At 46.8% G+C, this 57,671-nt stretch carries 39 protein-coding genes, 2 tRNA genes and 1 pseudogene (2 of these 42 cut by a window edge); 25 read left to right on the forward strand and 17 right to left on the reverse strand.

Annotation, left to right across the window (positions count from 1 at the left end; all coding sequences use genetic code 11):
* A protein-coding gene (locus GWK09_RS13730) for a transglutaminase domain-containing protein (RefSeq protein ID WP_239530949.1) crosses the window boundary here: on the forward strand, positions 1–540 show its 3' end. The gene continues 1,308 nt to the left of window position 1, outside the view; only the last 540 of its 1,848 coding nucleotides appear in the window; its start codon lies beyond the left edge, outside the window; the stop codon is at positions 538–540.
* 11 nt (positions 541–551) lie between these two features.
* Positions 552–2,522 (forward strand): DUF3857 domain-containing protein, encoded by a 1,971-nt coding sequence (locus tag GWK09_RS13735; protein ID WP_163694040.1) that lies wholly within the window; start codon positions 552–554, stop codon positions 2,520–2,522.
* 308 nt (positions 2,523–2,830) lie between these two features.
* Here GWK09_RS13735 and GWK09_RS13740 read toward each other — a convergent pair whose 3' ends face one another.
* Both GWK09_RS13740 and GWK09_RS13745 read right to left on the reverse strand, forming a co-directional pair.
* Positions 2,831–5,218 carry a DUF2309 domain-containing protein gene (locus GWK09_RS13740; RefSeq protein ID WP_163694041.1) on the reverse strand — a complete coding sequence of 796 codons (2,388 nt, stop codon included), beginning with the start codon at positions 5,216–5,218 and terminating at the stop codon, positions 2,831–2,833.
* Positions 5,219–5,223: 5 nt separating this feature from the next.
* On the reverse strand, positions 5,224–6,693 hold the full coding sequence (locus GWK09_RS13745) for a proton-conducting transporter transmembrane domain-containing protein (RefSeq protein ID WP_163694042.1): 1,470 nt from the start codon (positions 6,691–6,693) through the stop codon (positions 5,224–5,226).
* A gap of 318 nt (positions 6,694–7,011) precedes the next feature.
* Here GWK09_RS13745 and GWK09_RS13750 point away from each other — a divergent pair, with 318 nt between their 5' ends.
* On the forward strand, positions 7,012–7,428 hold the full coding sequence (locus tag GWK09_RS13750; protein WP_163694043.1) for a hypothetical protein: 417 nt from the start codon (positions 7,012–7,014) through the stop codon (positions 7,426–7,428).
* Between the two features lie 206 nt (positions 7,429–7,634).
* Positions 7,635–8,888, forward strand: a complete 1,254-nt coding sequence (locus tag GWK09_RS13755; RefSeq protein ID WP_163694044.1) for a mechanosensitive ion channel family protein — start codon at positions 7,635–7,637, stop codon at positions 8,886–8,888.
* 674 nt (positions 8,889–9,562) lie between these two features.
* On the opposite strand, the gene GWK09_RS13760 is transcribed toward GWK09_RS13755, so the two are convergent.
* A tRNA-Arg gene (locus GWK09_RS13760) sits at positions 9,563–9,636 on the reverse strand.
* Positions 9,637–9,837: 201 nt separating this feature from the next.
* Between GWK09_RS13760 and GWK09_RS13765 the strand changes: the two genes are divergently transcribed.
* The 5 genes from GWK09_RS13765 (at position 9,838) to GWK09_RS13785 (ending at position 13,857) form a co-directional block, all read left to right on the forward strand.
* Positions 9,838–10,242, forward strand: a complete 405-nt coding sequence (locus tag GWK09_RS13765; protein ID WP_163694045.1) for a response regulator — start codon at positions 9,838–9,840, stop codon at positions 10,240–10,242.
* A 73-nt stretch (positions 10,243–10,315) separates the two neighbouring features.
* Positions 10,316–10,858: a heme NO-binding domain-containing protein gene (locus GWK09_RS13770; RefSeq protein ID WP_163694046.1), complete on the forward strand. Its 543-nt coding sequence runs from the start codon at positions 10,316–10,318 to the stop codon at positions 10,856–10,858.
* Positions 10,851–12,827, forward strand: coding sequence for a PAS domain-containing sensor histidine kinase (locus GWK09_RS13775; protein ID WP_163694047.1), 1,977 nt, complete (start codon positions 10,851–10,853; stop codon positions 12,825–12,827). The genes GWK09_RS13770 and GWK09_RS13775 overlap by 8 nt, the downstream gene beginning before the upstream one ends.
* Positions 12,828–12,829: 2 nt before the next feature.
* The gene (locus tag GWK09_RS13780) at positions 12,830–13,147 is read left to right on the forward strand and encodes an Hpt domain-containing protein (RefSeq protein ID WP_163694048.1); all 318 of its coding nucleotides are present in this window, start codon (positions 12,830–12,832) and stop codon (positions 13,145–13,147) included.
* 2 nt (positions 13,148–13,149) lie between these two features.
* Positions 13,150–13,857 carry a LytR/AlgR family response regulator transcription factor gene (locus GWK09_RS13785; protein ID WP_163694049.1) on the forward strand — a complete coding sequence of 236 codons (708 nt, stop codon included), beginning with the start codon at positions 13,150–13,152 and terminating at the stop codon, positions 13,855–13,857.
* On the opposite strand, the gene GWK09_RS13790 is transcribed toward GWK09_RS13785, so the two are convergent.
* The gene (locus tag GWK09_RS13790; RefSeq protein ID WP_163694050.1) at positions 13,854–15,926 is read right to left on the reverse strand and encodes a tetratricopeptide repeat protein; all 2,073 of its coding nucleotides are present in this window, start codon (positions 15,924–15,926) and stop codon (positions 13,854–13,856) included. The genes GWK09_RS13785 and GWK09_RS13790 overlap by 4 nt on opposite strands.
* A 241-nt stretch (positions 15,927–16,167) precedes the next feature.
* On the opposite strand from GWK09_RS13790, the gene GWK09_RS13795 reads away from it, so the two are divergent.
* The 3 genes from GWK09_RS13795 (at position 16,168) to GWK09_RS13805 (ending at position 19,077) form a co-directional block, all read left to right on the forward strand.
* Complete coding sequence (locus GWK09_RS13795; RefSeq protein ID WP_163694051.1) at positions 16,168–16,440, forward strand: STAS domain-containing protein; 273 nt, start codon at positions 16,168–16,170, stop codon at positions 16,438–16,440.
* Positions 16,427–17,665 carry an MATE family efflux transporter gene (locus tag GWK09_RS13800; protein WP_163694052.1) on the forward strand — a complete coding sequence of 413 codons (1,239 nt, stop codon included), beginning with the start codon at positions 16,427–16,429 and terminating at the stop codon, positions 17,663–17,665. The genes GWK09_RS13795 and GWK09_RS13800 overlap by 14 nt, the downstream gene beginning before the upstream one ends.
* Positions 17,666–17,841: 176 nt before the next feature.
* Positions 17,842–19,077: a glycosyltransferase gene (locus GWK09_RS13805; protein WP_163694053.1), complete on the forward strand. Its 1,236-nt coding sequence runs from the start codon at positions 17,842–17,844 to the stop codon at positions 19,075–19,077.
* A 54-nt stretch (positions 19,078–19,131) separates the two neighbouring features.
* On the opposite strand, the gene GWK09_RS13810 is transcribed toward GWK09_RS13805, so the two are convergent.
* The 3 genes from GWK09_RS13810 to GWK09_RS13820 are packed head-to-tail and all read right to left on the reverse strand — an operon-like array spanning position 19,132 to position 24,960.
* Positions 19,132–20,664, reverse strand: a complete 1,533-nt coding sequence (locus tag GWK09_RS13810) for a cellulase family glycosylhydrolase (protein WP_163694054.1) — start codon at positions 20,662–20,664, stop codon at positions 19,132–19,134.
* The gene (locus GWK09_RS13815; RefSeq protein ID WP_163694055.1) at positions 20,648–21,874 is read right to left on the reverse strand and encodes a hypothetical protein; all 1,227 of its coding nucleotides are present in this window, start codon (positions 21,872–21,874) and stop codon (positions 20,648–20,650) included. Before GWK09_RS13815 ends, GWK09_RS13810 begins: the two co-directional genes overlap by 17 nt.
* Positions 21,871–24,960, reverse strand: a complete 3,090-nt coding sequence (locus GWK09_RS13820; protein WP_163694056.1) for a hypothetical protein — start codon at positions 24,958–24,960, stop codon at positions 21,871–21,873. Before GWK09_RS13820 ends, GWK09_RS13815 begins: the two co-directional genes overlap by 4 nt.
* Before the next feature lie 215 nt (positions 24,961–25,175).
* On the opposite strand from GWK09_RS13820, the gene GWK09_RS13825 reads away from it, so the two are divergent.
* The gene (locus tag GWK09_RS13825) at positions 25,176–26,315 is read left to right on the forward strand and encodes a response regulator (protein WP_163694057.1); all 1,140 of its coding nucleotides are present in this window, start codon (positions 25,176–25,178) and stop codon (positions 26,313–26,315) included.
* Positions 26,316–26,815: 500 nt separating this feature from the next.
* On the opposite strand, the gene GWK09_RS13830 is transcribed toward GWK09_RS13825, so the two are convergent.
* The 6 genes from GWK09_RS13830 to GWK09_RS13855 form a co-directional block, all read right to left on the reverse strand.
* A complete protein-coding gene (locus GWK09_RS13830) occupies positions 26,816–27,391 on the reverse strand; it encodes a hypothetical protein (protein ID WP_163694058.1) in 576 nt (191 codons plus the stop codon).
* 6 nt (positions 27,392–27,397) lie between these two features.
* Positions 27,398–27,706 carry a hypothetical protein gene (locus tag GWK09_RS13835; RefSeq protein WP_163694059.1) on the reverse strand — a complete coding sequence of 103 codons (309 nt, stop codon included), beginning with the start codon at positions 27,704–27,706 and terminating at the stop codon, positions 27,398–27,400.
* A 50-nt stretch (positions 27,707–27,756) separates the two neighbouring features.
* A complete protein-coding gene (locus GWK09_RS13840; RefSeq protein ID WP_163694060.1) occupies positions 27,757–28,194 on the reverse strand; it encodes a hypothetical protein in 438 nt (145 codons plus the stop codon).
* Between the two features lie 177 nt (positions 28,195–28,371).
* On the reverse strand, positions 28,372–29,754 hold the full coding sequence (locus tag GWK09_RS13845) for a caspase family protein (RefSeq protein ID WP_163694061.1): 1,383 nt from the start codon (positions 29,752–29,754) through the stop codon (positions 28,372–28,374).
* Positions 29,755–29,821: 67 nt separating this feature from the next.
* The gene (locus GWK09_RS13850) at positions 29,822–31,900 is read right to left on the reverse strand and encodes a TPR end-of-group domain-containing protein (RefSeq protein ID WP_163694062.1); all 2,079 of its coding nucleotides are present in this window, start codon (positions 31,898–31,900) and stop codon (positions 29,822–29,824) included.
* A 378-nt stretch (positions 31,901–32,278) separates the two neighbouring features.
* Complete coding sequence (locus GWK09_RS13855) at positions 32,279–34,348, reverse strand: tetratricopeptide repeat protein (protein WP_163694063.1); 2,070 nt, start codon at positions 34,346–34,348, stop codon at positions 32,279–32,281.
* A 184-nt stretch (positions 34,349–34,532) separates the two neighbouring features.
* Here GWK09_RS13855 and GWK09_RS13860 point away from each other — a divergent pair, with 184 nt between their 5' ends.
* The 7 genes from GWK09_RS13860 (at position 34,533) to GWK09_RS13890 (ending at position 42,856) form a co-directional block, all read left to right on the forward strand.
* Positions 34,533–35,417, forward strand: coding sequence for a dienelactone hydrolase family protein (locus tag GWK09_RS13860; RefSeq protein ID WP_163694064.1), 885 nt, complete (start codon positions 34,533–34,535; stop codon positions 35,415–35,417).
* A gap of 176 nt (positions 35,418–35,593) precedes the next feature.
* Complete coding sequence (locus tag GWK09_RS13865; protein WP_317174539.1) at positions 35,594–36,028, forward strand: putative quinol monooxygenase; 435 nt, start codon at positions 35,594–35,596, stop codon at positions 36,026–36,028.
* 52 nt (positions 36,029–36,080) lie between these two features.
* Positions 36,081–38,342 carry a xanthine dehydrogenase family protein molybdopterin-binding subunit gene (locus tag GWK09_RS13870; protein ID WP_163694065.1) on the forward strand — a complete coding sequence of 754 codons (2,262 nt, stop codon included), beginning with the start codon at positions 36,081–36,083 and terminating at the stop codon, positions 38,340–38,342.
* Between the two features lie 57 nt (positions 38,343–38,399).
* Positions 38,400–38,834 (forward strand): putative quinol monooxygenase, encoded by a 435-nt coding sequence (locus tag GWK09_RS13875; RefSeq protein WP_239530950.1) that lies wholly within the window; start codon positions 38,400–38,402, stop codon positions 38,832–38,834.
* 53 nt (positions 38,835–38,887) lie between these two features.
* Complete coding sequence (locus tag GWK09_RS13880; protein WP_163694066.1) at positions 38,888–41,128, forward strand: xanthine dehydrogenase family protein molybdopterin-binding subunit; 2,241 nt, start codon at positions 38,888–38,890, stop codon at positions 41,126–41,128.
* A gap of 233 nt (positions 41,129–41,361) precedes the next feature.
* Positions 41,362–41,862: an AAA family ATPase gene (locus GWK09_RS13885; protein WP_163694067.1), complete on the forward strand. Its 501-nt coding sequence runs from the start codon at positions 41,362–41,364 to the stop codon at positions 41,860–41,862.
* Positions 41,840–42,856, forward strand: coding sequence for a hypothetical protein (locus GWK09_RS13890; RefSeq protein ID WP_163694068.1), 1,017 nt, complete (start codon positions 41,840–41,842; stop codon positions 42,854–42,856). The genes GWK09_RS13885 and GWK09_RS13890 overlap by 23 nt, the downstream gene beginning before the upstream one ends.
* Positions 42,857–42,879: 23 nt before the next feature.
* Here GWK09_RS13890 and GWK09_RS13895 read toward each other — a convergent pair whose 3' ends face one another.
* Genes GWK09_RS13895 through GWK09_RS13905 form a run of 3 tightly spaced genes read right to left on the reverse strand, consistent with a single transcriptional unit; the run spans position 42,880 to position 45,476 of the window.
* Complete coding sequence (locus GWK09_RS13895) at positions 42,880–43,866, reverse strand: MlaD family protein (protein ID WP_163694069.1); 987 nt, start codon at positions 43,864–43,866, stop codon at positions 42,880–42,882.
* A 4-nt stretch (positions 43,867–43,870) separates the two neighbouring features.
* Positions 43,871–44,668, reverse strand: a complete 798-nt coding sequence (locus GWK09_RS13900) for an ABC transporter ATP-binding protein (RefSeq protein WP_163694070.1) — start codon at positions 44,666–44,668, stop codon at positions 43,871–43,873.
* 1 nt (position 44,669) lies between these two features.
* On the reverse strand, positions 44,670–45,476 hold the full coding sequence (locus GWK09_RS13905; protein ID WP_163694071.1) for an MlaE family ABC transporter permease: 807 nt from the start codon (positions 45,474–45,476) through the stop codon (positions 44,670–44,672).
* 119 nt (positions 45,477–45,595) lie between these two features.
* Between GWK09_RS13905 and GWK09_RS13910 the strand changes: the two are divergent.
* Both GWK09_RS13910 and GWK09_RS13915 read left to right on the forward strand, forming a co-directional pair.
* Positions 45,596–45,925, forward strand: a pseudogene (locus GWK09_RS13910) (molybdopterin cofactor-binding domain-containing protein); the annotation flags it as partial.
* A 427-nt stretch (positions 45,926–46,352) separates the two neighbouring features.
* Entirely contained in the window at positions 46,353–47,351 is a 999-nt protein-coding gene (locus GWK09_RS13915) for an Ig-like domain-containing protein (protein ID WP_163694073.1), read from the forward strand.
* A 475-nt stretch (positions 47,352–47,826) separates the two neighbouring features.
* Here the strand turns inward: GWK09_RS13915 and GWK09_RS13920 are convergent.
* A tRNA-Ser gene (locus tag GWK09_RS13920) sits at positions 47,827–47,910 on the reverse strand.
* A gap of 541 nt (positions 47,911–48,451) precedes the next feature.
* Here GWK09_RS13920 and GWK09_RS15110 point away from each other — a divergent pair.
* The 3 genes from GWK09_RS15110 to GWK09_RS13935 all read left to right on the forward strand — a co-directional run.
* Positions 48,452–53,338 carry a translocation/assembly module TamB domain-containing protein gene (locus tag GWK09_RS15110; RefSeq protein ID WP_163694074.1) on the forward strand — a complete coding sequence of 1,629 codons (4,887 nt, stop codon included), beginning with the start codon at positions 48,452–48,454 and terminating at the stop codon, positions 53,336–53,338.
* A gap of 63 nt (positions 53,339–53,401) precedes the next feature.
* On the forward strand, positions 53,402–55,663 hold the full coding sequence (gene tamL, locus GWK09_RS15115) for a translocation and assembly module lipoprotein TamL (RefSeq protein ID WP_455429704.1): 2,262 nt from the start codon (positions 53,402–53,404) through the stop codon (positions 55,661–55,663).
* Between the two features lie 674 nt (positions 55,664–56,337).
* Positions 56,338–57,671, forward strand: the 5' portion of a protein-coding gene (locus GWK09_RS13935) for a LuxR C-terminal-related transcriptional regulator (RefSeq protein WP_163694076.1). The gene runs 1,210 nt beyond the window's last position; only the first 1,334 of its 2,544 coding nucleotides appear in the window; the start codon lies at positions 56,338–56,340; the stop codon falls past the right edge of the window.

Here is a 57,671-nt window from a genome sequence, read left to right on the forward strand (position 1 = left end):
GATTATCTCTATGATCTGGAAAAAGTCAAGAGTAAAGACAAATCGATAGAGTATCATAATTCCAAATTCACTAAAGGAAATAACAGCTTTTTGATAACAGATCTCTATGCCGAATCTGCAGACCCTTATGATGAATTCCAGGATCTTACCTATGAATTTAAAATATCCAATTATACCAAAACCCTGGGAAATGAGCTTTATATCAACTTGAACCTGAACAAAAAAGCCCTTGAATTCAAATCCGAAGAAGATCGTAAAAATCCAGTTGAGTATGAGTATAAGCATTTTTATGAATATTCAACCATCTTGGAAGTTCCGGAGGGATATTACGTTGAATATCTGCCAGAAGATATTGAAGTCAAAAGTGATCTATTTAGCGCCTCTGTTCAATATGAAAAAAATGAAAACACTTTGAAATATTACCATAAGATCAGGCTGAACTCCTTGGTGGTAGATCTCGAAGGACAGAAAGCAATAAATTCATTGATTGAGAAAGTAGAACAAGCATATATGGAAGTTGTTGTGCTTTCAAAAATTTAATCACAGTATATATGAAAATAGCATTGAGAATTTCCATTCTATTTCTAACCGAGCTTATGCTCGGGCAAAGTGTGCCTTTTTACGAAAGTTATTCCTGGGAGGAATATCCAAAATACGAGGTTAAAGATCTCACTTCCGAAATTAAGAGCCTTAGAGAAAAATTTGTGATTGAGTTTTTTTACACAGAAGATGGTTCACTAACGGAATACTATCTGGAGCACAAGGCCCTGTGGTTGAATAGCGACGACAAAATTGAAGACTATAATAAAATCTATCTCCCCTATTCCTCAAATTCTGAGTTGATAGTAAACAAAGCCAGGGTGATCAACAGGAACGGCAAGACGATCGAACTAGACAGTTCCAAAATTTTTGTCGCAAAAGATGAGGAAACAGGAAAGAACTACAAATACTTCGCCTTTGAAGGGGTCGAAAAAGGAAGTATAATCGAATATTACTACGTCGAGAAAAAATACCCGGTATACAAGGGAACAGCTTTCAGATTACAGGGTTCATATGATAAAGAAAATGTGATGTTTGATCTCTTATCTCCCGAAAATCTGTTTTTTGAATTTAAATCTTACAACGGTCTTCCAGAGGTTGAAAAAGATACTCTTGTGAAAGGTAAACTCAACTGGAAGCTTCGGATAAAAGAAATATCTGGCCTCGAAGAAGAGGATCAATCTCCATATCAGGCTTCAAGAGGGATGTTGGTGTATAAATTAGATAAGAACCTCAAAAATAATATGTCGGATATTTCTTCCTATGGGATAGTATCTCAAAATATTCACGAATATTATTACAAAGCTCAATCTAAAAAAGTGGATGGGTCCATCAATAAATTCATTGAACAACATATCGGTGGAGACAAAAATCTGCCAATGGATGAAATCATTAGAACTCTCGATAGAGCTATTAAAACACAGATCTATAAATCTGTAGGCCAGGGAGAAGAACTGGAGAATCTGGAGCTCATTCTAAACAAGAATGTTGCGAATGCAACGGGGCTTATTAAACTGTATGCAGCAATCTTCCAACACCTGGATATAGATCATGAAATCGTGATAACCTGTGATCGGTCTGAACAAAAATTTGACAAGGAATTCGAAGCCAATAATTTTTTGACAGACTTTTTATTTTATTTCCCTGCGACAAATTCCTACCTCTCCCCTACAATTACGAACTCCAGATATGGATTTCCCCCGGGAAATCTCACGGACACCTATGGGTTATTCATTAAGGAAATTAAGGTCGGTGATTTTACTTCCGGACTTGGAAGGATCAAATTCATAGAACCGGTAAAAGCAGAAAAAACAGTCGATAGAATGACGATAGATGTCAAATTTGACGATTCGGATCCCGTTAAAAATACCGTGTCACTTCAGCGCTCTTTTTCTGGATACTACGGGATGTCTATTCATCCCTACATGGGATTAATTAAGGAAATGGACAGGGATGAATTAATAGAAAATCTGGCCAAAACAATGAATAAAAATGTTGATGTGACCAAAAAAGAGGTTCACAACCAAGGACCTGAAAATTTTGGTGTGAAACCCCTTGTATTTGATATTGAACTGGAATCAAGGTCTTTTACTGAAAAGGCCGGCAAAAAATTACTTTTTAAGGTAGGAGAACTCATTGGTCAGCAAATACAGATGTATCAGGAAAAGAAAAGGGTTCTGCCTCTTGAAAATGAATTTATGAGGAGTTATTATCGAACCATTAAAGTTCAACTTCCCGCAGGCTACAAAGTAGTAAACCTGGATGATATAAATATAAACAACGTCTATGTAGAAGGTGGACATGAAGTTTTAAGTTTTAAATCTTATTATTCATTGGATGGACAAACTCTTACCATTACCGCCGATGAACACTATAAACGCAATATTATAGATACACCGATTTTTGAAGATTTCCGAAGGGTGATTAACAGTGCTGCGGACTTCAATAAAATCACCCTCATTATTGAACCCACTGAAAAGTAAAACGGTTTTATAAGCTTCTACTTTTGGTTACTTCGGGATTAATCTATACCAGAATTGTAGATTGAGTAATTGAATTTTGATCTTCTGCACCCCCAGGGGTGAGATCGCCCTAAAGAACAGGGGTACCATGAACATGTATTTTGTGGAAGGCCGGAACGTACAGGCGATGGCTTGACACCGTAGATTAGAATACGGCCACTTTGGTATCTATACTTACGACATGCGATAAGAGACCGCTTAGATCCTTAAAAATTACAAAAAAAGGGCCCGAAAATGCGGGCCCGGATTACTCTTTTGGAGATTAAAACTTAGGTAGTGATCTCCTCGTACACCCGACGGTCTTTCTTGTCGCGGTTTTTATTTACCATAGTATCCTGTGCTTGCATAGCCTGCCACTGCATCTTCGCGCCGTAGCGCCTTACTTGGTTGCTTTGCGTAGGGTCCATGACCAGTAAGTAGATCCATTCATTTTCTAGCAGCGTTTTCAGATGGTCATTCCTATTGAGGATCTCCTCCACCCTGCTTTCCGGGGCCTGGATCAGGACCGACAGGCGGAGGGGCTGGTGGTACATCTCATCGTCTGTTTGTTTGACGGATTGAAGAGGAAGACCCATCTTCAGGTCGCCCCCGTTCCCCTGTACCACCCCGTAGCGGCCGGTGATGTTATGGGTGATCTTGGACCCTCCTCCGAATTTTTCATTGTCTACGGTGGAGAAGTAATAGTGGTTGTTGATCCACTGGGTCACTACCATGGGGCCCTGCATGATACCCTCCAGGGCTGCACCGGTAGGATCCAGCTTCCAGTCATAGGAGTGCAGGAAACAACGCCCGCCCAGGTTGCTGTCGGCAGTGAGGTGGCGCGGCCCCACCACAAATCCGGCGTTCTTGGCCAGACCCCATTCGGGTCGGGTTTCCGCCCAGTGTGTAGCATTGGTATCCGCTTTGGTGATCCCACCTTTAAAGACCCCTAACCTGTCGAGAGTCGCTGTTTCCCTCGCCTTTTGAAGATCTGTCTTTAGCCTCCTGAGGGCATCCCTGTGAGATTCCGGTACATCGGCATCAAAGACGACGATCTCATCGGTAGTGGTGTTGTGCTCTGCCCCAATGAATACGGTGTTCTTCGGGATCTCGATATGGTGTTCCCTGCTCAGGACCTCCCTCACTTCCGGCAGGTTGGCCAGTTTGGCCAGCATCCGGGCGTTATGCCTGCCCGGGCTCGCTGCACAGGCCCCACAGTCCAGGCTGGATCCATAAGGGTTGTTGGCCGTATGGCTGCCATGTCCTGCAAAGAGGACCAGGGGGGCAAATTTTCTCCATCCCAGGAGGTCGAAGGCAGATTTTACAATACCTACCTTTTCATTGAGGGAAATTCCGGTTTCGCAATCGTGATGTTGATGTATCTCAGGTTCACAAAAGCCCTCGTAGCTTTCCTGTTCATTGAACTTATTGCGTTTTACATAGCTGGGCGCCAGAGTCCGTCCCAGCATATAGAACCCGTAGAAGATCCCCGAACCCTCCACAAATCCAAAGGTGGAAGGGAGCATGTTCTTCATCCGCTTCAGGAAGTACGCCCAGAAATTAAGGACGGCGTTTTTGCGCTCCCAATCCTTTTTCTCTTTTCCTTTATCGGCCTGGGGCGATTCAGTTACCTGATACGCGGAATTCAGGATGGGCGGGCAGGATTTGCGGCTGAGGCCGTCATTGAGGTCCTCATAGTCCATGGCGATACCGAAGAACCCGGCATAGCCGAAGGTCTCGTACTTCCCCTTGGATTCCACATGCCGGCGGATGAGTTCCGAACGGGTATCTATACAAAAGACGAGCTGGGCATCCGGGGTGTCTTTCCGCATGTCAGAATGGCCAACCGAGTCTTTTTTACTGACCAGTTCGTGCACCATCTTGTGCTGCCAGCTCTTTTCCCAGGCACGGAGCCATATCAGGCCGAGTTCTGTCACTTCCGCATTCGAGCCGATCTGATTTTCCGATGGCAATAATGGAAGTTCAAGTTGGCGTGCGAGTACAAGCCGCACTGCCAGATAATCTTCCAGGCTTATGGGATAGGCCTGCTGCCAGGAGGAGTTTGTTTCCGTCCTGTGTTTTATATATCCTACCCAACCCGGCAAGGCGCCGAAATGGTACTGGAAGATCCGGGTATACGCATCCTCTTCAACCCCGGTGAGAGCATATTCCAGGGCTTCTGAAGCCGATTTTGGAAGCGCCCTCTTTTCTATTTTGCCTACTTCCCCATCGTAATTCACCAGCGTCCTCCAGGCTCCGTAAAATCCTTGTTCCTTTCCGGGGATGTCCCATTCGGCCAGGCCTTCATCCATGAAGGCGGTCAGCCACTTTACAGTAATCCTGTCGAGTTCACCCACCTCATTCAACTTCTCTTCCTCCTTCACAGAGGCCATCAGCTGCAGGTAGTATTCGGGTGATTTGTCATACCCCCCTTCGGCCAGCAACTGCAGGAGCTCTTCCTCCCCTATTTCCCTTGCTTCCCAAGCCTGTCGCAGCATGGATACATCCGGCAATACCCTGGCCTGCAAGAGTTCTTCAGCAGACTGTATTGCCTCCCTGAAGCTCATTTTCTCGAGCCCGGTAAGTGGGTTGGAGGTGACAAAGGAATACAGGGGCCAGGTCTTCCCGATGATTGCAGCAGCTTCTTCAACGGATCTTTTTATGGACTTTTGGCTCATTAGGTTTAGGATTTATAGGTTAAAATTGATTTTTTAAACGGTTGAGACAGGTTGAGCAGTTTTACATACAACCAGGGTACCTGTCGGTAAATTCCCAATTTCATGATAAAAAACCCTATCAGGAATACGAGCCCGAAACCGATCTCCAGTGCTGTTAATGGAGTGGGAACAGCCACCAGCGGCAGGTCAGACATCAGTTGGGTAACCCCGTTGTAGAGCAGGGCGTACAGCCCGATCCCAGATACAAACAGGATGGATGGTAGGAGGATCTTCTGCACCCCGGTTAAAATCTGTTGTTTCACGATGTTGTAAGTGATCTGACCTACGGCTATTGCCACGATCAGGGTCAGGAAAATACTGCTGTCTGCCTGGGTGCCTTTTCCGGTGAGGAAGATAAAGAGACCGGCTCCAAGCGTCCCGAATATAAGGACCGCAATAGCCTGTATAGGTTTGATCCGGATATTTGGTGGAGATTGGGGAACGGAATAGGTAATTTCTTCCCCTGAGGACAGGAAGAGGTAGGCCTTGTAAAACCCGTGCAGGATGAGGTGGGCCACTGCGGCATTAAAGAAGCCAAGGCCACATTGCATGATCATAAAGCCCATCTGAGCGATGGTAGAACAGGCCAGTTTTTGTTTGACGTTCACCTGTAGCAGCTTTGTGAACTGGGCGATGACTGCGGTCAGTCCACCGATCACAAAGAGCAGGTCGAGCGTATGAGAGGCGAAGATCAGGGTCGAAAAAAGGGCCAGCAGGATGCCTGATCCATTCACAAAGCCCGCGTGCATAAGGGCTGAAGCCGGTGTTGGAGCTGTCATGGAAGACAGCAGCCAGCGATGGAAGGGATAAATGGCCGATTGTATCATGGCCGCCACGATCACCAGGAGGCCTGATAGGACGAGGGTCCACATGGGCAAATCAACGAGTGCATTCATGAGCCCGCTTACGGTATTCTGACCGCTTTGATAAGCGAGCAGAGCGATCCCTAAACCGAGCAGGGCCGAACCCGACAGGAAGTAGCGCTGTGTAAATTTAAGGGCCTCCCTGGCTTCACCCCAGCTGCGGTTCACGCCAATGAGGCGGGCCATAAAAAGCCCCATGGCCGTCCAGCTCAGGACAAACACCAGGAGATGTTCCGACAGAACCAGGGCGGTTACAGACAGGGTAAAGCCCAGACAAAGGAACATAAAGCGGTTGTGGTAGCGGAATCCTTTGAGATACCTTAGGCTGTACGTCCCTACGATCGCGCTAAAAAATGCAACGGTAGCGCAGATCAGAGCAGTGAATCCATTGACCCGGAAAAGGGTATTGTAATTCCATTGAGGGGCCCCTGAGTAAAAGTACACCAGGCCAGCAAGGCTGCTCAAAAAAAATACCCAAAAGAAAGCGGTGATCCCTTTGGGTATGGCGGCAGAGTTTGTCTGACGCTGGATGCCGTCACCGGCTAATCGTTCTTGATGTTTGAGTTTATTCATAGTTTGAGAATTGATTCATTGATTGCGACAGGGTAATTTCTTCTTGTACTCAGCCCTGCTTTCTTCACGGTGTTTCATTTCGGGTGCAAAGATGGAAGATAAATTCCATAAATTTTTATTTATGTTTTTTATCACTTGCATTATCATTATTTATGTTTTAAACGAAACTTACCATGAACAGGGCGATGCTGGTAATTAAATAAAATCGATTTCCGGAGGTCTGACTGATAAAAATCATTGGAATTGACCCTGTATACCTTTAAATTGATAGTTCAGTACATATTGCACTGTATAGTTGAACCTTTAAAACCAGGGACCATGAAAAAGACAGGAATATGGGTAGACAAGGCCAAAGCTCACCTCATCACCCTTGTCGATGAGAAGGTAGAGTTCAGGACCGTAGAATCCGAAGTGGAATTCTACAACGTAAAGGGCGGTTCCCGCTCCAAGACCCGCTGGGGACCTCAGCAGGTTGTACAGGACAGTCGGTATCTGGAAAGGGAAAAGCACCAGCTCAAGGCGTATTTCGCGGAATTGGCAAGGCTGTTGGGCAGGGCTGACAGGATCTGTATCTTTGGCCCGGGTGAGACCAAGCTGACGTTCCATAAATTCCTGTCGGAGAATGACCCTGCTGTGGCTGAAAAAGTAGAAGCGGTCGAGACCACAGACAGCATGACGGAAAACCAGTTGGTGGCCTGGGCGAAGGAGTTCTACGGGATGGGCAGGATGCATTAGAAAAGGCCTCGACTCCCTGTTCAGCCTTTTTCCATGGTAAAATAGGCCCTTATCGAAATAAATCAAGTATGGAATGCAAAGGGCCCTGGGGGTCCGTTGATCTTTTTGGAGGTATCCGTATTTTTGGATTACTTCTCCAGCTGATACTCACTTATGTGCGCCCTAGTCTTTATCTTTGCTCTGCTTTCTCTTAGAATGGTCCTGTAATGTTAAACCTGGCAAAAAATCTTTCCCGCATAGTATATGATTTCCTCATTGAAGCCGGACTCAGCGAGACCCTTTCTTCTTATCTCAACCTGTTCATTCTGCTGATAGCCTCAGTGCTCTTTGTATGGGCACTCGATTTCACGATCTGGAAAGTGCTGCGTTGGGTGACGGTGGTACTGGCCAAGCGGACCAGGACGAATTTTGACAATTTCCTGGTGCTCAACCGGGTACCCCTATACATCGCCCATATCCTCCCCCTGGTGGTCCTTTTTGAATTGATGCCAATAGCGTTCGTCGACTTTGAACTTGGGGGTTGGATAGCTGAAAAAATACTGAAGATCCTGATCGTGGTCCTGACTATCTTTACAGCCAGGGCCTTTTTAAGGGCTGTCCGGGATTACCTCAAGACCAAGGCCCGGTTCAAGGACAAGCCCATTGACAGTTTTATCCAGGTCTTTATGATCCTGGCCTGGATCGTGGGCATCCTTGCTATTATTTTCGTAATCACCGAACTGGAGATCTGGAAATTCTTTACCGCCTTGGGCGCGGGTTCGGCCATCGTCCTCCTCATCTTCAAAGATTCCATCCTGGGGCTTGTGGCCAGCATACAGGTGAGCATCAACGACATGGTGCGCATAGGCGACTGGATCACCTTTGAGAAATACGAGGCCGATGGGAACATCATCGAGATCACCCTGGCCACGGTAAAGGTCCAGAATTTTGACCGTACCATCACCACCATCCCCACTTACTCCCTGATCTCGGATTCCTTTAAGAACTGGAGAGGGATGCAAATGTCAGACGGCCGTAGAATCAAACGGGCACTGATCATCAGCCAGAAAAGCATCCGTTTTCTCAGCACGGAGGACGTTGAGGAACTCAAACGGATACAGTTGATCACCAAATACCTCGATACCCGAAGCAGTGAGATCGACACGCACAATGCTTTGAATAAGGCAGATAAATCCCTGGCGATAAATGGCAGGAACCTCACTAATCTGGGGGTTTTTCGAAAGTACGTGCTCACCTACCTGGAGAGCCAGCCTGTGATCAACAAAAAAATGTCGTTGATGGTTCGGCAGCTCGAGCCCACCCCCCAGGGTATCCCCCTGGAGATCTACGCCTTTATCAAAGACAAGCGATGGGAAAACTACGAATACATCGTGGCAGACATTTTCGACCACCTCCTCTCCGCCCTGCCCTATTTCAAACTGGAGCTTTACGAACTCCCTGTGGTCCTGAACAAGCGATAGGTTCTGGGGGTACAGGATTAATTGCGTTGATCCTAAGAACCATCCCCTTTGCAAACCTGCCGGCAGGCAGGTACAAACTCGCCAAGGCCATGAGCACTGAGGTTTTCATTTTCTGCTCCTTCGCACAAGCAAGCTTGGAGTGAAGTTTCTTCTGAGGAATCGCAGGATTAACTACGTTGAGCCTTTGTGATCCCCTTTGCAAATACTAAACCTGCACCCTCTTCGGCGTGCTGTTTTTTATTCCTTCAAACCCTTACAAAAGCAAGCATGGCTTGGAGTTTCTTCAGAGGGATCTCAGGATTAACTGCGTTGATCCTGACAGCGCTCTCCCCCAGAGGCGGACAGGCGCGCTGAAAATCAAAAAAGTCGCACTGTACATTAGGGATTAACTGCGTTGATCCTGACAGCGCTCTCCCCCAGAGGCGGACAGGCGCGCTGAAAATCAAAAAAGCCGCACTGTACATTAGGGATTAACTGCGTTGATCCTGACAGCGCTCTCCACCAAGGGCGGACAGGCGCGCTGAAAATCAAAAAAGCCGCACTGTACATTAGGGATTAACTGCGTTGATCCTGACAGCGCTCTCCACCAAGGGCGGACAGGCGCGCTGAAAATCAAAAAAGCCGCAAAATAAAAAAGCAAGCTATTCATTTTGCTTGCTTTTTTGATTTATTCGTGATCGCGACAGGATTCGAACCTGTGACCGTCTGCTTAGAAGGCAGATGCTCTATCCAGCTGAGCTACGCGACCTCTTGATTCGCCCGGCAAATATAGTAATGTATTATAGAGTATAAAAGGCAAAGAACTCATTATTTGTTTCTTGTGGATCTCGGTATCCGGTTCATCTTAAGTAAACCTCCATTCGTCTACACTTATTTTCCATTCGTCTTCATTTCGCGAAGCGGAATCCTGTAAAACCGGATCTTAGACAATTACTTAACCCTTACAGCGATGAATATACTCTTTATTGAAGATGATGCAATTGAGTCCATGAAACTCAACAGGACTATTTCGAAATGGCCCGTCAAACACAAGATCATACAGGCCAAGAACGGGGAAGAAGCCCTGGATATCCTGAACGGACCCGAAAAGCTCCCCGATATCATCTTACTCGACCTGAACATGCCCAGGATGAACGGGATCGAATTTTTGCGAATTCTGAAGGACGATGCGGAACTCCGGTATTTGCCTACCGTGATACTCACCACATCACAGAACCGGGCAGACCTTCTAGAATGTTATCGTATCGGGATTGCTGGTTATATTATAAAACCGCTTAAATACGAGGATTACGAAGACAAGATCCAAAAACTGATCGCATACTGGGAGGTGAATGAACTGATCAAAGGCTCATAAAAATCGAGGTTTCACAACATATTTTTTTCATCAGGTGCTAATTTTCCTACATTGTGAGGCATTAGATTAAGTTATGAAAGGCATTATTTTTACCGAATTCCTGGAGATGGTTGAAGAGACCTTTGGCCTCGAGGTTACCGAACAGATCATTGAGGAATCCACTCTTCCCTCCGAGGGGGTCTACACGTCTGTAGGAACCTATGATTTTAACGAAATGGTATCCCTGCTCACACAATTGAGCGAGAACGTAGATATCCCTGCAAACAAATTGCTCCACACTTTCGGACTCTATCTGTTCGACAGCTTGGGAAAGGCCCATCCAGAAGTCATCAAAAGCTTTAATTCACCAATTGCCTTGCTCATGTCTATTGAGGACCACATCCATGTACATGTTAAGAAACTATATCCAGACGCCGAATTACCCACCTTCACTATAGTTGAACAATCAGACACCTCCCTGTCCATAATTTATGCCTCTTCAAGGGGTTTATACAGCCTCGCACAGGGACTTATGGAAAAATGCTTTATTCATTTTAACAGCTCTGCTCATATCTCCCATGAACTGCTCAAAGAGGACGGGACTCAGGTAAAATTTGATATTGTCCAGCATGGATAACAAGGAGGTCGTCTTGCTGAAAAAGGCCCTGGAACGCCAGAAAAAAGCAAGGCGGCAGGCCGAAAGGATCCTTGAAGAGAAATCTCGCGAACTCTACGAGACCTCCCACCAACTCAAGGAAACCAATGCACGATTGGAAAACCTGCTCAGTGAGAAGACTTCCGAACTCGAAGGGGTGTTTGTCAATATCGTGGATCCTTATGTGGTCATGGACCTTGAAACTAATGTGATCCGAATGAATTCAGCCGCTGTGCAATTCCTGGGTTATGATTTTCCCAATGAACCCCTGAACCTGAGTACACTGGTCCATCCAGATTATAAAAAATACACTTTGGATGCCTTGAAACAACTTTACAGCATAGGCACCTTGAAAAATTACCGGGCCAAGATCTTCCTGAAAGACGGATCCCTCAAATTTGTGCAGGTCAACAGCAGTATGATCTATGACAAGAACCGCAAACCCATAGCCGCCCAGGGGATCATACGAGATATCACCGGGGAAATGGAGGCTGAAGAACAGATCAGGGCCTCCCAGAACCGTTTGTCAACGTTGATTTCCAACCTGCAGACAGGTGTCCTTTTGGAGAGCGAGGATAGAAAAATATCCCTGACCAACCAGATGTTCTGTGACTTGTTTCACATACCGGTGTCTCCTGATCAGTTGAAAGGAGCCGACTGCTCCAACGCCGCAGAAGAGAGCAAGCACCATTTTACGGATCCAGAAGGTTTTGTAAAAAGGATAGAAAAGATCCTAAAATCCAAAAAACTGGTGCTTTCCGATGAACTCGAAATGAAGGATGGGCGAATCCTTGAAAGGGATTACATACCCATTTTTAGCGACGGGAAATACAAAGGCCACCTTTGGACCTACCAGGACGTGACTCTAAGGAAGAATTACAAAAAGAATATCGAAGCTCAGAAAGAGAAGTACTGGAGCATCATCGCTAATATGAACCTCGGGCTGATCGAAGTGGACAACGACGACGTTATACAGTTGGTCAATCAGAGCTTTTGCGCGATGAGTGGCTTTTCTGAAGGTGAGCTGATGGGCCAAAAAGCCAGTGAGATCATACACGTTGATGAAAAGAACATCATCGTTGAAAAGGGAAAAGAACGATTAAAAGGAAAGTCGGATTCCTACCAGGTGAAGATCAGAAACAAGAATGGGGAAACAAGACACTGGCTGATCAGTGGGGCGCCCCGGTACGATGAAACGGGCACTGTTGTGGGATCCATAGGAATACATTTGGACATTACCGCACAGAAGACCCTGGAACTGCAAAAGGAAGAGCTCCTTGTCGAGCTAGAGGCCAGCAACCGGGGTTTACAGGAATATGCCCACATCGTTTCTCACGATCTGAAATCTCCCCTGAGGAGTATCAGTGCCCTGGCGACCTGGCTACAGGAAGATTACAAGGACAAACTCGACGATGCCGGGGTCTATAACCTGCAGATGATGCAGGAAAAAGTGGAAGGGATGGACAAACTCATCGATGGTATTCTCAAATATTCCAGCATCAATAGCGAGACCCTGGAGAGGAAACCCGTGGATCTCAATACGGTGGTCAACGATATCAGGGAGATCATTTACATCCCGGAACACGTGAATGTCATTATCATGGATACCCTGCCCACCCTGGAGGCTGACGCCACAAAAATGCACCAGCTCTTCCAGAACCTGATCGGGAACGCGGTGACCAATATCGATAAGAAAGAAGGTATTGTATCCATTGGTGTTGAAGAAAAAGATCGTTTCTGGCAGTTTTATGTCCGGGACAATGGGGTGGGTATCCCTGAGGAATATCACGAAAAGATCTTTAAGATCTTCCAATCCATTGGCAATGAGGAACGTTCAACGGGAATTGGGCTGTCCATTGTGAAAAAGATCGTAGACCTGTACCAGGGGGAAGTGTGGCTGGAAAGTGAAGTTGGTAAGGGAACTACCTTTTACTTTACCATAAAAAAATAATTGTGGAGCATCCCAATCTAACCTATATAAAACAACTGGCAGGGGGGGACAAGACCTTTGAAGATAAATTTATCACTATCTTGAAGGATGAATTCCCCCTTGAAAAGGAGGAGTATTACAATGCATTGCATTCGGAGCGATTTAAGGATACTGCAATGATCGTGCATAAGCTCAAACACAAACTAAACATCCTGGGACTTGAGAAAGGATACGGAACAGCGGTACAATACGAAGAAGAACTGCTGGCAGGAAAGTCGAGCCTGTCAGGAGCTTTCGAAGAGATCCTCCAGACCATAGATGCATACCTAAAGACCATTTGACCATGACTTGTATTATTATCGACGATGAAGCGGCAGCAAGGGCTATAGTAGGCCAGCTCTGCACAAAAACCCCCGATCTTGATGTCATAGAGGAATTTTCCAACGCCATTGAAGCCATTAAATTCCTCAACCAGCAGAACATCGATCTTGTTTTCCTGGATATACACATGCCCGGTTTTAGCGGAATCGATTTTGTACAAACCCTAAAAAATCCGCCTAAGGTGGTACTGACCACCTCGGACACAAATTTTGCGATAGAAGCCTATGAATACGAGGCCATTGTAGACTACCTCCTAAAGCCGATCACCCCTGAGCGATTTGCAAAATCCATACAGAAGGTGAAGAACTCCCTGGCCAGCCAGCCAGCGCTGAAGCCAGACTCTGGGACTTCAGGCATAGGGGACGAACTCTATATCAATATAGACCGCAGGCTCATCAAGCTCAAATTCGATGATATCCTGTACATTGAGGCAAAAGGGGACTACATCGATGTGAAGACCACGAAGGAGGATTACAGGGTCCACAATACCCTGAAGAAGATCAAGGAAAAATTGCCTGCCGAGCTCTTCCTTCAGATCCATCGCTCCTATATCATTAATTTCACTAAGATCATCGACATTGAGGACAACAGTGTCCTGATCGAAAAAAACGTCATTCCCATCAGCCGGTCCAATCGGCCGGAATTGATGAGAAGGCTTAACCTCCTCTAGTCCTTCAGTTGAGCCAGGAGTTTCTTGTAGTACAGGGGAAGCTCTGTTAGGTTCCACCTGATCTTGACACCCAATTCCGTGAATTCAAAACCCGTAGCTGTGGCTGATGCGATATTGCTGTATTTGCCGTACAACTCCATCCACAGCCTTTTGGAGAATTGCTGCCTGAATCCGGCTTCCACTCTGAAGACAGCCGAAGGGTCATCATCCTCTACCCTCTGAGTTCCGGCTGCACCATTGAAATAATAGGACGATTTTTCGGAAAAGGAACCTCTGACATCCCCGAATATCTCCAGGGCCTGGTAGCTTTCCGGGCTGAAGTAGATCGATGGGAATTGATCCGAAAAAGAGATATACTGATAGTTGATGCCCAACTTTACTGCTGGAAGCTTAGTGAGGTTGTAATACAGGGAGCTAAAGATGAGATTGCGGGTATTCCCGTCTGTCTGCTGTGTATGCATGGCCTGGGTATACCATCCCAGGTTAAAGGTGGTTCCGAGGTTGTAGTTCAAACCCAGATGATTCATCACGATCTCGCGTTCAATGAGGTCGGCGTTGAAATTCTGAACTCCCCGCTGATATCCCACTTCCAGGTTCTGCAAACGCCCGGACTTTAACTGAAAACGAAGGTCTACGATCGGTTGGGTGTATTGCCTGCCTGTAAAACTGGCCACATTAAAACCTGCGACCGCCTTCAGCCTGGTATTTGGCATAAGCTTGTAGGTTATTCCGGCCAGGACAGTATGCGTAAGAGCCTTGTTGGAGGTAGTTGTGTTCTCGGTATTCCGGTACAAATAGGAAAGGGTTGTTCTGAATTTGGTGGAGAAAGGGATATCAGTACTGACCTGGTTACCGAATGCAACATTATTCCCATTATCGAAGGAAAAGAAGGCTTTGTCCTCTATTGCAGGAGTATGCATGCCGTTGATCTTTTCGACCAGTCCCTGGGCGTCGACCTGTCCCTCATAGACTGAGAGGGTAGTAAAGGCTGCCCTGTAGGCAGGTATAATCCTGTCTGAAGCGAATAAGGCGTTGGCCTTCCCCAGATTTCCATCGAAGGCAGTGCTGTCTATGCACAGAATATCATCATACTCATTTAAACTCTCGTTGAATTTTGCCGTATACATCCCGAGGGTAGCCCTGAGGGCCTTGACCCATAACTGTTGCGGTAGAACCTGCTCCAGGCTATCGATCTGTTTCCCGGCTCTTCTGTATTGGGAATTCCAGATCAGAGCCTGTACGAAACGTTCCCGGGTTTGCTCCTTCAGTGTTTTGTCATCAATCGCCTCCGCTTTTCTCAGGGCATCCGTAGCGAGGGTAAGGGCATGGCGGTTTCGATGGTCTAGGTGTGATGCCAGTGACAAGCCGTTCAGAGCCCTGATGGTATCCAATCTCGTTGTGGCCAGGGAAGAATAGGCCTCCTCCGCTTTCCCGATCTCCTTTTGGATCAGGTACATATTGGCCAGGCTGATCAGGGATTCCCTGTCTGACGGAAAGTCGAGGAGATTTTCCTGCAAAAAATCCTCGGCCATACCGTAATTCTTCTCTTTGATCAACCGGTCTGCATATCCCAGCCTGATATACTTCCTGGATACCTTTGCACTGATGCTGGCGGTGTCCAGGGCGATGGCCTTTTCGATCCATGCAAGGGCCCCGGTATATTCCTTCAGGTTACTCAGTGTATTGGCGTACCCCAGGAGGGCAACAAAAGAATTGGGGTTTGACCGCACGAGGTCCTCGTAAAGCGGCCTTGCCGTATCAAACTCACCGGCCCATAGATGAGCTTCATTTAAATTGACAGTGATCTCAAAGTCTTCAGGATACTGTTGCTTGAGTTCTCCAAAGTGGGCGATGGCCTTCCCGGGCTCTCCGCTAAGCCCCACTGCCCTGCCATAGCAGATCAGGGCTGTTTTGTTGGTAGGATCGTTCTGCAGATAGGCGTCGAAGAAGTTCCTGGCTTGATCAAAATCTCCGGATTCCAGAAGTTTAAAGCCCTGGTCCATCAATTGCTGGCCGGTAGCGAGCTGGAACCCGAGGAAGGTGAGAAATAAAAATTTTTTAGCATTCATAGGTTAAGTTTTGAGTTAGAAGGTTACTCTTCCTTCTTCCTTATTCTTTGGTGATGTAAAGGTACGACGGTCTCTCCCGCACCGGAAGTGCGAGATCTTCCATTCGTCTACAGCAATCTGCCACCCACCTGATCCGGTCGAAAAAAAACGCCTGTCCGATAGATCTTTGGCTTCGAAAGTTGAAAAAATACTGAACCTAAATTCTGATGTGATGGCTTTAATGATCAAAGAAAAAAACAACATGATTGAAGTGTGGGGACACCTCAATGCCCAGAATATGAACAGTCTGAGCTCTTACCTGGAACAAACCAAAAGAAGGAGTGAATTCCTGGTTCTATCCCTGGATCACGTCAAAAGTATAGACCCTGCCAGTGCCAAAGCACTGGAGAGCGCATATTACAACACTGCAGCTTCTCAAGGTGTACTCACCATAATCGGACAGCAAAACGATGCCGTTCACCAGGTGATGCGAAATACAAAAACCTCTTATATCCTCAGCCATGACCGCATTTAAACTAGTCCTTAAAAAGGTTACCCCCGAACAGCTCTTTATGGGCAGTGTACTCCTGGTCAACGGGGGAAATTACCTGTACAATCTGTTGTTGGGCAGGATGCTGGGGCCTGAGGCCTATGCCGATGCCGCCCTCCTGGTGACCCTGCTTCTCGTCCTGTCCTTCCTCGGGATGACCTTTCAGCTGGCTACCACCAAATTCGCCGTCATTTTCTCAGGCACAGACTGGGAGAGTTTCAGAAATCGAACCTATAAGCAGGCCATTGCCGTGGGAACCGGGGTTGCGGCCATCCTGATTTATTTCGCCAAGGAGCTCCAGGCCCTGTTTCACACTTCTTCCCCTTATATGTTTGTCGCCCTGGGTTTTGTTATCCCCCTTTACTTTGTAATGAGTGTCAACCGGGGAACTTACCAGGGAAAGCAAAGTTTCAATTCGCTCTCCATGACATATCAGACGGAAATGTGGAGCAGATTGCTCATCACCTTGGCCTTTGTGCTTTTTAGTCCGTTGGATCCAGGAATCTCCGTTGCCCTCGGTATCGCTTTTTCCTTCCTTTTTGGTTTGATACCTTCTAATTTCAAAGGGATCTCCCTTGCCCGGCCCTCACTGCTCAACAAACAGTATGCAAAACGGGTAAACCGATTTATCTTCCTGACCCTGGGTTATGAAATCACCCAGATCATAATCAACAACAGCGATGTGTTGATGGTAAAACACTATTTCGAAGCCGGTGACGCCGGTTTATATGCTTCCCTGGCTCTGATAGGGAGGGTAGTGTACTTTGTGGCATGGATGTTTGTAATGCTCCTATTGCCTGATGTCGTCCGGAAAGAGAAAAACGGAGAGGCAACCACCCCCGTACTGTTCAGGTACGTGGGGTACGTAATTCTGCTTTCGCTGTCAATAATCACCGCCTGTTCCTTCTTTCCGGAACTGATCATTCAGCTTATGTTCGGTGAGGCGTATGTGTCTATGGCAGGCCTCTTATGGCAGTATGCCCTGGCGACATCGCTTTTTGCCGTCGGCAATATCTTTACCTATTATTTCTTATCCCTGGACCGCTACTTTCCTGTGATCATTTCAGGAGTATTGGGTCTTTCCCAGATCGCCGCGGTGGGTTTGTTTCACAACTCCCTTGAGCAAGTAGTTCAGGTTCAGATCGGTATCATGCTAATGCTGCTGGCTTCTCAGTTGCTTTTTTTCTTTCTGAGAAAAAGAGAAGCCTAAAACCATTATATGTTTGTAGCAACCTGCTATCCGAAAGGCTTTTCATGCCGGATCACCTTTTACCGACAGGGATTTTCCATTCGTCTACAGATCGGGAGCCCCCAACCCTGAACGCCCGTAAAGCCCTCTTTTATGAGGGATATTTGCCCTGTATTTAACCTTTAAAAGCTTAACCTATGAAACTAGCAATTGTAACAGCCTACCCCCCGAGCAAGGTCACGCTCACTGAATATGGCTATCATTTGGTAAAACACTTTCGCCTTCAGGACGAGGTAACGGAGATCGTTTTGATCACTGACCGGACCACAGATGAGAAAGACCTGTCCTTTGAAGAGGACGGCTGTAAGATCACCGTTATGGAGGCCTGGGATTTCAACCACTACTTCAATCTGTTCAGAATCCTAAACGCGGTCCGGCAGACCAATCCGGATGCGGTCCTGTTCAACCTTCAGTTCCTGAAGTTCGGAGATAAGAAGATACCCGCTGCCCTGGGATTACTGGCCCCTTTCTTTTGTAAGATTCAGGGCATACCAACCATTTCCCTGATCCATAATATCATGGAACAGGTAGACCTTGAGAATGCAGGGATCACTCAGAACAAATTACTGCAAAAGGTCTACAACTTCATCGGGAGTATGCTCACCCGATTCGTTTTGGCCTCCGACGTGGTGGCCGTAACTATCAGCAAGTATGTCACTATCCTTGAAAAGAAATACAAGGCAAGGAATATTGCCCTCATCCCCCATGGGTCCTTCGAAACCCCACCTGAACCGGATTACAGCCTCCCCAAAGGGCCCAAGCAAGTGATGGCATTTGGTAAGTTCGGGACCTACAAACGCGTAGAGGTCCTCATTGATGCTGTAGAAATGATCAGGAAGCGCAGTTCTGAAGACATAGAGATCGTGATTGCAGGTACGGACAGCCCGAACACACCGGGATATCTGGAAGAAATGGCAAATCGTTATGCCCATGTACCTCAACTTCGATTTACAGGGTATGTAGCCGAAGAGGATGTCCCCACCATCTTTGGGGAGAGTGCCGTTGCCGTTTTCCCCTATACTTCTACTACCGGAAGCTCAGGTGTTCTCCATCAGGCCGGTAGCTATGGCAAGGCTGTAGCCCTGCCCGACCTGGGCGACCTGGGAATTCTCGTGAGAGAGGAAGGATATACCGGTGAGTTCTTTGAACCGAATAACACTGCTTCCCTGGCACACGCTATCCAAAGGATATTAGAAGATGATACATACAGAATAGCCCTAGGCAAGACCAATTACAAGGCTGCCTGCTCCCTGCCGATGTCCGAGATCACTCAGATGTACACGGATTATTTTGAAGCGATCCGATTTAAGAACCTGCACGAAAAATTATCACTGGAATCCGCCTTAAAGAAGGAGGAACCGAAACCGTATTAAACGCAAAGGTTAGGTTAAGTAGAAGTGGGTGTCATTCTCGTAATGGCGCCCATTTCATTTTTGAATGGATTGAACCATCACACCATAGGCCGTTTTCTCCCGCCCTTTGCTATCTATGATACCGTAGAAGCGCTGAGGTGCTTTCCGCCATGGGTAACGACCCACCACGCTTTTCGGGATCTCATTAAAATCATAAAGAGTCCAGGAAAGGAATGGCAATTCCTGACCCTTTAAAGCGGTAACCATTATTTGGTAATTGGCTGCCTGTGATTCTTCAGAACCTGTGAAGAAATTCCAGAAACCGCTGTAGGATGAGAACCCGAATTCGCTGATCACAACCTCTTTATTTCCTATTTTCTCCAAGAGCGCCTTATATGAAGGGACGAAGTTGTCCGGATCCCCATAGAAATGACAGGAGATATAGTCTACTTCTTCCACCAGGTTAGAAGCAGCCGCTAAAGAGGACCAGCCAATGGTTATCGGGTGATCGGGATCATATTTCTTTATTTGCCTGATCATCTCCCTGAGCCAGGCTAGGACCTCCTCCTTTCCCCTGTCATCAAAGTCGAGATCAGGCTCATTCTTGATATCCCACCCCAGTAGTGCAGGATGATCCCTTAAAGCCTTCACCAGGGTTTCGGCATGCCTGTGCGTGCGGGTCCAGTCTAACAGATCGTAATTTCCATAAAAGTCGAACAAGGTTACCAGGACCTTTAGTTGAACTCCCTCAGCATGGTCCATCAGCCTTTCCAGCCTTTGGAGCCGCTCCTCTTCTACCCTCGGGCCTCCAAATTCTTCATAGGGAACAAAGATGCGTATAGTATTCAACCCCATGGATTTGATCTTCCGGAAGTCCTCACGGATAACCTCCCCGTCAAAATCATCGCCAAAAGTATTCCACGGTGTTTTCGCAGGATAATAATTGAGGCCCTTTACCTCGTTTACCTTGAAATGGATCTGGTCATTTCCTAAAATGACTTGCTCCCTCTTGTTAAATACTTCTTCAAAATGCCTCACCCTCCAAAAGCCATCTTCAAGGAGCATCATTACCCGGAAAGAAGAGGTGAGGGCCGCGGACTGTACCCTTTTCTCCCCCTGCCAAACTTCACTATACCATGCTACATCCTCGTCTGTAAAGACGACCATTTTGCCATCCAGACTGTAAAATTCGAGGGTAGGTCGATGGGAAATGGTCGATAATCTCACCCTGGTCCCGTTGGCTTTGTTGAGTTCCAGAAGAGTAGCCAGTTTTTGCCTCAGGCTGTCTGTATAGTAATCCTCCAGGCCATAAGGGTCATTGGAGTCAAAAGCGATAGCTCGCACATACCACGAACGGAGATAGTCCTTTTCGATTTCCTGCAGGGTCTGGGGTTCCATGGGCCTACCCGGATTCTCCAAATCCATCCATTCGATGTCCGGAAGGTAATTATCCTCCGTTTCACCGGAAAGATGGAGGATGGACGCCTTGTCTGCACCGGAATTCATATAAACCCAAACCGCACCTATCCCAAAAAGGATGGCGGCGTTGATCCCAATAAAGGAAAACAACAAGAGGACCCTGTATATATTCTTATTCCAGTTCTTCATTCTTTAGTTCAAAGGGTATTTCTTTTGTTATGCCCCCGATCTCCACACTTGCCCCATACTTGCCGGAAGGCAGGCCAAGCTGCCCGAGATCAAAGCGGGCATATCCAACAGACAACTCCCCGGAAAGCTCTGCTACAGGGATGTTCTGCTCATCAGTGACTTTCAGGATCACGCGGAGCCCGTCCGGTTGAAACTGTTTGAGAAAACTCTCTACAGGTCCCACGTCCAAATGGGAAGTCGATGCGTTCCATTTCACTGAAAAGGACCTCATAACGGGGAGGAATTCTACCTGGATCTCAGGGCTCGTGGCTATACCTTCGACCAGGGCTCTCACTATCCATTGATCAGCCCTGTCCGGGTGCAACATCCTGGCCGTTGCAATGCCATGGATCGTTGTTCCCTGGGCCCTGAGGATTTTTCCCCCCGAGTTGGTGATGAGGAAGGAAACCAGGGTGCCGTCACTAACCGTATTATTATACGGGTCCTTAAGGACCGAGGTAGAGAATGTGATCACCTGGTTGCCATCGGCATAGGAGTGGTTCCTGCTGTAACTGATCTCGAAATCGACGGGGGCAGCGGGGTGAATATCGAAGGTGAGTTCTTTGGAATGACTTCCCTCTGCAATGACGGAAAGGAAACCCCGCGTAGCTCTCTCTTCCGAATAAACACGCTTCCAGGCGAAGAGGGAATTCGTGTTTAGGCCTTCGGATTCCAAAACCCCTGCAACCTGCTTGCGCAAGGTGAGAGAGGTTCCATCAGGCAAAGGATTGCCGTAAACATCCGAAGGCACCGCCACCAGTATGGTATGGTCTGTTCTTCCTGCCATAATATTTCCCGGACCCAGATAGGTCTCCACCCGGGGCTCGATCTCCGAGGGAGTGATGTGGACTACCCCGGACGCCAGGGTTGAATCCCCGTAGATCAAGGACCAGTGGCAGGGCCCTGATTTTTCCTTGAAAGAAGAAGGCAAACGGAAGATGACCTCTTCAGCATCTCTCTTTCCATCTATTACAGTCTGCCCGAGGGCATTTCTCAACAGGAGTACCGGCATGCCCCCTCCTGAGATATGGAATTCGAACGCCATTTCCCCTCCAGCTGCAGCCGTCTCGGGGATGTTTAGAGATACCAGCCTCAGGGATTGGTTTGTTTCAACAGGCCGAGAACATCCAAAGGCAAACACACACAGCAATATGAAAGTTAGTTTCCTCATGATCTCGGGTTGCCGATGAAATGATCCGTTTCAATTTTAATGTAGTCGAACTCCTTGTGGGAAACGGGTTGCAGGTAGGGTTTTCCCTTTTCCTTTCTGCCATCCGGGAACATTTTCTCAGAGATCTCACTATTGGGAAGGCCGTTGACAAAACAGTTCTTCATATCCCTACTAATGATCTCTACCACCTCTAATTCCGGAAAGGGGTGATCAAAGTATTGCAGGCGTTGTACACGTATCCCTTCTTGAACAAAGGTCTGGTCTACCCAGAGCAGTTCTTTCTTTGTGTCGTAATACGAGATCAGGATCTGGGGGATGGTGACTTCCTGTACCCCGGCGTTGAAAAGGGCCCCACGGATCGTTTCCTGGTTCAATTGGAGCTGTTGAAGGGCTACATCCTTATAGAGATCGGTGGTCGCAATATTTGCCGCACACTGGAGGTTGAATTTTACCGGCATTTCTTCTAGCTGTACCGGATCGAACTGTTCCGGATTAAAGGTTGCCGGCATGATGTCATCCTTTGTCCTCCAGGAGATCTTTTCAAAATCGATCCTGAAAGAGGTTACCTCTTTGGGCATCAGCTTGTGCTTAATGTGATATTTGGCATTGTAGGAAGAGAGGGGGATATCCATTTCATTGTAGAGTGTGGCAGAGATGGTTACATCCGCAGGAACCCGGTCAATATTCTGTATCTCCCCTACTATGGCGTATTGATCTTTGTTCCTCACCAGACGTGCAGTGAGAACCTCCAACAGGGGCTGTTCCAGCACGTCTTCGTGATAGGTTTGCTGTGTGGTCACCTTCCTTCTGCCGTGGTTGTAATAGCGGGTCACATTTGAGGTAAAGAGCTGATCGGAGGGAATATCCCTCTTTGGCGGCTCGGGGACGAGGTACCAGTTGCCCTCTTCTTTCACCACCTGCCTTCTCTCTGTTTTCTTGATGGTCTCCAAGGGGGTGATCCACACCGACCTGATCCTGGCTGTGGCTGTATTCGGGGAGGAAGAAACCAGATCAACACCTATAGAATCGAGCTTGGCGTACGAGCTGAGGATGCCATCGGTCACAGCTACTTCCAGCATGTACTGGTCCAAGGATACGCCCCTGGTCGGTGAGAGATAGGAATGTGCCCGTTCAAACTCCTTGAAATCAAGGGCGTCGTAATAGGCTTTAACCACATTCTCTGGTGACCTTTGGGCACTGTTTACCAGGTAGAGACTGTATCCACCGTAGCAAAGCAAGAGCAAGACGAGAACCGCCCATGCCGTGTTCAGTTTGATGATCGCGGGATTGAATCCTTTGAGTTCAACCCCGGATTGCAAATATGCAGGTTCTTCCTGGGGTTTGAGCTTAAGGACCCTGGCCCAGATCAAGCGTATGTTCAGCAAAAAGGCGATCAGAACGGTCAGGACGGGGATGATCCCCCACATCAGTTTGAGATAGCGGGGCACGTCATCCCTGGGGATGATCGCCGGCAAGGGAGGCACATTCAACCTTTCCCAGACCATGATCCCATTTTCGAGTTGCTGCAAACGCTGCCACCCACAGAAATAGAGGATGGGATCGTAGAATTTATCGTTAGAGAAGATGTATTTGAGATTGTATTTTTCGGGGATCGACAGGAATTGCTGTAGGGACCCTATCCCTTCTACCCCCCTGAATTTTGAATTTTCAAGGCGTTCTATGGCCTTGGTCGTAAGTTCGGGCAGTCTCCTGGCAGAGTGATAATTCCCGTCTACTGTCATGGCGGCGGTCTGGGCAGACAACCAGGCCATTTGATCCCCAAAACCAAGGGTGAGGTATCGCCAGTGATTGTGCATGTCCTGATTGAGGAAATTGACAATGGGCAACATATTGATCTTCTGAGGTTGGGAGGGCCTGAAATATCCCAAACTCATCGAGAACACGACCATAAACAAAATACCCCCACCCAGAAAGCCGCCGAGAAGGCGGTGAGATACAGAACCAAATCGACTCTGGAGCCAATCCCTGAGATCTCCTTCCACCAGACGGCACATGAACTCTCCAAAAATGGGTAGGGCCATGATGGTTGCCCAGAGCGTGAACCGGTCGAGGGTGAGAATGTTAAAGGCCGTTTCTCCCAGTAGCAGGCGGGGAAGAGGAGTGGTTCCACCCGTACCCAAAAGGGTAAGCATACTAAATGACAGGCCAAAGAAGAGATATCGTTTGCTGTAAAACCTATAGAAGATATAGGGAAGGAGGAAAAGCAAAATCCCCCAGGGTATCAAAAAGAAGACCAGACCAGAAGAGGTCACTTCCAAAAAATTATCCCTTGACCCATGTGGGATGGGTACCTGTGTTATTGGGTTCTCTTTGGAATTGATCCAATAAGGAAGTATGCAAAGGACTATAAGGGCCAGGGAACCCATGCCAAAAGTCACCATCCTCCAGAACAGCCTGCGGAATGAATTCAAAAACACCTTAAAGGTAATCTGCCGGAAATTACGTACCCTGTCCCTTGCATCATCCATTACGGCCATTCCGATAAGGGGAAAAATAAAGAAAACCATCCCGAATATGGGGGTCACATGGTGGGAGGTCACGGTTACGGCTATGAGGGAATAGGCCAATACCAGTTTGATCACTTTCCCGGTCCTCAGCCATTCGTAGATCTCGGGGAGAGTGTGCAATAAGACGGAGATCCCTATAATACTGGGGAGTTGTCCAAAGAGGTGGAGTGTTTCGATAAAGGTAGAAGAAACCACCGCCAACAAGGCGGTATACCCAGCAACCTTCCTGTTCCCGGTGAGCATAAGACCAAAACGGTATACCCCTGTAATAAACAAGACGATCGCAGCCAGAGCGATTGAATAAAGGCCGAATTTAAGCCCTCCAAGAAACGAAAAAAGCGCCATCATCTGATGCGCCAGGGGAGGATATCCCATTACAGTGAAACCCGTGTACCAGCGATAATCCCAGGGCTCCCACCATTGTGAGGCGTAGTGGTCCGCAAAAAACAGATGAATCAGCGCATCATAGGTCGACTCCAGTGTAAAGAACAAGGCCGAACCATGAAAAGCAAGCCCGAGAAAGAGGGCGAGCAACAACAATAAATTAGATCGTCTCATATCCAATTTCTGTAGGAAAATATAACAGTTTAAAGGTAGTTATATTGTGGTATTCATAGATAATCGACCACAGACAGATAGGGTCTGTTCGTCTACAGAAAACTGCCGTTCGGCTCAACGCACCAATAAAGGAGGTCTGGTCTGTCTACATTTGTTTCAGAAATCGGAATAATAGCCGGTCTCATTTAGCCCTTAGATAACAAATTACTTAACCTATGAAAATTCTTGCAATTGACGATCAACAACTTATCCTTCTGTCTATCCAAAAAAAACTCACCGAAGCAGGCTTTGACGTCTGCATCTCTGAAACGGGCGATAAAGGTATCGTCCTCTACGAACAATTCAAGCCAGACCTAGTCATAGTCGATATCAACATGCCCGGGATGAGCGGATTGGATGTCGTGAAACACATCCGTTTGAACAAAGCCAAAGAAACCCCAATTTTGATTCTGTCCGGAAATACAGATGAACAGATCATCATCGATGGATTCGACCTTGGGATCAATGACTACATGAAAAAACCTGTAAGCCTTAATGAGATGACTGCAAGGATTGACCGCATCCTGGGTATCCGCAATTTACCCGAAAGGAAAATTCCGGTCAAAACGAACCAAATGCTCCAGCAATATTGTGTGGGTATCGTGATCCCCTGCTACAACGAAGAAGAGCGTCTTTCGAGCGCTGTATTTCAGCAATTCGCCACCGAAAACCTGGGGTATCATTTGTGTTTCGTCAATGACGGGAGTACGGATAACACCCTAGAAGTCCTGAATAGACTAAAGGAAGGCAACGAGGACCGGATCAGTGTCTATAATTGTGAAAAGAACGGAGGCAAGGCCGAGGCGGTCAGACAGGGTATACAGCACCTTGCCAAAGACAAACAATTCGATTACCTCGGGTACCTCGATGCCGATCTTTCTACTGATTTCAGGGATTTTGACGGACTTGTCAGAACCCTGGAAAACTCAGAGTTCAAGATCGTCAGTGGATCGCGGATCAGCCGAATGGGTGCGAACATCACCAAAGAATCTGCCCGTAAGATCATCAGTAAAACCATTAATATGATCATTCAGACCATCCTGGGAATGCCTTTTAAGGATACTCAGTGCGGGGCCAAGATCATGACCCGGGATATAGTGGGTCCAATCTTTGAAGAAAAATTCATCACCCGATGGCTGTTCGATGTGGAGATATTTATGCGTATGAAGGGACTTTACGGAAAAGACAAGGCCAACAGCCTCATTTGTGAGCAACCTCTAAAAAGGTGGATACACGCAGACGGGTCCAAACTTTCTATGAAGGACTCTGTAAAGATCATCGGTCAGCTCGGTCAAATCGCCCTTCATTATAAGTAATCCGAAAGACTATATATGTAGACCCTGCTCCTTACAGGGGTTTATTACGTTTATCGTTACTTTGTTTCATCCCGATTAAATTAAGGTTCTATATAACCTGCTTCCCTATGGGATATTGATATTAGAACTTACGTTTGAAGTACATCCAAATACTCAAATCGTGAACACGGAACAAATCACAAGGGAGTTCTGATAATGGAGCGAACTATGAGATCTGCCAGATCTTCGACGCAGAACGTTCTCAAAAGGATTGTATCCTTAGTGTTATGACTCCTTTGGTGATGCCACTTATCTGAATTTAGGCACATCATTTTGAAAAAGGTCCGGCGTCAAGAGAATTTTAAAATGATATCATTTTGAAAAGATCATGAATCGGAATATCCTTAGCCTATGGATAACAATCCAGCCGTTTTTAGACCGTCTGTGATCATCATATAAATCCTTTCAAAAATTAAGTAAAGACTTGGAAAATTAGAATTTGACTTATGAGTTGCCAAGAACTACTTCCTGTAGGCTATTTGAGCCCATTTGGAATCCTCTGATGGTTTATCTATTAGTTTTACTATGGCACCTTTTAAGATAACCCCTTTGCGACTGGTATTCGGAAATTCATCAGGTCTTCCAATGACCCCGTTCCGGACGCTTCGGTCTGATGTGGCTACGTAATAGACCCCTCCTAATTTGAGATCCTTAATTTCTTTAAAATACTCCGTGCCATCTGAATCAATTATCTGGACATACCCTTTCTCGCTCAACAGGCGATTCACAGCTTTATCCAGTTCATCTGTGTGGCAATCGTCTCCACAAGTCTCCAAAAAATTAGAGAATGCTCTGAGCGTATTTGTTTCCTTTGCCAGGGTCCATTGATCTGCTCCTGCCTGTTCACGACATTCTCTCAAATCTTGAATGGCTTTGTCCTTTACCAGATCGAGTTCGGCTGAAGCCTCACCCAATTGAGTAGCATAATCTTTTAAGTCCTGGTTGGTTTCTTCCAGTTGAGAGGTAAGGTAAACGACATAGCCAAACATGGTAATGATGGCTAATGTTAAAACAGATACGGTTATTTTAAATTTCATAGTACGCTAATTTACATTGATTGGTTGACTTTTAGATCGGATCAAAACCACAATTAAAAGGGCCAGGAGGGCAAAAAATCCACCTGCAGCAATACTGGCTATGTAGTTTTTTGGATCAAATACCAGAAAGAGAACGGATGATATTGCGAACAAACCCATAAGCAAGACAAAGAACTTTATAACAAATTCTATATCCTTTTTGTTGGCCTCCAACCCGTATACGTTTATCGTTTTGGTATCACCCAGGTTAATATTTCCACCTGCATTAAATTCTGAATCTCTTGCGGTATTCTTTGCTTTTTTTGAAGTCCCCATAGTGTAACGTTTAAAAAAATAAGTATTCTTCCTTCAACAGGGTAAAAAATCTATCCATCTCCAAGTGTGAAATCACCGCCAGCTTCGAATTTTCCTCTTTCAATTACATTTTTCATGTCAAATTTCTGGTCGCTGACTGTTTTGTCGCCTATCTTAATATTTCCTCCTGCCTTAACGTCTACGTCTTTTAGTACATTCTTCATGGAAGGGTTGGGTTTTTGGCTTTCCCTGATCCACCGTTCCAGTTCCTTCATGAACTTTTCATTGCCCGACAGGTCCCCCATCGCCTTGACCAGTTCTTCATTTACTTCCTTTGATTCAGGGGCAGTTTCCAGTTTGTTAACCAGTTCCTTATGATCTCCTTTCTTAAACCAGCCCCTCACCCAGCGCACGGAGTCTGAGACGAAGTCATCCACGGCGGCATTCACCTCCTTGTTTTTCACAAAGGTGTTTACGACCAGGCCAATGCCGAGTGTGATCAGCTCCATTTTGAATTAAATTGATTAGTGTAGTGAGAATGACCCGTGAGGTTCCTCCTTCGTTCAGGATATAAGCCTGAAGACTTCCGGAAACAGGGGTTTTTTAAGTAGATCACGCAGTGGTTGGTTTGATTCTGATCGCTCTAATTTAAACAAATTAGCGATTAATTGGCTAAAAACTCTTCCCTATGTCAAAAGCACCTCCTCGAGAAAGAGTATATAAGGGTCTTTTTCATTCTTAGTGTCGAACAGGGTGTCGTAGATCATAACTGCCCTTTCGTAACACTGCATTTTGAACCGTATCCCTGCTTTATCGTGTACTACCTGATAGTTGCGCCTGGAAGCATCCAGGTCGCCCAGATAGATACTGGCCTCGGCCATCGTAACGAATTTAGGCACACTTTCATAGGGATAGCGGTCGGCCGCACTCATGGCGATGGCCGCGTATTCCCGCATCTCCCTTTTGCTCAGGTCGAGTTTCGCCAGCATAAAAGCGATCTTGGACGCATTGGTAAAGACCTGTTCCTCATCCTCTGTTTTCACTGCCAACTCATAGGCCCTGCGGTAGATCTCCAAGGCTTCCTCCCCCTCTTTCTGCAGGCGGTGTTTAAGATAGTGGTTGCGATATAGATCCCCCAGGACCTCCATCAGGTCAGGATCCGATTTTGTGCGCCTGTTCCGGTGCAATGCCTCAATGGCATCCTCTACCCTGCCTACGGCTTCCATGGATTTGATCAGCTTGATAAAGGTGTCCTCGTCCAGGGCTTCCACCTTGGGTTCGAATTCCGCTATGATAGCCTCATGATCTTCTGCATTCTTCGGGAAGTGGCTTAAGATAAGATTCTCAGACATCTGGGTCTTGAAATACGGGGTCTGTACTACCGGATTGCCATCCATATCCTCGCAATTGCTTGCCATTCTTGGCACCTCGTTAAAGATGTACTCCACAACGTCCATCATGCTGACCTCCGGTTCGGTAAAGGGCCTTACATGCCTTCCCGCCAGTACCTCCAGCAGGGCCTTGGTAAAAAAACTGTGATTATCGTGCCCGTAAGACTTTTCATTGTCCTGGCAGGAGGCCATGATCCAGATGCCCTGTTCGTCGTTCAGTTTCTGGGCCATCCCATAAAGGCCTTTGATCCCGCTCTGCACCATACCCTCGGCGTGGCAGCAATCCAGGAACAGCACCAACTTGTTGGAAGGCAGGGCATTGATCTTGTCCCTGAGTTCCTCGGCTGTGATCATGGTCTCCATGATGTTGTCTGCTGTCATGTCTGAAGGCTGAAGGAAGAACTTGTGTTTGTCACTGTACTTCCCGCCATGACCGGAATAATACAAAAGGATAGTGGAATCCTCATTCGTCTTTTCCCTGAGCTCATCAAAAGCCTGGAGGATGCCCTCCCGTGTAGCATCCTTCTCCGTCCTGAGGAGGACGTTCTCTTTGGGATAACCGATCAGTTTGTCATCGATCAGGCTTTCCTGCAGCATTTTGGCATCATTGACGGTATATTCGATCTGGTCTCCCCCTACCCCGATGATCAGGGCATAATTGTTCTCTGAGTTATACATAGTTGTCTGTTTCCTTTCCAAAAAGGTTTTTTTAGTTCATTTTTAAAGCTTGCGATACAGCAACAGGCTATCCCTCATGCCAAAAGGTAAGGATCTTCCGGAATTCCTGGGTTGATCTCAAAGGCTGAAAGAGATAATCATTCTGGAAGGTAGTGCTGGTAAATCGTTTACCCGCTGCCACCGCCTGTAACAGATATTCCAGAGCCTTTTTCTCTTCCCCTCCAAATGCGTAATACCGGGCGAGGCTGTAATCCACTTCGCCGAACTGGTATTTAGAGCGCATCCCACTGACCTTTAACATAACATCCCGGGCCTTCTCTTCCTCCCCGTTCTTCAGGTAGGACATAGCCAGGAAGGTCGACATGGTGATCTGATCCTCACTGTCCGGCAACAAATCCTCCAACAGGGTTTGAGACCTTGGGTACTCCTCCATGTAAAAGGCAGTTTCTGCCTGCAGTTGTCGTTCTGACTGACTCAGCTGGTCGCCTTTCAGCTCCTGAAAAGAGGATACCCGCTGAAAATACTTCCCGGCTTCGGCTTTATTACCGGTTTTGAGATACTCCAATCCGGTTTTCAGCATCATCAGCTGCCAGTAATCAACCCGACCCAATAAACGGATATGCTCCATCAAATCATTGACTGCCTCATGATCCCCTTTCAGGACATAGGCCTTCATCAGCACCTCCTTGATCCATTCCTGCCCTGCCGTTCTTGCATAGGGCTTCAGCATTTCTATGGTGCCGTCTATATTGCCCAATTCCAGGTCTGCCATTCCTTTCACGAAGTAGCGGTATTCACAGGAAATACAATTGTCCAGATCAAACACATCCTTATCAATGGCTGTATATATGGTATCCACCGCCTGGGGCAGGTTCACAAATTGCAGGGCCAGGACCATCATGCTCAGGTTCATTTCAATTTCCTTGGGGGCCATGTTGTACTCTTCTTTATAGGTCTTGTAGGCCGTCCTGTTATCGCCTTTAAAGCAGGCCTCATAATGCTGTATCATATTGAGCTGTTCTCTTTTGGTCCCGGTCTCCGCAGACAGGACCCGCAGGAGTGAGTCGGCTATGGCAAATTCGTCCCGATTATAATAATAGGCAACCCTGTCTATTTTTGGCTTGAAAAAACTGCTGTCAGCGGCGATCGCCTCGTTGATGTAAGTCAGCTGATCCGAGGATTGCAGTTGTTGGAGGGCATCACTTTCCAGCCATAACTTATAAGCTTTGAAATTGGGAGGGGTCTCTTCCAACCCCATGATAGCCTTGCCCTTGGATCCCAGGTACCCCAAAACACGTTGTTTTACCTTTTCTATACAATCGAGGGGACTCTCGGCGTCGCATTCGATCTGTTCAAAGGATACCAGCGTTTTGTTCATATTCCCATCCATGACGGAACTCTGTAACAGGAGTCGGCCGTTCTGCAGATAATACGTCCCAGTAACCACCTTTGAAGGCCTCAGGTATTCTTTCAGAACCCCGTTCTCCTCGCTGGGCACGACGGCGGCTTTCAGGACGTTCGTATAATCCTTCACGATCTGGGGGGAGATCACCTGGCCTACCTTGTTTTGTGTAATACCGTGCATGATCCAGTCTACTGCCATGTTTCCGATCACATCCAGGTTGGGGTCGGTGGTGTTGTTTTCGAAAGGCAATACCGCGATCCGGTCATTGTCAGGTTCTTCCGGAAAAGTAAAAGCGCTCATATCTTCCTGATTGATAAAATTGGCCTTTACGATCAGGGAGGCGGAGAACAGGGCGATCAGGCTGATCACAAAAAGGGCAGTGAAATACATCTTCTGAAAAGGACTGTAAAAATGGACCCCGGGCAGGTGTATCTTCCTTTTTTTAAGTCCTTTTATCTCTTCGCCGGAGGTGGCATCCTTCGAACTCACTTTGAGGCCTTCCCTCCTGCTCAACCTGGTTTCCTCAGGTTTAAGCCGGTATCTCCACAACAGGTAGATATAGAAAGGAAAACCGATTAGCAGTACCAACAGGAGGTAGGTCATGCTGATCTTGGGCAGGCCGAAAGGCTCATAAATCTCAGAAAAAACCTGGATCAGGACCCAACTGGATACCAGGTAAATGGAAAGATTTTTAAATACCTCCTTCTCATGGCATTCTTTGATAAACGCTTTAAAATTCATGTACTAAAATCTCGTGGGAATTAATATAGAGGGCTTAACGCTTTACGTTAGGAATACTGTAAATTTTTCACTAATATAGTGATAAATTAACTCTAAAAATTATAACCATGGGGACCACAAAACCTAAAGTTACTTCCAAGGAAGGACATGTACCAAAGACTAAAGCAACATCCAAGGAAGGCCATGTGCCCAAGACTAAAGTAACCTCTAAAGGAGGGCATGTGCCTAAGACTTGAAATGATTCCATTGAGGTAAATGGGCAGGATTGCTAACCTCAATCAACCATAAGAAAATTAGCCGGGTTATATTGACCCGGCATTTTTATTGGAATCTATTGCATGATTATTCCTGATCCTGAATTCGCGCCACACCGGTTTATCAGTGCCAGAATGTGAGTACATTCCGGAATCCCTCCAAATCTTTATAGGGTTGGAGCAGAACATCATCACCAAACGTCCCCGGATTATAGCGTTTCCCGGCTGCTACAGCCCTTATCAGGTGCTGGATCACAAGATCCGAATCCCCCTTAAAGGCATAATATCTGGCTTTTGCGTAGTCGATGGCCCCGTACTGGTAATCAGCCCTCAGGTCTTCAAGACCCGCGACGGTCTTTTCAGCTTCTTCCGATTTCCCGTTTCCCTGTAGTGACATGGCCCAAAAGGCCCGAAAGTCAACATTATCCGAGTCTTCCTGAGAAAGTTGCTGAAATAGTTTCCCGCCGGGCACATATTCCCCTTTATAAAAATGGGAATAGGCAAGAAGTTCTTTTTCTTCTTTTGCCAGGTCAGCGGGCTGTTTTACAATCGATTCCTGTATCTGATCCAGGTAAGCATGGGCCAGTGCCTTTTCACCTTTTAAAAGGAGTTGTTTTGCGGCCAGCAGGCATTTCTCCCGCCAGGTTTCTTCATCTCCTGTGAGTTTTACGGTATTTAGAATCCGTTCTATCTCCTCCAGGTTTCCGGTGCGTACATAAGCGTACAACAGAACATCCTTTACCCAGTAAAACTCCTTCACATTACCGTAATCTCCGAACATCTCAATAGGTTTCTCGGGTTTCCCCATGGCTATATCGGCCATTCCTTTACTAAAGAACCTGTATTCGCAGGTCTGGCAATTCAGACTGTCAATCTTGTCCATGGCTAACTGGGTATTGTATATGGAGTCCACAGCCTCCGGCCTGTTGATAAATTGAAGGGCAAGCACCATGGTACTGCTATTGTTGTTCAGGTCATCTGGCTCAATGTCGTACTCCTTTTTCTGGTAAGTAAATGCCTTTTTATTATCGCCCCTGATAATCGCATGCCATAATCTCATCAGGTTCTTTTGTCTGCTGTTTTTAAGGTCGGCATGCATGAGTTCCTGAATCAGGGAATCCGCTGTGGCGAACTTATCTATATTGTAATAGTAGGTGATCCTGTGCATTTGTGGTTCAAAATAGTTGCTGTCTATGGCGATGGCCCTGTTCATGATATCGAGGAATTCCGGGGCGGTATTGCTGAATTCATCTGCTCCCAGCATGAGCTTATAAGCCTCATAATTTGGAGGAGTCTCTTCGTAAACGGTATAATTTTCATCTTTGTCGAGCAGGGCGCTCAACAACCTTTGTTTAAGCTGCTCAATACAGGAAATCGGGCTGGCGGGATCGCAGGAAACCGGTTCGATGGTCTCCAGTGTCTCGTTCATTTCTCCGTTTTGGATGGAACATTGTATGAGGAGTTGGCCATCATTCAGGTAGTAATTACCGGCGATGACCTTTCCGGGCTTTAGGTATTTCGTCAGAATATCATTATCATTATTTGAGATCACCGAAGCCTGGGATACGGTAGTGTACTGTTCAAGTACTGCCGGTGAGATCACCTGTGCCACGCCGTTACTGGTAATACCGTGTATGATCCAGTCGACAGCCATCTTCCCTACCACATCCAGGTCCGGATCCATCGTATTATTATCAAAAGAAAGAACAGCCACCTTATCGTTCTTTTCCTCCACAGGAAAAGTAAAAGCCCGAATATCCGGTTCACTAATAAAATTGGCCTGTACGATCCAGGCAACGGAGATCCCTGAAAGCATGAGTATCGCAAAGAGAAAGCCGAAATACATTTTCTGGAACGGGCTGTAAAACCGAATGCCGGGAAGGTGTTTTTTTTGTCCGGGGTGTCCTTTTTCCTCTTCGGACGGATCATTCCTGCGATCCAACTCCATGTGATTGCTCCGTTCAGAATCCTGCTCCTCAGGTTTTAGCCTGTAACGCCATAGCAGGTAAGCGTAAAAAGGAAATCCGGCGATAAGCACCAGTAGCAGGTAGGTCAGGGAAATCTTAGGCAGGGCAAAAGGTTCCCGGATCTCAGAAAATACCTGTATAAGTACCCACCCCGTGACCACGTAGATGGAGAGGTTTTTAAAAACCTCTTTCTGATGGCACTCCCTGATGAATTCTTTAAGTTTCATTCCTTCTTTCCTTACCCGTCCTTTCTAAGATATGAATTCTCTAAAAGAAGGACATCCTATGCAGGTCACTTTATTTAAAAAAGAACGTAAGAACTGACAGGTCCGCATTTTTTTGGTATCTTTTTGAGCCTGTAAACCATTTAGCCGTTTTCCCTGCACCGTTTTCCAACAAATACTCAGCAACATGAAAAATTTAAAGAAAGAAGAGATCAAACAGGAGGTATTCGACCTGTATGACGCCTATGCCCACAACAAGCTGCAAAGGCGCGAATTTATTGAGAAGCTATCTGTCTATGCCGTAGGCGGGATCACGGTGGCTTCCCTTATGAGCTTCCTCATGCCCAATTACAAGGATACCCTTCTGGTAAAACAGGACGACCCTTCCCTCGATTCCGGTTACATCACCTACAATTCACCCAAAGGTGGGGGCGAGATCAGAGGCCTATTGTCCATGCCCAAGGGGGCTAAGGAAAAGCTTGGGGGGATCGTGGTCGTACACGAGAATCGCGGACTTAACCCCTACATTGAGGACACGGCAAGACGGGCTGCCCTGGCCGGGTTTGTTACCCTGGCCCCGGACGCCCTGTGGCCGCTTGGGGGTTATCCGGGCAATGATGACGAAGGAAGGGCCATGCAGCGGGAACGCAACCGGGATGAGATGCTGGAGGATTTTATCGCCGCCTTTGAATACCTGAAAGGACATGAGGCCTGCAATGGAAAGATAGGGGTGGTGGGCTTTTGTTTCGGGGGATGGATCTCCAATATGATGGCCGTAAAGGTACCCGATCTGGCGGCTTCCGTGCCTTTTTACGGAGGACAGCCCACAGAGGATGTGGAAAAGATCAATGCGCCCCTGATGTTGCATTTTGCGGGATTGGATGAACGCGTCAACGCCGGCTGGCCTGCCTATGAAGAAGCCTTGAAGAAATACAACAAGGAGTATGTCGCCTATATGTACCCGGATGTGAACCACGGCTTCCACAATACCAGTACGCCCAGGTATGACAAGCCTGCAGCCGAACTGGCCTGGGGCAGGACCATCGAATTTTTTAAAGAGAAGCTAGGATAAGCTCTATTAATTCAGCGACCTGTATTCACTGGGGAAATGGCCGTTGCGTTTTTCAAGGCCACCGGAAAAAGGCTCACCAGGCAACCTTTTATGTCTGACAGGGGGCCCTTACTGGGATGATGAAGTTCAACCTTTTTAAGTAAGACGATGTGAAGAGGAAAATTCTTTTCGTAACTGTGGCATTTTGTTTTGGACTGAGCGGTCACGTAATGGGCCAGGATCCGTCGCCTATGGAGGGAGTTCAACACCAACGGGAAATGATGGTGAGATTGGCTGTCATTGAGGTCCATCAGGAGTTCCTGGATGAGTATCTGGCCATTTTAAAGGAAGAAGCTGAAGCCTCTGTTCGCACAGAACCGGGTGTGCTTTGTATCTTTCATATGTATGAACGGGAAGATCCCACCCAGATCCGATTGTTGGAGATATACGCTGATAGCTCTGCCTATCAGGCACACCTTCAAAGTCCCCATTTTAAACATTATAAATCGGCTACCCTGCACATGGTTAAATCTTTACAACTGTTTGACATGGATGCCATAGATGAGAAGTCAATGCCCCTGATCTTTGCGAAAATCAAAGAAAAAAGCCTCCATCAGGTCATTCCGGAATAGGGATCCCCAGTGCTCCGGCCATGTGGCTGCCAGAAAATTTAAAAACGAAAAGATGGAAATCATTAAAACCAGTATCGGAAGAAGGGCTTTTTTAAAGAACACCAGCCTGGCCGGTGGCGGGTTGGTCCTGGGGTTTAGTTTTTTGAATTCCTGCAAGCTGGGCAGCAGTGAATACGCCGATGCCAGGGACCTTCCAGAAGAGTGGTTTGAAATGAACGGCTACCTGAAAATTGGGGATAATGGACTGGTTACCATTATGTCCCCCAATCCCGAAGGGGGACAGAACGTCAAGACGTCCATGCCCATGATCGTGGCCGATGAACTGGATGTGGACTGGAAGGATGTCATAGTGGAACAGGCACCCCTGAATACCGATGCTTTCAGCTTCCAGTTTATCGGTGGAAGTCAAGCTATTCGGCGAGGCTGGCCCGGACTCAGGCTGGCTGGGGCCTCAGCCCGACAAATGCTCAAATTGGCTGCAGCCCGCTCCTGGGAGGTCCCAGTTGATGAAATCACCACCTCGGCCGGTATGTTGTATCATGAAGCAACCGGCAACTCCGCCGGATATGGTCAATTTGCCTCGGTAGCAGGCAAACTGGAGGTTCCGGAGGAGGTCCCTCTTAAAGCGATCCGTGAATTCTCCATCATCGGCACCTCTCAAAAGAATGTGGACGGGCCCGATATCGTGACCGGCAAACCCCTCTTTGGGGTGGATTACCAGTTTGAGGGTGCCCTGATAGCCATGGTGACACATCCACCGGCATTCGGGCTTCAACTGAAATCCTATGACGATTCCGCGGTTCGCTCCATGCCCGGGATCGTGGATGTGGTGCAGATAAAAACCCTGAACACCGGCCAGACCAGAGGGTATTTCGATGCCAATGCGTTTACGGACCTGGTAGCTATCGTCGGTAAGTCAACCTGGGAGGTTATGAACGCCAAAAAACAATTAAGGGTAGAATGGGAACCCATCGCTGATTCTACCTTTACCATGGACCGGTTTGGAAGTGAAATGGAGGTGGAGGTTCCCGGTGGACTCGAAAGTACCGAAGACCACTACGCCAAAATGAATGAGATGGCAACAAGGTCGGGGACCACAGCCCGCAAGGATGGGGATCCGGATAAGGCATTTAAATCGGCCTCCAAAGTGATCGAAAGGTCGTATTCCTGCCCCTTCCTGGCCCATAATTGTATGGAACCCATGAACTTCTTTGCCCATGCGACTGATGATGGCGTTAAACTGGCAGGACCTTTACAGGCCCCCTCCCTGACGGAAGCTACGGTGGCTGCACGGCTCGGACTTCCGATCGAGAAGATCGACATAGAACTCACCCGTATGGGAGGTGGGTTTGGCAGGCGGGCCTACGGGCACTACGCTGTGGAGGCAGCCCTGATATCACAGGAAGTAAAAGCCCCTGTTAAACTGGTTTACAGCCGGGAGGACGACATGACCTTCGGGATCTACCGCCCTTCTTACCAGGCCAATTATCGTGCGGCCCTGGACGAGAATAACAACCTAATCGCTTTCCATGTTAAAGCGGGAGGTGTACCGGAAACCCCCTTGTTCGCCAACCGGTTTCCGGCAGGTGCTGTGGATCATTACCTGGCCCAGCAATGGGAGATAAAATCCAATATTACTATTGGGGCCTTCAGGGCTCCCCGTTCCAATTTTATGGCAGGGGTGGAACAGGCCTTCCTGGATGAAGTGGCTGAGGCGGCCGGAAAAGATCCTATTGAGTTCAGGCTTGAACTACTGGAAAGGGCCAAAAATAATCCTGTGGGTGAGAACAATGAATACGAACCGGATCGCCTGGCAGGTGTTCTGAAACTGGTCCGGGAGAAATCGGACTGGGGCAAGGAAACCAACGGCGTTCACCGGGGTGTATCGGCCTATTTCTGCCATAACAGCTATGCGGCCCATGTGGTGGATGTGGTCATGGAAGGGGATCAACCCCGTGTAGACAAAGTGGTCTGTGCCCTAGATTGCGGGATCGTAATCAATCCGGATGCAGCTACCAATATGGCGGAAGGAGCCATCGTGGATGCCATCGGCAATGCGATGTACGGCGAACTCACCTTTGTAAAAGGGGCCACGGAGCAGAATAATTTTGACCGGTATAAGATGATCAGGCACAGCGAAGCACCCAGGCAGATAATGGTACATTTTGTCCAGAATGAGATCGACCCCACCGGGTTGGGAGAACCTCCCTTCCCTCCTGTTTTCGGGGCCCTGGCCAATGCACTTTACAAGGCCACCGGAAAAAGGCTCACCAAGCAACCATTTATGTCTGACAGGGGACCCTTACTGGGATGATGTAGTACAACCTATTTAAATTAAGAGGATTTGAAGTGGAAAACTCTTTCTGTAATTATGGCTCTTTTTTTAGGACTGAGCGGTCACGTAATGGGCCAGGATCTGTCGCCTACGGAGGGAGTTCAACACCAACGGGAAATGATGGTGAGATTGGCTGTCATTGAGATCCATCAGGAGTTCCTGGATGAGTATCTGGCCATTTTAAAGGAAGAAGCTGAAGCCTCCGTTCGATCAGAACCGGGTGTGCTTTGTATCTTTCCCATGTATGAACGGGAAGATCCCACCCAGATCCGATTGTTGGAGATATACGCTGATAGCTCTGCCTATCAGGCACACCTTCAAAGTCCTCATTTTAAACATTATAAATCGGCTACCCTGCATATGGTGAAAACTTTACAATTGATTGACATGGAGGCTATAGATGAGAAATCAATGCCCCTGATCTTTGCGAAAATCAAAGAAAAAAGTGTCCATCAGGTCATTCCGGAATAGGGATCCACAATGCCCCGGCCATGTGACTGGTAGAAAATTTTAAAAACGAAAAGATGGAAATCACTAAAACCAGTATCGGAAGAAGGGCTTTTTTAAAGAACACCAGCCTGGCAGGTGGCGGGTTGGTCCTCGGGTTTAGTTTTTTGAATTCCTGCAAGCTGGGCAGTAGCGAATACGCCGATACCAGGGACCTGCCTGATGCATGGTTTGAGATGAACGGCTACCTGAAAATTGGGGATAATGGACTGGTTACCATTATGTCCCCCAATCCCGAAGGGGGACAGAACGTCAAGACGTCCATGCCCATGATCGTGGCCGATGAACTGGATGTGGACTGGAAGGATGTCATCGTAGAACAGGCACCCCTGAACACCGATGCATTCAGCTTCCAGTTTATCGGAGGTAGTCAGGCTATTCGGCGAGGCTGGCCCGGACTCAGGCTGGCTGGGGCCTCGGCCCGACAAATGCTCAAATTGGCTGCAGCCCAGTCCTGGGAGGTCCCGGTTGATGAAATCACCACTTCCGCCGGCATGTTGTACCATGAAGCAACAGGCAATTCTGCGGGATATGGCCAATTTGCCTCGGAAGCTGGCAAACTGGAGGTTCCGGAGGAGGTCCCTCTTAAAGCGATCCGTGAATTCTCTATCATCGGCACCTCTCAAAAGAATGTGGACGGGCCGGATATCGTCACCGGCAAACCCCTCTTTGGGGTGGATACTACAAGGGAAGGTATGCTGATCGCCATGATCGCGCATCCGCCTGCATTTGGATTGAAGATCCGGTCCATAGACGATAAAGAGGCCCGGAACATGCCGGGTATCCGGGATATTTTCATGATAAAGGTGTACCATGAAGAATACGTAAAAACCTTCTTTGATACGCGTACCTTCAATGAGGTGGCCGTGATCGTGGGGGATTCCACCTGGGAGGTCATGCAGGCCAAAAAAGCATTGAAACTCGATTGCGAACCCATTGAGAGTTCCACAGAGCCCCGGGACCGTTTCGGCAGGACCTGGGAACAGCACACCCCGGCCGGACTGGAGAATACCGAGGACCATTATGCTCGAATGGAGGAAAAAGCCATCAAGGGAGCTGAAGTAAGACGAAAGGATGGCAACCCTGAAGCAGCTTTCAAAAGGGCTGTAAAGGTCATTGAAAGAACCTACACGGCTCCGTTTTTAGCGCATAATTGTATGGAGCCTATGAATTTCTTTGCGGATGTGAGAGACGGGAAGGCAGAACTTATCGGACCCCTGCAAAAACCTGAATTTACGGAACAGACACTTTCAGCCCGTACGGGAATACCCCTGGAGAACATCGAAATAAAAATGACCCGACTCGGAGGAGGGTATGGACGCAGGTCTTATGCTCACTGGGCTGTGGAAGCTGCCCTGATCTCTCAGCGCATGGGTTCGCCCGTGAAACTGATCTATACCCGGGAGGACGACATGACAGACGGGGTCTATCGCCCTACCTATCGGGCTTCCTACCGGGCCGGACTGGATGCAGACAACAACCTCATCGCTTTTCACGTGAATGCCGGAGGGATCCCTGAAAGTCCGCTCCACGAGAACCGCTTCCCGGCAGGGGCGGTGGACAATTACCTTGCGGAAGGCTGGACGATCGACAGCAATATCACCGTAGGATCCTTCCGGGCGCCCAGTTCCAATTTTATCGCCAGTGCGGAACAGTCCTTCCTGGATGAGGTGGCTGAGGCTTCCGGCAAAGACCCCATCGATTTCAGACTTGAATTACTGGCCCGTGCGCAAAGAGATCCGGTAGGAAAAAATAACGACTACGATGCCGAGCGCTATGCAGGTGTTCTGAGACTCCTTAAAGAGAAGTCGGGTTGGGGAACACCAAAACCAGGGGTCTCCAGGGGAGTTTCTGCCTATTTTTGCCACAATTCCTATGCGGCCCAGGTGCTTGATATGGAGATGAAAGACGGCATCCCGAAGGTCACAAAAGTAACCTGTGTCCTGGATTGCGGGTTGGTGGTAAATCCAGACGGGGCCAGGAACATGGCCGAGGGCGGGATCGTCGATGGGATCGGGAATGCATTTTTTGGGGAACTCTCCTTTTCCGAGGGTGTTCCTTCGAAAAATAATTTTGACACCTACCGTATGATCCGGATGAAGGAAGCCCCTGAAGAGATAGAGGTCCACTTCGTAGAAAGCAAGATCGATCCTACCGGCCTTGGGGAACCTACCTTCCCCCCCATTTTTGCGGCAGTGGCCAATGCGCTTTACAGGGCGACGGGAAAACGATATTACCGGCAGCCTTATCTGACTTGAGCAGTTCCATCACTTCCGTGAAATGGGATGACCATAGGAAACAACCTCTGTTTATATGAAGATCTCCAATCTCTTTCAGAAATAATTATTCGAAAGGATGTTCAGGACTTTGGACGAATTAACAGTTATCTTTATATGGTTCCCGCAGGTATCGGTCTAAGCGTATTCCCTCTATTTTATACGATGGGGTGTAACTGAACGGGCTGGCCTGTCCGGTTGGAAATTAAGATGTTATGGTCGTGATCGTAATGGGTTTACCGGGATCGGGCAAAAGCTATTTTGCTGAAAGGCTCGGGGGGAAGATAAATGCTGTATATATCAGCAGTGACCGAGTGCGCAAGGAGCTCTTTGAGAAGCGCACCTATTCCAGGGCAGAAAAGGCCAGGGTGTACAAGGAAATGCTGCAACGTATGGAATTGGCCATGGCTCATAAAAAGTCGGTGGTACTGGATGCTACTTTTCACGATAAGGAGACGAGGGATGTGTTTCTGGAAAAAACTGAAAAGCAGGCTTTCTTGATAGAAGTACAGGCCTCCGAGGCACTTATCAGGCGGCGATTGAAAAAAAGCAGGCCATATAGCGAGGCCGATTTTGAGGTCTATGAGCTACTTCGCAACCAGTGGAGTTCCGTGGAACAGCCGCATCTCATTTTGGAATCCACGGACGATAACATAGACGATATGCTGACCAAGGCGTTAGATTACCTGAGCAATGACACCGGAACAGATCCATAAACTAATTTCCGAAGGTGAATTCCCGGAAACATCTTCCGGTCGTGAATTGATCGAAACGCATATATCGTGGGTCATCCTGTGTGATGAATTCGTGTACAAGATCAAAAAACCGATCCGGTATTCCTTTCTTGATTTTTATACCGTGGAAAGACGGAAACATTATTGTGACAGGGAATTGGAACTCAACAGGCGGTTTGCACCCGACATTTACCTGGGAGTGTTTCCGGTCCATGAGGTCAATGGAAAATTAATGATAGGCGAACACTATGGGACTCCTGTAGATTACGCCCTGAAGATGCGCAAACTCAACCCCGAAAGGCGCCTTGACAAACTGCTCAGCCAAGGTAGTATAACCAGGGAACACATAATCAGCCTGGCAATATGGATTGCCGATTTCCACAAAAAATCCACTGTGATCCGGGAAAAGGACGTTTTGGATGTGGGAGTAAAATTCAATGACCTGGCGACTCAAAAGCCATTGATTTCAGCTCAACTCGGGGAGGCCCGGGCCCGGATCATCGACTGGTCGGTCGAGGTGTCCGACATGTTTTTGCGGAAAAACGAGGCCTTGCTGACAGAAAGACTGAAAGCCGGCTTTTTCAGGGATTGCCACGGAGACCTGCATTCGCGGAACATTTTTATGTTGCCGGCCCCCCAGCCGTTTGATTGCCTTGAGTTTAATGACGACTATCGACAGATCGACGTCCTGAATGAGGTAGCCTTTCTCTGCATGGACCTGGACGCATTTGAAAAACACACCTTATCAAATTTGTGCATCCAATATTACAACCTCCATTTTCCAGCAATGCGCACGGCAGAAGAACGGGATCTTTTTGTGTACTACAAGGCCTATCGCGCCAATGTGCGGGCTAAGGTGAACAGCCTCCGGGCCGGGAGTGAATCAGACAAGGGCAAAAAACAAAGGATGCTCGCTGAGACATTAAAGTATTTGAATATGATGGAAGCGTATCTCCAATCCCTTGCCCTTGCTTAACAGAAGCTGACGCTTCTTTCCCTTTAGTTCTTCTCTCCCTTTTCTTTGAGCTGTTGCCTCTCCAGCTTCCTGAAATAGCCACGAGTGAGAAAATTGTGTTTCAGGGCCTCCATGTTCTGGTTGAATTTTTCCACCCCCTCCTCTACATTTCTCACCGTATTTTCTAACTGTCGCACAAGGACGGTATCCTGGGTCAGGTACCGCATGGCTCCTCCTTCCTTATCGATCTCGGTGATCAACTTGTCCAGTTTTTGTACAGTGCTTTCAAGTCCGGTACTCGAGTTCTCTAAACTTCCAATAACATTACGGACCTGTTGGGCCGTAAGGCTGTCTGCCAACAGCACACCCGCAGTACTTTGTTCAAAATCGATCTTTTTCATGATGTTGTTCAGCTCCGAAAGGGCCGAATTTGCCTGCCTGCTCGTGTGTTTGAGGTTGGTGATCGACTGCTGAAGGTCACTGGCCATCACCGTGTCGTTTAGAAGTCGGCCAAAGGTGCCTTTCCCCTTCACCAGGGCCTGGGAAACTTTTAGCAGATCGGCAGTCAAAAGGGCGGCATTTTCATTGGTGGTATTCAGGGTGCTGAGGATATCCTGAGTCGCGATCTTGCTGTAGGATTGCAGTTGGTCGCCTGGTTCAACAAGGAGAGTATCCCCTTCGGAAGGTACAATATTGACCAGCATACTGCCCACCAGTCCATCGGTACCGATCATAGCCACAGCATCTTTTCTTATATGCTCCCGCATTTTTTCATCAATGACCATATACACCTTGATGGTCGTATCGTTGATCATCTCAATTCGATTTACCGTACCTACATTGATCCCGGAAAAGCGCACATTATTACCTTTTTGAAGTCCGTTTGCATTCTTAAAATCAGCGTTAAGCTGAAATGTATTCCCGAACAGGTTCTGCTGGTTCCCGATCAGGTAGGCCGCTATAACCAATAGTACAGTGCCCATAACCACAAACACACCGAGTCTGATATGGTTAGCCGTTGTTTTTTCCATGGTGCTACTTTTTAAAGAATGCTTCTACTTTCGGGTCCTTGTCGGAGGATAGTTCTGCGTACGTTCCCTCGGCATAATTGATGCCATCAACCAGGAGTACCATCCGCTCGGATACGACCCTGGCACAATCCACATCATGAGTGATTATAAGCGATGAGGTGTTGTACTTCCGCTGAATGCTCCGCATAAGTTCGATGATTTCCTTGGCGGTGATAGGATCAAGGCCACTTGTGGGTTCATCGTACAGGATCACCTTCGGTTTCAGGATGAGCGTACGGGCCAGGGCTACGCGTCTCTTCATCCCACCCGATAATTCCTCGGGCATCAGGTCGATGGTATGGGCCAGCCCTACATTCTCCAGGGCTTCCATCACCAAAGGTTCCGTATCGGACACATTGCCCAGTTTTTCCCTGTGCCGCCGAATGGGAAATTCCAGGTTTTCCCTCACGGTCATGGAATCATACAGGGCACTGCCCTGAAAAAGGAAGCCGATATCGGCCCTGAGGGCATCGAGCTGGGCCTGGTCCAGGGTGTTCACTTCCCTGCCCATGACCTCGATATAACCGCTATCCGGTTGCATCAGTCCTACCAGGCATTTGATCATTACGGACTTCCCTGAACCCGATTTGCCCATGACCACCAGGTTCTCCCCTTCGTATAATCTCAGGTGAAAACCATTGAGAACGTGGTTTTCGCCAAAACTCTTTCGCAGGTCCCTGATATCGATGACCACCTTCCTTCCCTGGGTAATTTTCCCTGAGGGGCTATCCTGAACATGTGGTATGTAGCTGTTGTTTCCCATCCTACAAATCGTAAAAAATATCCGTTACGAATACGGCAATAAAGTCCACCATAAAAAGTAAAAGAGACGCCGTGACCACCGCTGTGTTGGCTGCAATACCCACTCCCGCCGTTCCCTTTTTGCTGTAATATCCCTTATAACAGCCAACCAGGCCGATCACAAAACCAAAAAAGAACGATTTGATCGTGGCGGGTATCAGGTCGCCATACCCCAGGGCATTGAAGACGGTATTGAAATAGAGCTGAAATGAAACGTCCCCCTTGAGGTTTTCCACGAGGGCTGAACCGAACAGGGCCACTAAATCCCCAAAAACAACCAGAAGCGGAAGCATGAGGGTGGTGGCCAGGATACGGGTCACAACCAGGTATTTAAATGGATTGGTACCCGAGACCTCCATGGCATCAATTTGCTCGGTCACCCGCATAGAACCCAGTTCTGCCCCCATGCCGGAGGCGATCCGGCCGGCGCATATCAGGGCAGTGATTACCGGGCCTATCTCACGAACGATGGAAATCCCCACCATGTTGGGCATCCAGGAAACCGCCCCGAATTCAATAAGTGTAGGCCTCGATTGGAGCGTGAGTACGAGACCAATAATAAATCCGGTAACTACAACCAGCACCAGGGACCTGTTCCCTACCTGGTAACACTGCCGGAGCAGCTCTCTGAATTCCAGAGGGGGCCTGATGACCTCCCTGAAGAAACGGGCAGCGAAGAAAGACAGGGCACCGGTCTCCGCAAAGAAGTCCCTTATGGCCGTATGCAGGCCACGGGTCCGTTGCCTTAATGTCCTCTGCCCGACAGTCATAATCTTAAAGGTACTTTTTCAATATGAGTTGAAAAATGATATTAATCATGCCAGAAACCAGCTATTTATTAGTGCCAGAACGAACCATTCAGAATCCCTAACCCTGGAGATTCTTCCTGTGCGGAATGGCAGTGAACCCGGACGGGGCCAGGAACATGGCCGAGGGGGGAATGGTAGATGGCATCGGCAACGCATTTTTTGGGGAACTCTTCTTTTCCGAGGGTGTTCCTTCGCAAAATAACTTTGACACCTACCATATGATCCGGATGAAAGAGGCCCCTAAGGAAATAGAGGTTTACTTTGTAGAGAACAAAATCGACCCCACCGGACTGGGAGAACCCACCTTCCCCCCTATTTTTGCGGCTCTTGCCAATGCACTTTACAGGGCGACCGGAAGAAGATATACCAAACAACCATTTAATGATTTCAGTCCTGATCTGATCGGTTAAAATTCCCGGACAAAAAAGAAGGCTTATCTACGTAAGCATTGGCAGACAGGCCCTATTGAGGAAATAGGAGCGCCTCTCAGGGGAATGATCTGTTTCAATTTCTACCCCGATAAAGGGACATAACCGCTTGTTGACCGTCCTGACCTCCGATCGGAAGTGCAGGAAAAAAGCAAACACACTAATCTTTATAAACATGCTCGACGATCTGGACTTTAATTGCAGCTGTGCAACAGTAAAGCGGGCATTGTTGATTTCTGATGCGTTCAATCTTGCCTTTAGCTTTGGATAAAAAAGCTATTCATTGAAAGCGTCGACAGGCTAGTTTTTGATTTCACAACTAAAATACACAACAAACCCGGTATGTTATGCAACATTTATTAGTCCTGGTTTTAAAGGCTTGATATTTTCGTCTTGAATATCCACGGTTTTGAGAATTGGTTTTAAAAACTTATTTACATCCATCCTGGCCATGACTTGGTTTGGTATTCAGGTATATGCACAAAACCTGCCCCCGGTGGCCTCAGATGATCTGTATACTACGGGCTTTAACAACCAGCTCATCACCGATGCTTCAATTGGGGTGCTCAGCAATGATACGGACAACGGAGGGGTGGGTTCTCTCTGGGTTGTATCAACACCTGTCGTTGGACCGGCTTCGGGAACCCTCGTGCTTGCTGCGGACGGGAGTTTTGTTTACACTCCAAATACCGGGTTTGTAGGCCAGGATCAGTTTACTTACAGGGTATGCGATGACGGTCTCCCCAGCACGGTTGTATCCCGTTTTGATTTTAACAGCACTCCGCTGACCCAGGCTTCCGTGGGGCCAAATGCCACGTCAATTAACCCGAATGCAGCTCAAAATGGCTGTGGTATCTACCTGGCAAGCGGATCGGGTGGAAGCGCCGGCCTGGATGTGGTGGTCCCAAACACAGGCGGGATCTTTAATTTTACGAGTTTCACAGCATCCTTCGAATACAGAGACCAGGAAAGCACGGCTGACATCGTTACTGCGGGCAATTTCAGGATATACCATATCACCGGGAATCAGTTGGGCATTTCCATTTCAGTCATCAATGGGGCTACCGGACTACCCCAGACCTTTATCCAAAATCTGGGCAACTTCCTGCCCGGCAGTAATCCCTACAGCATTTTCTACGACGAACGCACGGGATCCATAGAGTATACCGCGAATGGATCTGTGAGCACTTTCGCACTGGCCCCACCCAACTCCCCATTAAATACGTCTCTGGCGAGCGGTCTTACACTGGGCAGGTTTATGGATGGAAGTGGTTCTACCACACCCTCCCTTTGCAGCATGGAATTTACAGACAACAGCATCCTCTGTGATGAGGCTGTGGCGACCTTGAACGTTCATGCCACCGTTATCACAAACAGACGGATCACTTACCGGGTTGGGATAGATTAAGTTCAGCCCCTATTCTTTATTGAAACCAACCGCCATTGCCAGATTTTATTGGCAGGTTCAGCCACTCAGATCCGTGATCTTTGATCCTGTTAATTCTCGAACCCGGGAGGTGATTTTTTCAATTGGCCAGTCCCACCATTTCAAAGCCAGAAGCTGGTCGATCTCTTCGTCCGAAAAGCGCTTTCATATCAATTTCGCCGGATTGCCTACCTAATTTAGTTAGGATTACCTCTCCCGATAGTTATCGGGATCGGTGATCCTGAAGGGTGGAAGTTGACAGTAAAGTGAACCTACTCGCTGCGCTCATTGGGATTTTTTTTCCTTACTTTGACCTCAAACTAATAGGCACAGTTGATGTTTTGAATTTGGAATTTCTATATCCCAAATTCCCATTCCTAATAGTAATCCGGGGGAATGAAATAAGAACGTTTTTGGCGGGCATGCCCGCCTCAGCTGCGCCTTAGCGCAGCTGAGGCGGAGAGACTGGGACTCGAACCCAGGCGACACATAACCGTCGACAGACTAGCAATCTGCTCTGATTCCACTCCGGCACCTCACCAAAGAATAAATTAAAGACGGGTTTATACTCAGAATTATATAGTCATCAAGGCTTCATAATGTATCCTTACCGACCTCTTGAAATGAATATAGCGCTCTTCAAGCCATCTGATGCTGTCAAGCAATTCTTGAAATTATTTTAAAGGAAATATATCAGAAACAATGTGAAAAGTTCAGGCAAGATGAAAATAGATTCCCTCTTTTGAACGGCAGGTCTCTATCAAGTTATACATTAGAGTCTGATTTAGTGTTTATTCATAAATTCCATTAGTATAAATTTGGTAAAAAATACCCAACAGGGTTTGCAAGATTTAACCTAATGTCTATTAAAAAAAGCTAACAGATCTGTTTAATTGATCTATTGATAGAACGTATCGTTTAACTGAGGTCCTGGTTGTTTCCAATACCTCCCCCTTTCAATGAAAAAAATAAGGTATTCAAATAAATATGTAAAATACACCGTAAAGTCGTTTGCGGTGCTGTTGCTGTTATGTTTATTGGTACTGCTGTTTATTCGAAGCCCCTGGGGTCAACGTATAGTAGTGGATCGTATTGTTTCCTACGTCACCGAGAAGACCGGAACCAATATCACCATTGATAAGCTTTTTATTAACTTCTCCGGGGATCTGGAATTAGAAGGTCTTTACCTGGAAGACCTGCAAAAAGACACCTTATTGTACTCACGAAATTTGCAGGTAGACATTGCACTGACCTCCCTGATCTTTTACAACACCCTAAAACTGGAGGATTTGCAATGGACAGGGGTGGTCGCCCAAATCAAAAGGGCGGAAAACACCGAAAAATATAATTTCTCTTTCCTTCCGGAGGCACTGCTCTCAGAAGAACCTGCACCGGAAGATGAAGTGTCAGAGCCTTTTACCATTGAGATAGGCTCGCTGGCCTTGACCGATTTTAAGGTAGCCTACCTCGATGAATTCCTGGGGATTGAAAGCCGTAACGCTATCGGACAGCTGTACGCCTCTGTAAATACCATCGATCTGGAGGAACTGATTTTTTATTTTGAAGAAGTGCGGCTTACCAACTCAGACCTCACCTACCTGCAGACCAAGCCCACGGCACCCCAAACGAACGAGGCAACCACTGCATCACCCCGATTGCAGTTTTTAGAATTATCCGTTAATAAATTTACCGCCAACTATCGCACCCTTTCAGATGGGATTATGGCTAAGGTGACCATTGGCGAATTAAACATGGGGATACCCAATTTGGATATTGCTTCAAATTCATACGCTATTGAGGGGCTGTCGCTTCGCAATTCAGATATCACCCTTAATGTAGACAGCCCGCTTGGTGTGCCGAACCCGCAGACGCCCAAGCCCTTAGCACCATCCTTCAGTTGGCCCGATCTCCGGCTCAACGCCAGCGATATCATCTTGGAAAACAACCAGGTTCATTTCGCTTCGAAAAGCAGAGGCTCCCAACCGGGGTCCTCAGCATCCTACCCCCTATCCATTTCCGGTATTGGCCTAAGTGTCCCTACCCTTTCCTACGAGCCCGGTAAAGCAGTTGCAACCATTGACCACTTCACCTTTGAGGAGCAAAGTGGTTTCGCTTTAAAGGAGCTGAGATTAGATGGCAGCATGGACGATAACCACCTGCAACTATCCAATGTAAATGTTGAAACCAGAGGAAGCAGACTGAACGGAGCGGTTAAATTGGACTACACTTCCATGGGAGAACTCATGAATGCCTCCCAAAAAGTTTCTATTGACATGAATGTGCCTTCTTTTTCCATTAACATCAATGAATTGTTAGCCTTTCAACCCTCATTGGCTGATAATCAAATCTTGATGGCCGTTGCCCAATACCCTGTATCCGGACAACTGTTTGCCAAGGGCACTTTAGACCAAATTTTTCTGGCCCGATCCGAAGTACGATGGGGCAATGATACGCGGCTCACTTTGGAAGGTACTGTTTTTCAGGGTTCTGAGGTGGACTCACTAAGGGTCGACTTCAATACCATCCGGGGCGTATCCAGCAGATCCGATATGGATCGTTTTATCATAGAAAAAGACACCATGTTATCACTCCCCGAAGAAGTACAACTTACGGGCAGGGCCTCCGGGTCAATAGCGGATATAAGCGCCGAAATTTATCTAACCTCCTCTTTGGGAAGTGCTTCCTTTAAAGGCCGCGGAGGGCTGTCAGACACCCCCTTTATCGATGGCGCCATGGCAGTTGACAGCCTGCAACTCGACCAACTACTCCATAATACGAAATTGGGGCTGCTTTCACTCAGTGCCAAGGTGTCTGCAAAAGGAGCTGCCCTTGATGCGTTAAGTGGCAACTATGAAGCTATGGTCTCCCATTTCGATTTTAATGAGTACACGTTCAGCAACCTATCTGCTAACGGGACAATTCAAAATGGGAAGGGGACTATGGACCTTGATTATCAAGATGCTCATCTGAACCTGGCATCACAAACGCTTTTGGATTTAGGCAAGGACCACTATGCCATAACCTCAAAAACAACTCTTAAAGGTGCCGATTTAAAGGCCTTACTCCTCAGTTCGCATGCCATAAAACTCGGGGCGAATATAGAAGTAGCTTTTGAAGGCACGTCGGATACCTATTCCTTTGAAACCATAATTTCACAGGTCGTATCTGTCCTGGATGGTGAACAGGTTCCAACTGGCAATATCAGCATTAATGGCTCCCTGGGCCCGAACAGGACCAGGATAACTATTGAAAGTGGTTTTCTCAATGCGTCCCTTCAGGCCGATGGCACCCCTGACCGTATTGCGAAAGCGTTGGAATACCAATTGAAGGGCTACTTTTTGAACGAAAAAGTTCCTGACATACAAAAAGATTCCATTGCCATGCAATTGAGCGCTCGCGTAACGCCACAACCGATAGTCACCAAATTGTTCCTGGAAGGCCTTGAACAACTAGATACCATCGCAATCAATGCCTATTTTGATGCCCGGACTGAAAAATTTCAGGCAGACCTGCATCTTCCATATGTGCAGTACCAGGGTGCTGCCGTCGACAGTCTTCATATTTCAATAGATGGCTCGGCGACCCAATTAAGGTTTGCCTCGGGCATGGCTTCCTTGACATACGGTGAAGTGTTTATTGATAAAACCGATTTTAACGGCACACTCCTGAATAAAGAATTGCTGTTAGATTTTAACTCCTATGACGGGGAGGAAAAATTAGTGCATATCGCTACTGAAATGAGCATGAATAAGGATACTATCAATCTTACAATTGATCCCTCCCAACTTATTCTTAATAAAAAGCAATGGCGCATTCCCGAGAACAATGCGATTTCGATAAGCGAAAAACTATTGCGTTTTGAGAACCTGCGGTTGATAAGAAATGCAGAGGTACTTACCATTAGCAATACCATTGGCGGCAACGGTACGGAAGATCTAAACATCATTTTTGAAAATTTTAGCTTACAGACTTTTTTAAGTCTGTTAAATCCCAATGAGGTGCTGGCATCGGGATTGGTCAACGGAAAGCTAATAGTGGAAAACCCTTTTGGGGCTACGGGAATAGTGGCTGATGTTAAAATCGACGAGCTGGAGGTCCTACAAAATCCGTTGGGCAATCTTAGCCTGAAAACGGTGTCCGCAGGACCAGCCCAATATGATTTTAACCTGTCTTTAAAGGATGGGGGGTTGGATATGGATCTTACCGGCGATTATAACGCAGCCGAAACGGATGCCCAACTAAACCTGGACCTGGACCTGATCAAAATGGATTTGAAGGTTATAGAAGGGCTTTCCGGTGGCGTAATTACAGATGCTGAAGGCAATATTTCGGGAAATATGCAGATTTCGGGGACCACGGAAAATCCCATATACAGTGGAAGGTTGGGCTTTAATGGCGCCAACTTTAAAGTGGCCAGCCTGAACGCTGCTTTTAAAATTTCGGAAGAAGAGTTTAAAATCGATAACTCAGGACTCTTTTTGAATGACTTCCAAATAAGCGATGTCAAAGACAACCGTTTTACGATAGACGGTGCTATTTGGACCAAAACACTGACGAATCCCGCCTTCGATATTGACCTTAAAACGGAAGGGTTCCAGGTGATTAATTCCACAAAGGAAGATAATCCCCTGTTTTATGGCGAGGCTACGATGGATGCCGCTATAACTGTAAAAGGGGATCTAAGGCTTCCCGTCATCGAAGGGAAACTAAAGATGCGAAAAATTACCGATGTTACGTACGTCGTATCGGAATCTCAATTGGATGTGGACGAAACCGAAGGCATAGTCGTTTTTGTAAATAAAGCAAACACCGATGCCATTCTTACCCTGACCGATCAGGACGAGACCCGGACAAATTTCAGGGGAATAAATGCCAATATGATCCTGGAAATTGCAGATGATGCTACGTTTAATATCATTATCGATGAACGTACGGGGGATAATCTTCAAATATCAGGAAATGCCGCTCTGAACGTAAATCTGGAAGCCAATGGCAGCGTCAATCTCACGGGCAGGTATGAGGTAAATTCCGGCCATTACGAGACCAGTTTGTACAAGGTGGTCAAACGGAGATTCGAAATCCTTAAGGGAAGTACTATCACCTTTTTAGGGGATCCGATGGATGCCAAATTTGATGTTACCGCTGCTTATTCGGTCAAGACCTCGGCGGCACCCTTGATGACCACAGTTACTTCAGGCCAGGATGCTAGTGTCACCGGCAAATTCAAACAGGTAGTACCGTTTTTAGTATACCTAAATGTGGACGGGGAATTATTGGCGCCCAAACTTTCCTTTAAACTGGACATGCCGAAAGATGCACAGGGATCTTTCGGAGGTGTTGTTTACGGAAGGGTGCTTCAGTTAAACGAGCAGGAATCCGAATTGAACAAGCAGGTATTCTCGCTTTTGGCCCTCAATCGTTTTTTTCCTGATTCGGGTAGTGATGGCAGTATTGGCGGCACTACAACATTGGCCCGGGATAATGTGAACAATTTACTTTCGGGGGAATTGAACGCGTTTTCCGATAGGATTTTTGGAAAGAGTGGATTTGAGCTGGATTTTGATTTGAATAGTTACACCGATTTTCAGGGGGATAGTCCACAGAACAGAAGCCTACTGAATATCAATGCCAAGAAAACATTTCTGGAAGACAGACTTATCATAAGCGCCGGCAGTGTTGTCGATGTAAGAGGCAATTCACAGGTAGATCAGGGGGAAAGCCCTGTCATTGGCAACCTAAGCCTGGAATATCTGCTTTCCGAAGATGGAAAATATCGCTTAAAGGGGTTCCGAAAAAACGAGTTTCAAAATATCCTTGACGGACAAATTACACTAACCGGGATAGCCTTTATTTTTGACAGGGAGTTCAACCGGTTTAGTGAATTGTTCAATCCAATAAAAAATGAAGAGGAAGAGAACACTGATGATAAAGACCGGACCAAGAATTCCAAAAAGAAAAAACAGCGATAAAACTGATAATCGAACTTGAAAAAAACCTTCAAATATCTTCGTATTCCGCTGCTATGCTTGCTCGTGGCACTCAATTCCTGCAGCGTAGGCAAATTTATTCCAGCGGGGGAAAAAGTGTATTCCGGTACGGAAATAGTCCTGCAGGCAGCGGATGACACTACGGATTTAAAGGAGGTAAAAGAAATGCTAAATACCTTGCTGCCGAAAAAACCAAATTCCCGATTCTTAGGAATGCGTTTGGGCCTTTACTACCACTACAAGGCGCAAAAGAAAAAGCCTGGTTTCCTCACAAAATGGTTCAATAACAATTTCGGAGAAGCGCCAGTATACCTGTCAGATATAAATTCGCAGCGTATAGAGGAACTGATGGGGAACAGACTGCATAATATGGGTTTCTTCTACAGTAAGGTTGTATCGGAAATAGATAGTACTCAAAAGTTTGCCGGTTTGACATATACGGCAACCATTCCAACCCCCTATCGCCTGGAAAAATTGGAGCTGCAAAAAGACTCCCTGCCCATTTATCGTGCAATTGAGGAGGTGATGGCGAAGACCCTGATAAAGCCAGGAAAGCGGTTTGACCTGGAATTGATGAAGCTTGAACGCGAACGGATCGATAAGGAATTAAAACAAAGGGGCTATTACAATTTTAATGAGGAATTTTTGATTTTTGAGGCAGATACCAATGCATACGACACCAGAAAATTCGACCTTTTTCTCCGTCTGAAGAAAAGTACGCCTCCCAGGTCTATCATTCCCTACACCATTGATGCTATTACCGTATACCCTAACTATACCATTGGGGATACCATCGCCCAAAGCGAAACCATCAAAATCAACGGGATCGATTTCGTGCAAAAAGAGGAATTCTTTAAACCCAAACAGTTGGAACCCTATATTCTTTTAGAGAAAGGCCAAAAGTACAATGCCAAAACCGCGCGACTTACCAGTAATCGCCTTTCCTCCGTGGGCAGCTATAAGTTTGTAAATACCCAATTCGATGTAAGGGATACAACAGCAATTAATGATGGTGAGGGTTCCTTACAAGCAAATATCTATCTTTCGCCCCTGACCAAAAGATCGCTTCTTGCGGAATTACAAGGGGTAACCAAATCCAACGGATTTGTAGGGCCCGTAATTTCACTGACCTATAACAATAGGAATATTTTTGGAGCAGGGGAAACTTTTAGCATCAGTGGCAATTTTTTTTACGAAGCACAAATTTCAGGAGGAAATAATTCTGGTCTCAGTAATGTTGGGGGCGGTTTGAAAACAGATTTTATTATCCCCAGATTGGTGCCTTTTTCCCCGAGCAGGTTTAAATATGCAGTTCCCAAAACAAAATTTAGTTTGGGAGCAGACATTCAAAAAAGAAGCAGGTTGTATAGCCTCGTGTCATTCAACAGTTCTTTCGGCTATACATGGAATGCCAATAAATTTGTGTACCACGAGATCAACCCCTTAAGTGCAAATTATGTAAATCTGACGAACACTACCGACGAGTTTGAGGATATTTTGGATAAGAATCCTTTTTTGAGAAGTAGCTTTGAACAGCAGTTCATCTCAGGTCTCAACTACACCTTTACCTATAATGAACTGGTAGATGCCGGTAAATCAACACCCATTTTCATAACCACCAACCTGGATATTGCGGGGAACGGCCTAAATCTTTTTAGCAAAGGAAAAGAGACCATATTCGGATTGGAGTATGCGCAATATGCCAAGGCGGATCTCGATTTTCGCTATTACTGGAGATGGCGAAGAGAACAAACCATGGTAGCCCGTATTTTTGCAGGTTGGGGCATTCCATACGGCAACTCAACCACCTTGCCCTTCGTAAAACAATTTTTCTCTGGGGGGCCCTCCAGCGTACGTGCCTTCAATATACGCTCCTTAGGTCCGGGTACCTTTACCTCTGAAGGCGATGCATCATTTTTTGACCAATCAGGTAATTTGAGGCTGGAAGGCAATTTGGAATATCGGTTCCCTTTATGGTCCTATCTAAAAGGCGCCTTTTTTGCAGATGCCGGAAATGTTTGGCTTACGACCGACCCTGAAATCGCTGAGGAAGAATCGGAAGCGGGCATTGCTTTTAGCGAAGCATTACAAACACAAGGAAAGTTTGGAAAGGATTGGTTAAGTGAACTGGGTGTTGGCGTTGGTTTTGGGGTGCGTGTTGATATCCAGAGTTTTGTTATCCGTCTGGATCTGGCTTCACCCATTCGGGTACCCTATCTGCCACAAACAGAACGCTGGAGAATTCCTTTTTTTGAGAGCGGTAATGACACCCTGATTTTAAACTTTGCGATCGGATATCCCTTTTAACCTCCCTTACAGGGCCATTCAAAGGGCTCCATGGCTTGGGCTACTCCTTCTGAAAGTACCCTGGCAAACAGTGTAATCCGTTAAAAAAACATAGGGGTTCTATCTACCCGTTTCGACTATTTCCGGGAAGCGTTCATTTTTTGAGGGCAAATGATTCTTATGCACTTTGACAGGACTCCCATCCTATGACATCTACCCGTCTAAAGTAATCGGGCCCGATGTTGGTTAGTTGCACCTAATCGCCCTATGAGAGGGTACTCTTGCACGGAAAATTAAGGTTTGTCACAGCCTTAGATATCCCTTTGGGAGGAGGACATACAGGAAATAATGGTCCTTGCTTATAATCCGTAAATTAAGCAATATCCTTAATAGAATTAGTCATAACGTATTAATTGTTAAGTTTTTATTCAATTTAAGTACTATTTTTCGTACTCTGTTTATATTTTTTTAGTTTTCATTCAACGTTTTGAGTATTTTTCTTGTATTTACAAATTTTTTTTGATTATTTTTGTTTATCCTAAAATGCATTTTGTTAAACTGTTTGAAAGTTTTTCTTAAACAGACTGGACTAGTGTTTACAAACTAAGGAGGGCTGATTACGAATGCTTAAATCACGACTAAATACTAGAACGCTTACTTCGGATCTTTTGATCAGACCGCGTCTTTTCAAAAAATTGGAAAGTAAAAGTGCTGTCCCATTGATATTGCTCTCAGCGCCTGCAGGTTATGGAAAAAGTGTACTTGTGAGTCAATGGATTAAAGAAAAAGAAGGTGCCAATGCATGGCTAAGCTTAAATGACAGCATGAATGATACTGCTGTTTTCTTAATCTATTTAGGCGAGGCGTTAAATACTTGCAGTTCCCGTAAAAGAGAAGTATTCATAAATCTACATAAGCAGTACACCTTTCTTTCGTGGGAGGCTATTATTGAAATAATCGTCAATGCAGCCACCGAACTGGAGGAAAAGACCAGACTGATCATCGACGATTACTATTTGATCTCAAATCCGGAGATTCATCAGTTGGTTGAAGTCCTGATACGCGAAGAGATAAGGAATTTGCAGATAATCATCATAAGCCGTTGGGATCCCCCCTTTCAATTACGAGAACTGCGGTTATATCAAAAGATGCAGGAAATCAGAATGGCGGATCTCAAATTTGAGAAAGAGGAAGCAATTGAGCTTCTGGCATTGGATGACAGCATCAGCCTTACAAATGACGAGATCAATACAGTTGTGAAACGCACAGAGGGTTGGATTTTGGCCATAAGAATGATCCTATTGGCCAGGTCATTTCCGGTGGAGGATAATAAAATAAAGGGCATCGAAAACATTTCAAACAATCTGGACCAGTTACTTTCTTATATAAGCCTAAATCTAGAACCAAAATTTTTTAGGCAGATGCAACTTTGTGCACTTTGCGATCAATTCAATGTGGAACTTATTGACTCCATTTGTGACTTTGCTTATGAAGGTTCCTGTAAAGGAGAAGTGTTGCTTGCCAAACTAAAAGAGCTTAATTTATTTATTCTCGCTACCGACTCGGACGGGGGTTGGTATAGATTTCATCATTTAGTTGGAGAAACTCTAATACGGAATCTAAAAAAAACTGATCCCGATATCATTATATCCATTTATACCCACATCAGTGAGTGGTTTTCTGATAAAAATTTTGTTGATGAAGCCATCAACTACGCGATTAAGGCTGAAAATTACGAATTGGCCTGTAGTCAGATCATAAAGCATAGGGCAAGCATTTTAGACAAAGACCAATGGTGGGTTTTGAAACGCTGGCTAGATAAGATTCCTCGGCAAATTCGCAACGCCAATATCGATATTTTGCTAACGGAACTACTGGTTTGCGAGGAAACCTGGAATATCGAGGATTTTTCTTCTATCCTGAACAGGATAGAATCAATCGGCCTTGAAAATTCAAATGCTGAAAATATTTCCCGGTATCTGTTTCATCTAGGTTACTTTCTAACATTTGTAGAACCAAATCCCAAAAA

The sequence above is a fragment of the Muriicola jejuensis genome, from assembly GCF_010671595.1.
Classification (GTDB): domain Bacteria; phylum Bacteroidota; class Bacteroidia; order Flavobacteriales; family Flavobacteriaceae; genus Muriicola; species Muriicola jejuensis.

Coding starts and splice junctions, on each gene's coding strand:
- GWK09_RS13735 (WP_163694040.1), top strand. CDS start 552: ATGAAAATAGCATTGAGAATTTCCATTCTATTTCTAACCGAGCTTATG.
- GWK09_RS13740 (WP_163694041.1), bottom strand. CDS start 5,218: ATGAGCCAAAAGTCCATAAAAAGATCCGTTGAAGAAGCTGCTGCAATC.
- GWK09_RS13745 (WP_163694042.1), bottom strand. CDS start 6,693: ATGAATAAACTCAAACATCAAGAACGATTAGCCGGTGACGGCATCCAG.
- GWK09_RS13750 (WP_163694043.1), top strand. CDS start 7,012: ATGAAAAAGACAGGAATATGGGTAGACAAGGCCAAAGCTCACCTCATC.
- GWK09_RS13755 (WP_163694044.1), top strand. CDS start 7,635: ATGTTAAACCTGGCAAAAAATCTTTCCCGCATAGTATATGATTTCCTC.
- GWK09_RS13765 (WP_163694045.1), top strand. CDS start 9,838: ATGAATATACTCTTTATTGAAGATGATGCAATTGAGTCCATGAAACTC.
- GWK09_RS13770 (WP_163694046.1), top strand. CDS start 10,316: ATGAAAGGCATTATTTTTACCGAATTCCTGGAGATGGTTGAAGAGACC.
- GWK09_RS13775 (WP_163694047.1), top strand. CDS start 10,851: ATGGATAACAAGGAGGTCGTCTTGCTGAAAAAGGCCCTGGAACGCCAG.
- GWK09_RS13785 (WP_163694049.1), top strand. CDS start 13,150: ATGACTTGTATTATTATCGACGATGAAGCGGCAGCAAGGGCTATAGTA.
- GWK09_RS13790 (WP_163694050.1), bottom strand. CDS start 15,926: ATGAATGCTAAAAAATTTTTATTTCTCACCTTCCTCGGGTTCCAGCTC.
- GWK09_RS13795 (WP_163694051.1), top strand. CDS start 16,168: ATGATTGAAGTGTGGGGACACCTCAATGCCCAGAATATGAACAGTCTG.
- GWK09_RS13800 (WP_163694052.1), top strand. CDS start 16,427: ATGACCGCATTTAAACTAGTCCTTAAAAAGGTTACCCCCGAACAGCTC.
- GWK09_RS13805 (WP_163694053.1), top strand. CDS start 17,842: ATGAAACTAGCAATTGTAACAGCCTACCCCCCGAGCAAGGTCACGCTC.
- GWK09_RS13810 (WP_163694054.1), bottom strand. CDS start 20,664: ATGAAGAACTGGAATAAGAATATATACAGGGTCCTCTTGTTGTTTTCC.
- GWK09_RS13815 (WP_163694055.1), bottom strand. CDS start 21,874: ATGAGGAAACTAACTTTCATATTGCTGTGTGTGTTTGCCTTTGGATGT.
- GWK09_RS13820 (WP_163694056.1), bottom strand. CDS start 24,960: ATGAGACGATCTAATTTATTGTTGTTGCTCGCCCTCTTTCTCGGGCTT.
- GWK09_RS13825 (WP_163694057.1), top strand. CDS start 25,176: ATGAAAATTCTTGCAATTGACGATCAACAACTTATCCTTCTGTCTATC.
- GWK09_RS13830 (WP_163694058.1), bottom strand. CDS start 27,391: ATGAAATTTAAAATAACCGTATCTGTTTTAACATTAGCCATCATTACC.
- GWK09_RS13835 (WP_163694059.1), bottom strand. CDS start 27,706: ATGGGGACTTCAAAAAAAGCAAAGAATACCGCAAGAGATTCAGAATTT.
- GWK09_RS13840 (WP_163694060.1), bottom strand. CDS start 28,194: ATGGAGCTGATCACACTCGGCATTGGCCTGGTCGTAAACACCTTTGTG.
- GWK09_RS13845 (WP_163694061.1), bottom strand. CDS start 29,754: ATGTATAACTCAGAGAACAATTATGCCCTGATCATCGGGGTAGGGGGA.
- GWK09_RS13850 (WP_163694062.1), bottom strand. CDS start 31,900: ATGAATTTTAAAGCGTTTATCAAAGAATGCCATGAGAAGGAGGTATTT.
- GWK09_RS13855 (WP_163694063.1), bottom strand. CDS start 34,348: ATGAAACTTAAAGAATTCATCAGGGAGTGCCATCAGAAAGAGGTTTTT.
- GWK09_RS13860 (WP_163694064.1), top strand. CDS start 34,533: ATGAAAAATTTAAAGAAAGAAGAGATCAAACAGGAGGTATTCGACCTG.
- GWK09_RS13870 (WP_163694065.1), top strand. CDS start 36,081: ATGGAAATCATTAAAACCAGTATCGGAAGAAGGGCTTTTTTAAAGAAC.
- GWK09_RS13875 (WP_239530950.1), top strand. CDS start 38,400: ATGGCTCTTTTTTTAGGACTGAGCGGTCACGTAATGGGCCAGGATCTG.
- GWK09_RS13880 (WP_163694066.1), top strand. CDS start 38,888: ATGGAAATCACTAAAACCAGTATCGGAAGAAGGGCTTTTTTAAAGAAC.
- GWK09_RS13885 (WP_163694067.1), top strand. CDS start 41,362: ATGGTCGTGATCGTAATGGGTTTACCGGGATCGGGCAAAAGCTATTTT.
- GWK09_RS13890 (WP_163694068.1), top strand. CDS start 41,840: ATGACACCGGAACAGATCCATAAACTAATTTCCGAAGGTGAATTCCCG.
- GWK09_RS13895 (WP_163694069.1), bottom strand. CDS start 43,866: ATGGAAAAAACAACGGCTAACCATATCAGACTCGGTGTGTTTGTGGTT.
- GWK09_RS13900 (WP_163694070.1), bottom strand. CDS start 44,668: ATGGGAAACAACAGCTACATACCACATGTTCAGGATAGCCCCTCAGGG.
- GWK09_RS13905 (WP_163694071.1), bottom strand. CDS start 45,476: ATGACTGTCGGGCAGAGGACATTAAGGCAACGGACCCGTGGCCTGCAT.